Annotated in this window: 54 protein-coding genes, 1 tRNA gene and 2 pseudogenes (2 of these 57 running past the window's edge); 29 read left to right on the top strand and 28 right to left on the bottom strand. The window is 68.8% G+C overall.

Annotation, left to right across the window (positions count from 1 at the left end; genetic code table 11):
* From ppgK to JS278_RS13295, 4 genes are all read right to left on the bottom strand, one after another.
* Positions 1–583: the 5' portion of a polyphosphate--glucose phosphotransferase gene (ppgK, locus tag JS278_RS13310; RefSeq protein WP_114045612.1), read on the bottom strand. Its footprint begins 263 nt before the window's first position; only the first 583 of its 846 coding nucleotides appear in the window; the start codon lies at positions 581–583; its stop codon lies beyond the left edge, outside the window.
* Between the two features lie 89 nt (positions 584–672).
* Positions 673–2,109, bottom strand: coding sequence for a PH domain-containing protein (locus JS278_RS13305; RefSeq protein WP_114045611.1), 1,437 nt, complete (start codon positions 2,107–2,109; stop codon positions 673–675).
* 116 nt (positions 2,110–2,225) lie between these two features.
* The gene (locus tag JS278_RS13300; protein ID WP_114045610.1) at positions 2,226–2,714 is read right to left on the bottom strand and encodes a PH domain-containing protein; all 489 of its coding nucleotides are present in this window, start codon (positions 2,712–2,714) and stop codon (positions 2,226–2,228) included.
* 112 nt (positions 2,715–2,826) lie between these two features.
* A complete protein-coding gene (locus JS278_RS13295; protein ID WP_181833738.1) occupies positions 2,827–3,477 on the bottom strand; it encodes a DUF1707 SHOCT-like domain-containing protein in 651 nt (216 codons plus the stop codon).
* Positions 3,478–3,556: 79 nt separating this feature from the next.
* Here JS278_RS13295 and JS278_RS16080 point away from each other — a divergent pair, with 79 nt between their 5' ends.
* Complete coding sequence (locus JS278_RS16080; RefSeq protein WP_181833737.1) at positions 3,557–3,781, top strand: hypothetical protein; 225 nt, start codon at positions 3,557–3,559, stop codon at positions 3,779–3,781.
* A gap of 405 nt (positions 3,782–4,186) precedes the next feature.
* Here JS278_RS16080 and JS278_RS13285 read toward each other — a convergent pair whose 3' ends face one another.
* Complete coding sequence (locus JS278_RS13285) at positions 4,187–4,483, bottom strand: DUF4342 domain-containing protein (protein WP_114045608.1); 297 nt, start codon at positions 4,481–4,483, stop codon at positions 4,187–4,189.
* A gap of 105 nt (positions 4,484–4,588) precedes the next feature.
* Positions 4,589–5,575: an aldo/keto reductase gene (locus tag JS278_RS13280; RefSeq protein WP_114045607.1), complete on the bottom strand. Its 987-nt coding sequence runs from the start codon at positions 5,573–5,575 to the stop codon at positions 4,589–4,591.
* 102 nt (positions 5,576–5,677) lie between these two features.
* Here JS278_RS13280 and JS278_RS13275 point away from each other — a divergent pair, with 102 nt between their 5' ends.
* The 3 genes from JS278_RS13275 (at position 5,678) to JS278_RS13265 (ending at position 8,768) form a co-directional block, all read left to right on the top strand.
* Positions 5,678–6,280 (top strand): short chain dehydrogenase, encoded by a 603-nt coding sequence (locus tag JS278_RS13275; RefSeq protein WP_114045606.1) that lies wholly within the window; start codon positions 5,678–5,680, stop codon positions 6,278–6,280.
* Positions 6,281–6,373: 93 nt separating this feature from the next.
* Entirely contained in the window at positions 6,374–7,309 is a 936-nt protein-coding gene (locus tag JS278_RS13270) for an AEC family transporter (protein ID WP_114045605.1), read from the top strand.
* A 28-nt stretch (positions 7,310–7,337) separates the two neighbouring features.
* Entirely contained in the window at positions 7,338–8,768 is a 1,431-nt protein-coding gene (locus JS278_RS13265) for a DHA2 family efflux MFS transporter permease subunit (RefSeq protein WP_114046339.1), read from the top strand.
* 27 nt (positions 8,769–8,795) lie between these two features.
* On the opposite strand, the gene JS278_RS13260 is transcribed toward JS278_RS13265, so the two are convergent.
* The 3 genes from JS278_RS13260 to JS278_RS13250 all read right to left on the bottom strand — a co-directional run bounded on the left by JS278_RS13260 (position 8,796) and on the right by JS278_RS13250 (position 11,451).
* A complete protein-coding gene (locus JS278_RS13260) occupies positions 8,796–9,806 on the bottom strand; it encodes a hypothetical protein (protein ID WP_220149977.1) in 1,011 nt (336 codons plus the stop codon).
* The gene (locus JS278_RS13255; protein WP_114045604.1) at positions 9,803–10,159 is read right to left on the bottom strand and encodes a GntR family transcriptional regulator; all 357 of its coding nucleotides are present in this window, start codon (positions 10,157–10,159) and stop codon (positions 9,803–9,805) included. Before JS278_RS13255 ends, JS278_RS13260 begins: the two co-directional genes overlap by 4 nt.
* Before the next feature lie 161 nt (positions 10,160–10,320).
* Entirely contained in the window at positions 10,321–11,451 is a 1,131-nt protein-coding gene (locus JS278_RS13250; RefSeq protein WP_114045603.1) for a YihY/virulence factor BrkB family protein, read from the bottom strand.
* Positions 11,452–12,029: 578 nt separating this feature from the next.
* On the opposite strand from JS278_RS13250, the gene JS278_RS13245 reads away from it, so the two are divergent.
* Entirely contained in the window at positions 12,030–12,623 is a 594-nt protein-coding gene (locus JS278_RS13245; RefSeq protein ID WP_245935117.1) for a family 43 glycosylhydrolase, read from the top strand.
* A gap of 32 nt (positions 12,624–12,655) precedes the next feature.
* Here JS278_RS13245 and JS278_RS16805 read toward each other — a convergent pair.
* Positions 12,656–12,754 (bottom strand): annotated as a pseudogene (locus tag JS278_RS16805) (hypothetical protein); the annotation flags it as partial.
* Between the two features lie 151 nt (positions 12,755–12,905).
* On the opposite strand from JS278_RS16805, the gene JS278_RS13240 reads away from it, so the two are divergent.
* Positions 12,906–14,231, top strand: a complete 1,326-nt coding sequence (locus JS278_RS13240; RefSeq protein WP_181833736.1) for an amidohydrolase family protein — start codon at positions 12,906–12,908, stop codon at positions 14,229–14,231.
* Between the two features lie 95 nt (positions 14,232–14,326).
* Here JS278_RS13240 and aspA read toward each other — a convergent pair whose 3' ends face one another.
* Together aspA and JS278_RS13230 are read right to left on the bottom strand one after the other, a co-directional pair.
* Complete coding sequence (gene aspA / locus JS278_RS13235) at positions 14,327–15,775, bottom strand: aspartate ammonia-lyase (RefSeq protein ID WP_114045600.1); 1,449 nt, start codon at positions 15,773–15,775, stop codon at positions 14,327–14,329.
* 110 nt (positions 15,776–15,885) lie between these two features.
* Positions 15,886–16,662 carry an NAD(P)-binding domain-containing protein gene (locus JS278_RS13230; protein WP_114045599.1) on the bottom strand — a complete coding sequence of 259 codons (777 nt, stop codon included), beginning with the start codon at positions 16,660–16,662 and terminating at the stop codon, positions 15,886–15,888.
* A 68-nt stretch (positions 16,663–16,730) separates the two neighbouring features.
* On the opposite strand from JS278_RS13230, the gene JS278_RS15885 reads away from it, so the two are divergent.
* The gene (locus JS278_RS15885) at positions 16,731–17,036 is read left to right on the top strand and encodes a hypothetical protein (RefSeq protein WP_147243216.1); all 306 of its coding nucleotides are present in this window, start codon (positions 16,731–16,733) and stop codon (positions 17,034–17,036) included.
* A gap of 78 nt (positions 17,037–17,114) precedes the next feature.
* On the opposite strand, the gene JS278_RS13225 is transcribed toward JS278_RS15885, so the two are convergent.
* Positions 17,115–17,188: transfer RNA gene (locus JS278_RS13225), tRNA-Gly, on the bottom strand.
* Between the two features lie 158 nt (positions 17,189–17,346).
* On the opposite strand from JS278_RS13225, the gene JS278_RS13220 reads away from it, so the two are divergent.
* Positions 17,347–18,759 carry an amidase gene (locus JS278_RS13220; RefSeq protein WP_245935116.1) on the top strand — a complete coding sequence of 471 codons (1,413 nt, stop codon included), beginning with the start codon at positions 17,347–17,349 and terminating at the stop codon, positions 18,757–18,759.
* 30 nt (positions 18,760–18,789) lie between these two features.
* Positions 18,790–19,575 carry an ABC transporter ATP-binding protein gene (locus JS278_RS13215; RefSeq protein ID WP_114045597.1) on the top strand — a complete coding sequence of 262 codons (786 nt, stop codon included), beginning with the start codon at positions 18,790–18,792 and terminating at the stop codon, positions 19,573–19,575.
* Positions 19,576–19,688: 113 nt separating this feature from the next.
* Here JS278_RS13215 and JS278_RS16680 read toward each other — a convergent pair whose 3' ends face one another.
* The 4 genes from JS278_RS16680 to JS278_RS13195 form a co-directional block, all read right to left on the bottom strand.
* Positions 19,689–20,339 (bottom strand): hypothetical protein, encoded by a 651-nt coding sequence (locus tag JS278_RS16680; protein WP_342767023.1) that lies wholly within the window; start codon positions 20,337–20,339, stop codon positions 19,689–19,691.
* A 64-nt stretch (positions 20,340–20,403) separates the two neighbouring features.
* Entirely contained in the window at positions 20,404–21,138 is a 735-nt protein-coding gene (locus JS278_RS13205; protein WP_114045596.1) for an ABC transporter permease, read from the bottom strand.
* Positions 21,135–21,893, bottom strand: coding sequence for an ABC transporter ATP-binding protein (locus JS278_RS13200; RefSeq protein WP_114045595.1), 759 nt, complete (start codon positions 21,891–21,893; stop codon positions 21,135–21,137). The genes JS278_RS13205 and JS278_RS13200 overlap by 4 nt, the downstream gene beginning before the upstream one ends.
* 32 nt (positions 21,894–21,925) lie before the next feature.
* Positions 21,926–22,573 carry a TetR/AcrR family transcriptional regulator gene (locus tag JS278_RS13195; protein ID WP_114045594.1) on the bottom strand — a complete coding sequence of 216 codons (648 nt, stop codon included), beginning with the start codon at positions 22,571–22,573 and terminating at the stop codon, positions 21,926–21,928.
* Between the two features lie 135 nt (positions 22,574–22,708).
* Here JS278_RS13195 and JS278_RS13190 point away from each other — a divergent pair, with 135 nt between their 5' ends.
* Positions 22,709–23,344, top strand: coding sequence for an HAD hydrolase-like protein (locus JS278_RS13190; protein WP_220149976.1), 636 nt, complete (start codon positions 22,709–22,711; stop codon positions 23,342–23,344).
* Between the two features lie 87 nt (positions 23,345–23,431).
* Here the strand turns inward: JS278_RS13190 and scpC are convergent, their stop codons facing one another.
* From scpC to JS278_RS13170, 4 genes are all read right to left on the bottom strand, one after another.
* Positions 23,432–24,943 (bottom strand): succinyl-CoA:acetate CoA-transferase ScpC, encoded by a 1,512-nt coding sequence (scpC, locus tag JS278_RS13185; RefSeq protein ID WP_114045592.1) that lies wholly within the window; start codon positions 24,941–24,943, stop codon positions 23,432–23,434.
* A 159-nt stretch (positions 24,944–25,102) separates the two neighbouring features.
* Entirely contained in the window at positions 25,103–25,780 is a 678-nt protein-coding gene (locus tag JS278_RS13180) for an aldose epimerase family protein (RefSeq protein WP_245935115.1), read from the bottom strand.
* Positions 25,777–26,643 (bottom strand): phosphoserine phosphatase SerB, encoded by an 867-nt coding sequence (gene serB / locus JS278_RS13175; protein ID WP_114045590.1) that lies wholly within the window; start codon positions 26,641–26,643, stop codon positions 25,777–25,779. Before serB ends, JS278_RS13180 begins: the two co-directional genes overlap by 4 nt.
* A gap of 68 nt (positions 26,644–26,711) precedes the next feature.
* On the bottom strand, positions 26,712–27,758 hold the full coding sequence (locus JS278_RS13170) for a class I SAM-dependent methyltransferase (RefSeq protein ID WP_181833734.1): 1,047 nt from the start codon (positions 27,756–27,758) through the stop codon (positions 26,712–26,714).
* A gap of 111 nt (positions 27,759–27,869) precedes the next feature.
* On the opposite strand from JS278_RS13170, the gene JS278_RS13165 reads away from it, so the two are divergent.
* Positions 27,870–28,754: a pyruvate, water dikinase regulatory protein gene (locus JS278_RS13165; protein WP_114045589.1), complete on the top strand. Its 885-nt coding sequence runs from the start codon at positions 27,870–27,872 to the stop codon at positions 28,752–28,754.
* 164 nt (positions 28,755–28,918) lie between these two features.
* On the opposite strand, the gene JS278_RS13160 is transcribed toward JS278_RS13165, so the two are convergent.
* Complete coding sequence (locus tag JS278_RS13160; protein WP_147243215.1) at positions 28,919–29,713, bottom strand: endonuclease domain-containing protein; 795 nt, start codon at positions 29,711–29,713, stop codon at positions 28,919–28,921.
* Positions 29,714–30,309: 596 nt separating this feature from the next.
* Between JS278_RS13160 and ppdK the strand changes: the two genes are divergently transcribed.
* The 3 genes from ppdK to JS278_RS13145 all read left to right on the top strand — a co-directional run bounded on the left by ppdK (position 30,310) and on the right by JS278_RS13145 (position 35,558).
* Complete coding sequence (gene ppdK / locus JS278_RS13155; RefSeq protein WP_114045587.1) at positions 30,310–32,985, top strand: pyruvate, phosphate dikinase; 2,676 nt, start codon at positions 30,310–30,312, stop codon at positions 32,983–32,985.
* 265 nt (positions 32,986–33,250) lie between these two features.
* The gene (locus tag JS278_RS16675; protein ID WP_114045586.1) at positions 33,251–34,717 is read left to right on the top strand and encodes an FHA domain-containing protein; all 1,467 of its coding nucleotides are present in this window, start codon (positions 33,251–33,253) and stop codon (positions 34,715–34,717) included.
* 97 nt (positions 34,718–34,814) lie between these two features.
* On the top strand, positions 34,815–35,558 hold the full coding sequence (locus JS278_RS13145; protein WP_114045585.1) for a ThuA domain-containing protein: 744 nt from the start codon (positions 34,815–34,817) through the stop codon (positions 35,556–35,558).
* A 2-nt stretch (positions 35,559–35,560) separates the two neighbouring features.
* Here the strand turns inward: JS278_RS13145 and deoC are convergent, their stop codons facing one another.
* The 3 genes from deoC to JS278_RS13130 all read right to left on the bottom strand — a co-directional run bounded on the left by deoC (position 35,561) and on the right by JS278_RS13130 (position 38,628).
* Entirely contained in the window at positions 35,561–36,226 is a 666-nt protein-coding gene (deoC, locus tag JS278_RS13140; protein WP_114045584.1) for a deoxyribose-phosphate aldolase, read from the bottom strand.
* 61 nt (positions 36,227–36,287) lie between these two features.
* Positions 36,288–37,871 (bottom strand): HAMP domain-containing sensor histidine kinase, encoded by a 1,584-nt coding sequence (locus tag JS278_RS13135; protein WP_114045583.1) that lies wholly within the window; start codon positions 37,869–37,871, stop codon positions 36,288–36,290.
* 28 nt (positions 37,872–37,899) lie between these two features.
* Positions 37,900–38,628, bottom strand: a complete 729-nt coding sequence (locus JS278_RS13130) for a response regulator transcription factor (protein WP_114045582.1) — start codon at positions 38,626–38,628, stop codon at positions 37,900–37,902.
* 501 nt (positions 38,629–39,129) lie between these two features.
* Here JS278_RS13130 and JS278_RS13125 point away from each other — a divergent pair.
* Both JS278_RS13125 and JS278_RS13120 read left to right on the top strand, forming a co-directional pair.
* Positions 39,130–40,284 (top strand): inorganic phosphate transporter, encoded by a 1,155-nt coding sequence (locus JS278_RS13125; RefSeq protein ID WP_114045581.1) that lies wholly within the window; start codon positions 39,130–39,132, stop codon positions 40,282–40,284.
* Positions 40,281–40,514 carry a hypothetical protein gene (locus JS278_RS13120; RefSeq protein ID WP_114045580.1) on the top strand — a complete coding sequence of 78 codons (234 nt, stop codon included), beginning with the start codon at positions 40,281–40,283 and terminating at the stop codon, positions 40,512–40,514. Before JS278_RS13125 ends, JS278_RS13120 begins: the two co-directional genes overlap by 4 nt.
* Before the next feature lie 157 nt (positions 40,515–40,671).
* Here JS278_RS13120 and JS278_RS13115 read toward each other — a convergent pair whose 3' ends face one another.
* Positions 40,672–41,370 (bottom strand): SDR family oxidoreductase, encoded by a 699-nt coding sequence (locus JS278_RS13115; protein WP_114045579.1) that lies wholly within the window; start codon positions 41,368–41,370, stop codon positions 40,672–40,674.
* A gap of 70 nt (positions 41,371–41,440) precedes the next feature.
* Here JS278_RS13115 and JS278_RS13110 point away from each other — a divergent pair, with 70 nt between their 5' ends.
* Entirely contained in the window at positions 41,441–41,878 is a 438-nt protein-coding gene (locus JS278_RS13110; RefSeq protein ID WP_114045578.1) for a winged helix-turn-helix transcriptional regulator, read from the top strand.
* A gap of 109 nt (positions 41,879–41,987) precedes the next feature.
* On the opposite strand, the gene JS278_RS13105 is transcribed toward JS278_RS13110, so the two are convergent.
* Positions 41,988–42,878: a helix-turn-helix transcriptional regulator gene (locus tag JS278_RS13105; RefSeq protein WP_114045577.1), complete on the bottom strand. Its 891-nt coding sequence runs from the start codon at positions 42,876–42,878 to the stop codon at positions 41,988–41,990.
* Positions 42,879–43,092: 214 nt separating this feature from the next.
* Here JS278_RS13105 and JS278_RS13100 point away from each other — a divergent pair, with 214 nt between their 5' ends.
* The 12 genes and pseudogenes from JS278_RS13100 (at position 43,093) to budA (ending at position 54,570) form a co-directional block, all read left to right on the top strand.
* Entirely contained in the window at positions 43,093–43,443 is a 351-nt protein-coding gene (locus tag JS278_RS13100; protein ID WP_220149975.1) for an MFS transporter, read from the top strand.
* 3 nt (positions 43,444–43,446) lie between these two features.
* The gene (locus JS278_RS13095; RefSeq protein WP_220149974.1) at positions 43,447–44,538 is read left to right on the top strand and encodes an FAD-dependent monooxygenase; all 1,092 of its coding nucleotides are present in this window, start codon (positions 43,447–43,449) and stop codon (positions 44,536–44,538) included.
* Positions 44,539–44,793: 255 nt separating this feature from the next.
* Positions 44,794–45,225, top strand: coding sequence for an Ohr family peroxiredoxin (locus JS278_RS13090; RefSeq protein ID WP_114045575.1), 432 nt, complete (start codon positions 44,794–44,796; stop codon positions 45,223–45,225).
* A 32-nt stretch (positions 45,226–45,257) separates the two neighbouring features.
* Positions 45,258–45,833 (top strand): DUF308 domain-containing protein, encoded by a 576-nt coding sequence (locus JS278_RS13085; protein WP_114045574.1) that lies wholly within the window; start codon positions 45,258–45,260, stop codon positions 45,831–45,833.
* Entirely contained in the window at positions 45,830–47,251 is a 1,422-nt protein-coding gene (locus JS278_RS13080) for a dihydrolipoyl dehydrogenase family protein (protein ID WP_114045573.1), read from the top strand. Before JS278_RS13085 ends, JS278_RS13080 begins: the two co-directional genes overlap by 4 nt.
* 73 nt (positions 47,252–47,324) lie before the next feature.
* Positions 47,325–47,657: pseudogene (locus JS278_RS13075) on the top strand (ATP-binding cassette domain-containing protein); the annotation flags it as partial.
* Positions 47,658–48,107: 450 nt separating this feature from the next.
* Entirely contained in the window at positions 48,108–49,967 is a 1,860-nt protein-coding gene (gene dnaK / locus JS278_RS13070) for a molecular chaperone DnaK (RefSeq protein WP_114045571.1), read from the top strand.
* Between the two features lie 236 nt (positions 49,968–50,203).
* Positions 50,204–50,887 carry a nucleotide exchange factor GrpE gene (locus tag JS278_RS13065; protein WP_114045570.1) on the top strand — a complete coding sequence of 228 codons (684 nt, stop codon included), beginning with the start codon at positions 50,204–50,206 and terminating at the stop codon, positions 50,885–50,887.
* Between the two features lie 33 nt (positions 50,888–50,920).
* Positions 50,921–52,075 (top strand): molecular chaperone DnaJ, encoded by a 1,155-nt coding sequence (gene dnaJ / locus JS278_RS13060; protein WP_114045569.1) that lies wholly within the window; start codon positions 50,921–50,923, stop codon positions 52,073–52,075.
* A gap of 1 nt (position 52,076) precedes the next feature.
* Entirely contained in the window at positions 52,077–52,514 is a 438-nt protein-coding gene (locus JS278_RS13055; protein WP_114045568.1) for a heat shock protein transcriptional repressor HspR, read from the top strand.
* A 236-nt stretch (positions 52,515–52,750) separates the two neighbouring features.
* On the top strand, positions 52,751–53,794 hold the full coding sequence (locus tag JS278_RS13050) for a zinc-binding dehydrogenase (RefSeq protein ID WP_114045567.1): 1,044 nt from the start codon (positions 52,751–52,753) through the stop codon (positions 53,792–53,794).
* 56 nt (positions 53,795–53,850) lie between these two features.
* A complete protein-coding gene (gene budA, locus JS278_RS13045; protein WP_114045566.1) occupies positions 53,851–54,570 on the top strand; it encodes an acetolactate decarboxylase in 720 nt (239 codons plus the stop codon).
* Between the two features lie 158 nt (positions 54,571–54,728).
* On the opposite strand, the gene JS278_RS13040 is transcribed toward budA, so the two are convergent.
* Positions 54,729–55,925 carry the 3' portion of an aspartate:alanine exchanger family transporter gene (locus tag JS278_RS13040; protein WP_114045565.1) on the bottom strand. Its footprint extends 381 nt past the window's final position, so the window shows 1,197 of its 1,578 coding nt (coding positions 382–1,578); its start codon lies off the right edge, out of view; the stop codon is at positions 54,729–54,731.

Raw genomic sequence — 55,925 nt, 5'->3', positions numbered from 1 at the left:
CGTCGTAGTACTTCTGCAGCCGCTTCTGGGCCCAGTACTTGTAGGACATGTGCTTCTTGTCCTTGACCGAGGACGCCGCGCGCTTCTCGGCGTCGTAGCCGTCGATCTCCAGGTGCCCGAGCTCGGTGTTCGGCAGCAGGATGCCGTCGTTGAGGATCGCGGTGCCGATGCCGGTGCCCAGGGTGGTGAGGATGACCACCCCCGACACGCCCTTGGCCGCACCGTAGTGCACCTCGCCGAGTCCGGCGGCGTCGGCGTCGTTGACCACGGTGACCGGCCTGTCGAGGGATTCCGAGAGATACTCCTCGGCATTGAGCCCCGCCCAGCCCTGGTCCAGATTGGCGATGAAGGGGATGACGCCGTGGCGGGAGGGGGCGGGGAAGGAGACGCCCACCGGACCGTCGCCGATGGTGCCGGCGAAGTTCTTCACGATCTTGCGCAGCACCGTGGCCACATGCTTCGGGGAGGACTTGGTCGGGGTGGGGATCCGGAGTCGCGGCTCCGCGAACTCGCCCACCTCAAGGTCGACGGGGGCGCCTTTGATTCCGGAGCCGCCGATATCGATGCCCAGCACATTGCTCATAGCCACACACAGTAGTGGACGTGGTCGTCCGGCACATGCAGTTCGTATGGCTTTCTCATCGCCCGGCCGCGCTCATCCTCCGACCGTGCTCAACTCCCGTGCGGCGCTACCGGTCCGGGAGTCTCCCCGCCGAGCTCCAGAACCCGTGCGGCGCGGCATCGGTCCATCTCGTCGAGCAGCAGCCGGCGGGCGTCGTGGAAGTCCAGGTGGGGGCAGCTGAGGCGGACCGGACCGCCGGGGACGTGGACGGAGAAAGTGGCCAGTCCCAGACGCCGTTGCAGAGGCCCCTGCTGCAGCCTGGTCGACTGGGCCCGGGAATGGGGAACGACGGAGGTGGTGCGGCGCAACAGGCCCCGGTGGGCGACGATGACGCGATCGTCCAGGCCCCAGGTGAAGGTCTGCCGGTCCAGCCAGCGGAGCCACCGTGCGTGGACGGGGATGTGTCCCATCGGCACGGGGCTCATCGGTGCGCAGGCGGAGATGTCGAAGCCCGGCCACAGACTGGCCACGGCGTCGCGCACCTGATCGGCCGAGCCCATCGGTAGCAGGGTGCCGGCGTCGATGTCCTTGTCGGCACCGGCCACCCCGAGCACCGTCACCTTGACCGAGTAGAGGCCGGTGAGACGCCACAGGAGAGGCTGGGAGATGACGATTCCCTGAACCCGCCGTACCGGGACGGTGCGGGTGGTGAGGGTGGTGAGGCCGTGCACGGCCTTGAGCCCTCCTGCCGAGCTCAGCAGGGTGAACCTCCAGTACTTCACCAGGGTCTTGGCGATGACCCCTCCGGCGGCGAAGAGGCCGCCGAGAACGACCGGGATGGTCACCGCCTCGATACCCAGAGCGATCGGTACGGCGATGCCGACGGCGATCATCAGGACCGAGAAGCCGAACCCGTCGGAGACGAAGGTGCCCAGCACGACCTGGCGGCTGGAGACCGAGACGACGGTCTGCTCGTCAATGCGGCGGTCCTGCCATCGCGAGCCGGCGGCGACCGGACCGCCGGGATGCTCCCGGGCCGGAACGGCTCCTCGGGCGGCCGGGTTCTCCCCGCCGGCCGCGACGGCGGCACCGGCGGCGTGGGCGCGGGTGGTGAGGAAGTCGCGGAAGCGGTAGGCGTCGGCCCGGGTCAGGTACTCGATGGTCTTGGGTCTGGAGCCGCCGATGTCGATGTGCAGTCGGGCGAGCCCGAAGATGCGCGCCGCCAGGGGCTGGACGACGTCGACCGACTGGATCTTGGTGAGGGCGAGACGGTCTGAGCTGTGCTGGATGAAGCGGCGGTCGACGCGGACCTCCTCATCGTCGATGCGGAAGCGGGTGGTGCGCCACTGGAAGAAGCCGATGGTGCCCTGGATGAGTGCGACCGCCACGACGATCCCGGCGACGATGAGGAGGGCTCGCAGCGGGGGCAGGGAGTCGCCTGACTGCCAGCCGTCGAAGAGCTGTTTGACGGCCGCGACGGCCACCGCCGCCAGTACGATCCAGCCGCGGATGATGGGGGTGGCCCAGTGCGGCCGCTGCTCGGCCATGTTGTGATCCGACGGGGTTTGATCTGAAGGGGCGTGGGCCGACGGGGCGGGATCCGAGGCCGGGTCCGGCGGCGTCGGTTCCGGCCCGGCTGGGCGCGTGCTCCCGGGATCTGTGCTCACAGGCCCGCGTCCGATGTCTCGGCGATGGCTGTGATCCGGTCACGCAGGGCCACGGCATCGGCATGCGGCATCCCCGGGATGGTGGCGTCCGACAGGGGCGATGCGGTGACCAGCTGCACCGAGGCCAGGCCGAAGTGCCGGTCGACCGGCCCGGAGCTGATCTCGACGCTCTGCATCCGCCCGTAGGGGACGATCGTGAGGTTACGGAACATCGGCCCCGATCGGATGCACAGGTCGGTGCCGCGCTCGCACCAGCCCCATGCCGACACGATCTTCGTCATCCGCAGCCAGCGCCACATGGTGATCGCCAGACCCACGATGGCTGCCACCAGCGCGGCCCACCACGTCCAGATGATGCCCAGGCCCACGGCGACGATGAGCGTGGGGATTCCCCAGGTGAGCAGCACTGACAGCCTCTTCACCGTGATGTACCGCGGCGAGACCGGCTGCCACCGGCCCCCAGGCGGGTCGAAGAGGGCGTCCATGGAGCCAATGTAGCGGGGCGATGTGCGCGGATCACTCGCTGGAGGCCCGAGTTCGAGCAGAACAGGCCCGATCATGCCTTCCAGCTAGCAATATGCGCGCGGCATGCTCAGGTCAGCCGAACCACTTGCGGAGCTTCTTGGCGAAGGAGACGTGCTCGGGCCCGTAGACCTTGACGTCGCCCAGAGCGAGGAATCCGGTGAGGGTCACGGTCGGGTCGTCGGGGCCGCTGGGCACCAGCCCGTCGAACTTGCTGTCGCCGAGGAAGCGTCCGGTCTGGTCGATCACCCGCATGCCCTCCGGCACCATGATCTTGATGTCGCCCATCACCGACCTGATCTCGATGACGACGTCGTGGGCGGCCAGCGACATGGAGGTGAGGTCGAGCTTGACGTCACCCAGCCCCGAGACGATCTCGGTGCGGGCAGCCAGCGTATGGCCGGCACCACGGGTGACGTCTCCCATGATGGTGACGATGCGGTCGTCGGGAGGTCCGGCGACCACCGGCACCCGGCTGGTCGCAGGCACCATCGCCGAGGACGCCGACGCCCGGGGCGAGACGGCGGCCGGATCGAGATCGCGGGTCAGCACCGCGAGATCCCCGAAGGTGCGAGCCGTGATCGCCGAGGCGGCGCGCTCGTCGTGCTCCTCCCGGTCGAGACGACCGTCGGCGTAGGCCTCGTCGAGCAGCTCGGCGACCCGGGTGCGGTCCATGTCGCCGACACGCATGTCCAGGTGACGGTCCTCGGGAGATGGCTCGATCATGGCGTCCAGCCTAGTTCGGGGAGGGTGCGCCGTAGACTCTTGTGTCAGGACGCGACGACGCGGAGAAACGGGGTGACCGATGTCCGGGAAGAAGTGGCAGGAGCTGCCGAGGCCGGTAAGGGTCGGACTGGTGACGGCGGGAGGCGCAGAGGCCGCATTGAAGGTCTGGAGCCTCATCGACCTGGTCCGGCGCCCGGCCGATCAGGTGCGCGGCCCCAAGGCGCTGTGGGCGTTCGGGCTGATGACCGTGAACTCGCTGGGCGCAGTACCGCTGATCTATCTCGCCAAGGGGCGCCGGCACTGAATGCTGGCGAGAACCTCGGGACCGACGAGGGCGAGATCGCCATCAAGAGACCTGCATCACACGTTGTGAGGGTGTGGGGCGAAGACGCCCCACACCCTCACAACGTCACAATCACAACGTCACAGCCCCTCGGCCCCGGAGGCCCGGCCCTCTCGGCCACTCCTCGACGGACAGCCGAGCGTCCGTCAGGGTGCCGCGCAGGATGCCTCCGATGGAGGCGCCCAGATCAATCGCTGCGACGGCGCATCCGGTCATCGATCAGACCCCCAGCCAGCCTGCTGACCGCCGCCCCGCTCCTCGCGGACCTGCTCCAGGTAGCCCGAGCACAGGAAGGCAGCGTAGGGATCGGGGTCGATGCCCTGCTCGGCACGCAGGGGGTGGACGTCGGTGTTGAAGGCGTCCGTGTCAGTGGTCCTCTCTGCGCTCCACCTCGACGGTGACGCCGGTGCCGAGGGCCGCGATCGCGCCGATGGCGGCGATGGTGGGGGCGGCCAGCACGGTGACCCCGCCCACGGCCACGCCGGCGCTCAACGGCACCGAGAAGAGCCGGCGCCCGTCGCGGCGGCGGATGACGATCCTGCGCACATTGCCCTGACTGACCAGAGACTTGACCTTGGACAGGAGCTGGTTGGCGGGCACTTCGAAGTGTTCGGTGTTGGAGCGTCGGGGTCCGCTGCCTGACTTCCCGAAGTCATTCCACATGGGGGTTCTCCTGTCGTGTGAGTACCGTCCAGTATGGCGCGGGCCGTACGGGGTCGGGTGTGTTCATGCCCCCCATCGTCAGGGGCCGCGCACCCGCACGGCGACTCAGCGAACGGCTCCGCCGCGGGCGGTGAGGAAGAGCTTCCACCAGTCCTCGTCGCTCATCGCCCGTGCAGCCCGAGCGGCGTCGGCCGCCGCCATGATCCGCTGCGGCCTGGAGCTGCCGATGACCGGCACGATGCCGGACGGGTGGCGCATCAGCCAGGCCAGCAGGATCGCGGTGGGAGTGACGCCGCCCGCCCGGGCCTGCCGGGCCACCTCGGTACGGGTCGCCAGAACGGCCGGATCCTCCTGCCGCCCGGTATCCGCAGGCTGGTCGGGGTCGTAGCGGCCGCCCGCCAGCGGGCTCCACGCCTGGTTCTGCACGCCATGGGCCAGGGCGTACTCCAGGGTGCCCGCCGGGAAGACCGCCGGGTCGGCATTGACCCCCACCTCGACCTCCACGAAGTCGCGGTGGGCCAGGGACAGCTGCAGCTGGTTGACCTGCAGCGGATGGTTCAGATGGGCCTGAAGGGCGGCCATCTGATGGTGAGACATGTTCGAGACCCCGATCCGGCCGACCGTCCCCTCATCGATGAGGCGGTCCAGGGCGCGGGCGGTGCCGGCACGGTCGATGAGGGGACTCGGACGATGGATGAGCAGGGCGTCCAGGTGATCGGTGCGCAGCCGTGCCAGGCAGCCTTCCACCGAGGCCAGCACGGTGTCGGCATCCTGTCGGTAGTGGGCGACGTCTGAGGCGGTCGTGTTGCCGGGCACCCGGATTCCGAACTTCGTCTGAATGCTGAAGTGCCGGCGCAGGTCGGGGCGGTTCTGGAGCACCTCGCCCAGCACTCTCTCGGACTTCCCGTTGCAGTAGATGTCGGCCGTGTCGATCCAGCTGATGCCGATGCCGGACGCCGCGTCGAGGGCCGCCTCAGCGGCTTCGACCTGGGACGGCTCGAGCGGGCTGTCGTCCCAACCTCCGCCCAGTCCCATGGATCCGTGGATCAGCCCGGACGGGTCCGGGTCGAGTGATTCGTCGACAGCGGCCATGGCCCCTCCTGGATGCGGTGTGCACTCTGCGCTGCCCACTCTGCCCCGGCCGATCCTCGACCGCCACCCGGGCTGCGTCGGCGTCGCCCATAGGCTGGGGTCATGCGCATTCTTCTCATCGGAGCCACCGGCATCATCGGATCGGCAGTCCACACCGTGCTCGCCTCCCACGGCCATGACGTCATCGCAGCCCACCGCGGCAGCACCGAGTACCCGGTCGACATCACCGAACCGGCGTCCATCGACGCCCTGTTCACCCGGACCGGCACCGTTGACGCGGTGTGCGTCACCGCCGGCCCAGCGGTCTTCCGCCCCCTGACTGAGCTCAGCCTTGAGGACATCCTGACCACCCTCAAGGGCAAGGCGCTGGGGCAGATCGAGGTGGTCCGGCGGGGGCAGCACAGCATCTCGCCCAACGGCTCCTTCACCCTGGTGACCGGTCTGCTCACCCACGAGCCGTGCTTCACCAGTGCCGCCGGATCAGCGGCCAACGGTGCCGTCGAGTCTTTCGCCAAGGCCGCGGCCCAGGAGCTGGCGCCGGTCCGGGTCAACGTCGTCAGCCCCACCGTGATCGCCGAGGCCGGGCCCGGCGCCAAGAAGATGTTCGCCGGCGACCCGGGGGTGCCGGCGGCCACCGCCGCGCTGGCCTTCGTGCGGTCCGTCGAGCGTCAGGAGACCGGACAGGTCTACGAGGTGCGTTCCTGACGTCCGCTCAGCGACCCCCGCGGGCGACTCGGGTGCCCGGGTTGTTGACTGGATCCTGTACCCGAACCCGATCCTGAACGTGGTGAGACCCTGTTGGTCGTCATTGCTGAGAACGTCGCGGCCCTGGCCGTCGTCATCCTCGTCGGATGGGCGCTGCGCCGCACCGGAGCCGTCGGGCCCGAGGCCGGCAAAGTGCTGTCCGGCTTCGTGTACTGGGCCGCCGCCCCGGCCCTGCTGCTCTACTCGATCGCCGAGACACCCATCTCCCAGGTGCTCGGTCGGCCCCTGGTCGTTGCCGCGGCGTCCGGGCTGGTCACCGCGGCGCTGTTCGCGGCCATCGCCCGGTTCGCGATGCACGCCGATGCCGGCCAGGTGGTGCTCGGGTCGATGTCGGCGTCACTCAACAATGCCGCCTATATCGGCATCCCGATCGGCATCTACGTGCTCGGGCACGCCTCCTACGGCGTCCCGGTGATGATCTTCCAGCTCGGATTCCTCACCCCGTTGTTCTACGTGCTCTCCGACCTGGTGGGCTCCGGCGTGCGGCCCACCGTCGCCGGGGTGCTGCGGAGGGTCTTCACCAATCCGATGGTGATCGCCGCCGCCCTCGGCTTCCTCGTCTCGGCGACCGGGATCCGTCTGCCCTCGATCATCAGCACCACCGCCCACCTCATCGGGGAGGCCGCCCCCGGCACCGTGCTCATCGCCCTGGGCGTCTCCCTGGTCGGTCAGACCTTCTCCCTCCACGACCTCGACGGCCACCTCACCGAGTTCGCGGTCGCCTTCAAGCTCGTCATCCAGCCGCTGGTCGCCCTGGGGGCCGGACTGGCGCTGGGCATGGGCGGCCACGCTCTCATGGCGGTGGTCATCATGGCCGGGCTGCCCACCGCCCAGAACGCGTTCATCGCCGCGACCCGGGCGAAGGTGGGGGAGCGGATCGCCGAGGCCGCCGTCGTCCTCACCACCGTGCTGTCGCTGCCGCTGACCGTCCTGGTGGCCTGGCTCTTCGTCACCTTCTTCGGTGGATGAGCCCAGGGCGGGGCCTAGGGTGGGCCGGGTGAGCGATTCCCAGACCTTCCCGGCGCCCCGGGACCCGCGTCTGAATCGCCCCTGGCCGGCGATGTGGTCGATCCTGGTGGGCTTCTTCATGATGATGATCGACGCCAGCATCGTCACCGTCGCGCTGCCGAGGATGCAGAAGGATCTGCACGCCGATCTGACCCTGCTGGCCTGGGTGACCAGCGCCTATCTGCTGCCCTACGCCGCTCTCATGCTCATCACCGGCAGGCTCGGAGACCGGCTCGGCCTCAAGCGGGTCTACATGACGGGTCTGGGGGTGTTCACCGTCGCCTCCCTGCTGTGCGGTCTGTCCACCACGGCCGGGATGCTCATCGCCTCCCGGGCGCTGCAGGGGGTAGGGGCCGCGATCGTCTCGCCGCAGACGATGTCGATGGTCACCCGGATCTTCCCTCCCGACGGGCGCGGCAGGGCGATGGCGATCTGGGGAGCCACCGGGGGAGTGGCCAATATCATCGGCCCGCTGCTGGGCGGTGTGCTGGTCGACGGCCCAGGCTGGCAGTGGATCTTCTACGTCAACCTGCCGGTGGGTGTGCTCGGGATGATCGCAGCCGCCCGGTTCGTCCCGGCGCTGGCGGGCTCCGCGAATCGGCTCGACTGGACCGGCGCGCTACTCAGCGCCGTAGGTCTGGGGCTGCTCGTGTTCGGCGTGCAGGAGGGGCAGCGCTACTCCTGGGGGGCCATCGCCGGGGTGATGACGGTGCCGCGACTCATCGTCGTCGGCCTCGGGCTGCTGGTGGTATTCGTCTTCTGGCAGGCCCGGATGGGCTATGACGCGCTGGTGCCGCTGAGACTGTTCGCCGATCGCAACTTCAGTGCCGCGGTCGGGGGCATCGCGGCGATGGGGGCCATCGTCTTCACCCAGAACTACCCGCTCACGATGTTCCTGCAGAACGTGAGGATGCTCAGCCCCACGCGGGCGGCCCTGATGACCCTTCCGGTGGCCGTGGTGTCGATCGTGCTGGCGAACCCGGTGGGGCACTGGCTCGACGGCCACGATCCGAAGCCGATGGCCCTGACCGGATTCGGATGCATGATCGCCGGCCTGTCCTGGCTGAGCCTGGCCATGTCGCCCCGTACGCCGATCCCGGTCGTTCTCGCCGCGATGACGGTGATCGGCGTCGGCAACGCCCTCATCTGGTCGCCGCTGTCGGTGGCGGCCACCGCCAATCTGTCGCCCACGCTGGCCGGAGCCGGGGCGGGCCTCTACTCCGAGATGCAGCAGGTGGCCGCCGTGCTGGGATCTGCCGGTATCGCGACTCTCATGACGTGGCGGGCGGGGGTGCGAGACGATCTGGCCCTCGCGATGGGCGACTCGATGTGGCTGTCTGTGGGTCTGGCTGCAGCTGGTCTGATCGCATGCCTGTGCTTCGTCCGTCCGCGCAGGGCCGCCGACTGGGCTCAGGGCTGAGGGCCGGGCGCCGGATTCCGCCGAGGGTTAGCGTCGATCCCGGGCCCGGGCGGCCATCGTGTTGAGCAGCGCGGCGCCCTGTTCGGCATCGTCGACGGTGATCACCAGGGACCGGCCGCCCGACTGCTCGACCAGCAGCGCCTCGCCGGCGCGCAGCACGATACCGGTCCGTCCTCCGTGGCCGACCCGCCATCCCCAGCCACCGAAGTCGCGGAACGGGGAGACGTCGATCACCGAGGCTCGTTCGACCTCATCGGCCCGGATTCGGGTTCGTGGCCAGCCGAGCAGGGAACGCGCCGTGAGACCGGTGGCGTCCACGCGGACCTGGAAGGCGAGCATGGCGCCCAGCACCAGGACGAGTACCGCCACGAGCGCGAGTACTCCCGGGGTGTTCAGCACGATCGACAGGACGACGATGAGCAGGATCGAGCCCACCGCGATCGCCGCTCCGGGGCCACCGGAGACGCGGCGCAGCCATACGGCCCGGGCCGCCTCGCCCAGCGGTATCCGGGGGGCTCCGGCGGGCACGGCTGTGGTGGCGGGCCGACGCCGGTCCGCGGGTACCAGGATCGCGGCGATCACCGCGGGGACCAGCGGGGCCAGCAGTGCCAGCGGCAGCAGCCAGCCGGGGAGCGCGACCTGATGGGCGTCGGCCAGGCCGCGCTGGGGTGCCAGCGAGCCCGCGGTGAGGGTGGCCAGCAGGCCGGCCATCCAGACGTTCCCGGCGGCGGCCATCCGCAGTGTGCCGGCGGTGCGTCCCATGAACAGGGCGATCGCGTCGAAGAGCACGAGGCATCCGATCCCGGTGATGCCCATGGTCGCGAGGAACCCCGCGAGACCGGAGACGGCGTCCGGGACCGATCCGCCGTTCCAGTGCGAGGCCACCGGATCGGGCAGTTCCTCGCGCCATGACCAGGCGATCACCGTCGACGCGATGAGCAGTGCGAGTGCGATCGCCGAGGACCAGACCGTCGTGATGACGGCCCTGCGACGCCAGGGTTCGCGTGTATCGGTGGAGTGCGGGGTGCGGGTGTTCATGATCGAAGCGCTTCCTTGAGAAGTGTGATGAGTGCCTGTGCCGGCAGGCCTGCGGTTCGCCCGGCCTCGACGTACCTGCTGAGGGCCGTCTTCACCTCGGCCATGCCTGGGGGGCGGGCCGCGGTGACGACGGCGCCCCTGCCACGGCGAAGTTCGATGACTCCCTCGTCGCGAAGCTGCTGAAAGGCGTGCAGCACCGTGTGGATATTGAGATCCAGGGAGTCTGCGAGCTCCCTGGCCGAGGGGAGCCGGTCGCCGGTTGACAGGTCGCCACGGCTCAGGGCGACGTGGACCTGAGCCGCCAGTTGGGCGTACAGCGGTTCGGCCGCCGTGGGATCGACTGTCCAGATCATGGGTTCATGGTAGATCGACTAAGACTATTTTTCTAGTACAACTAGAAAAATGGTCGGAGGGGAGGGGAAGCCTGGAGGGGAGCCTGGAGGAGAGGGTGACCGGGCCACGGGCCCGGACCTGGAGGGGAGAGGTGCGGACGGAGTGGGCCCCGGCGCCGGCCTCAGATGGGCAGCGGGTCCTGATTCTCCGGCGCCTCCGGCCGGACGGCCATCACCGGCTGCACCTCGCCGGTCACGGCGTTGTGCGGCCAGTCCAGGGTCGCGGGCCGGCTCATCGTCACGAAGTTCGGCCGTTCGGTGAAGTGCACGGCGTCGGGGTCGCCGACCGCCACCGACTGCGGAGGATTGGCCATCCAGGCGCAGACGTAGAGCAGCACACGCACCAGCAGGTTGATCCAGAGGATCAGGGTGATGACGGCCGTCGCCGATGCGAGCAGCGCGTCGTCCACAGCTCCGACCGCCGAGGTGCCCAGCTGGCGCAGCAGGGCCGATCCGACGGCGAAGAACGCCATCCCCCACCGCAGGTCCTTGCGGGGCACGCGGATGCCGGCGACGAGGCGCACCAGCAGCACCAGCGACGCGACGTCCGCGACGGCCGAGATGGCCAGGCCGGTGGCCACCAGGCCGATCCGCCCGATGCCGGGACTGATGCCCAGTGCGCTGTTCAGCCAGTCCCCGAAGATGTTCATCACGATGCTCAGGCCCGAGCTCGCCACCAGGCAGACGCCCAGGCAGACGGCCCCCAGGGCGTTGCGCAGGATCCGGACGACGCCGTTGCCGGGCAGCGCCACGATGCCGAACATCGACTGGATCGCCTTCGCCAGGTTCCCGACCAGGGTGATGGCCGACCAGGCGGCCACCAGCAGGGCGATGATCCCGGTGATGGACGAGGCGTCGGACTGCACCAGGGAGTCCGGGTCCAGCAGTCCCGTTGAGGAGGAGCCGGTCTTGAGGATCCCGGGAAGGGCCTGATCCAGGGCGTCGATGAAGGACGCCTTGAGCTGTGCGTTGCCCCCGAGGACGGCCATGAAGACGGTGATCGCCACGGTGAGGACGGCGGTCAGGGACAGCATCGTGGTGAGCGCCATGCCCGAGGCCATCAGCCCGCCGTAGCGCATCCCGTAGCGCTGAAGAGTCCTGGCGATCCGGATCTGCTTCCACCAGGAGGCGAGCGCCTTCGCGCGGCTGGTGGCGCCGCCGGTCCTCGCGGCCTCCGAGAATCCCGGCGCTTGCGGCGGCGCGGGGTTGGTGTCGACCTGTGGCTCGTCTTCCGGTTCCCTGTCATCCGCCATGCCTCAATCTAACCGCCGTACCGCTCAGGCCCGCACATCCGGGGGCTATGAGGGTGGAGGATTCTGGGCATGTCGCGCCGGACTCTGGCGGGCTGACGGAGTCGGAGAGCGTTGGGACCGAGGTCCTTTGTGTCACATCCGCGCTCCCTGCACGCAGCGCCAGAGTTCGCACGCAGCGCCAGGAATTTCAGGCGCTGCGTGCGAACTCTGGCGCTGCGTGAATTCTGGTTGACCCGGGATCGTGCGGCCGGGCCGTTGGCGATCCCGCCGAAGCCGTCATGGGTGGGGCGCGACGTCATCGCGGACTGTGATGACCGTCATGGAGCCTGCACGAGGAAGTACGGCTGTACGAATCGGCGTGGTGAGGACGAACGCCTCGCATACAGTGGTGTAACGATACAGAAGCCGTCGGGGTTCAGAATTCGGGGCTCGGAATGGGGAGTGTTCCGGAACGGGCTGCGTCATGAACAGCGGGCAGAGGAGACGATGGAGGACCGGCGAGCAGGTCGACGGCCGCCGTCGAGCGCAACGGCCGTGTCGTCCTGTACTTCACCCCCGAGAACAGTATCGGCGTCGCGGTGGGGGAGGGCCAGCTGGGACCCTTCACCGATCTGGGCCGCCCGCTTATCCCGGCCGGACAGTTCGCAGGGCCCACCATCGATCCGTCGGTCTTCACCGATGACGACGGGACGATCTACCTGTACTGGGGCAATTCCGTCGTTCACGCCGTCGCGCTCAACCCGGACATGGTCTCCTTCGACGCGGACGCCGTGAGGTCCTGGATCCCGACCGATTTCCGGGAGGCGGTGTTCGTCCACCGGCGCGGCGACGTCTACTACGCGTCCTGGTCGGTCAACGACACCAGGGAGGCGGACTACTGCGTGAGGTATGCCACCGGTCCCGGGCCCTTCGGTCCCTGGGAGGACCACGGCGTTCTCCTCTCCCGCGTCGACGAGCGCGACATCCTCGGCACCGGGCACCACTCGATCCTGCGTCTTCCCGGCACCGACGAGTGGATCATCGCCTATCACCGATTCGCCATCCCCGGCGATGACGGAGTCCACCGGGAGGTGGTCTTCGACCGCCTCATCCACCGGTCCGACGGCCTGCTCGAACCCGTCGACCCGGCGCCGGAGCCGATCACCGTTCGCATTCCTGGCCAGGTGCGCTGAGGCCGAGACATTCCCGCTCTGCGGGCGAGCTCTGCCTGCGTGAGCCCGTGTTGGATTCGGGAGTCTCTGATGCCTGCGCCGAGATCCGTGACGGAGCGGATGCCGGCCCGGGGCGCCGAACCGACGGCCACCGAGTCGATGCCGCACGGGGCCACACGACCGGATGACGAGACGGCGAATCACCATCCGGACTATCGCGTCCGGACGGGCGGGGTGATGGCAGGCTCGTGGCTCACACCCCGGATACGGACTCCGGGCGATTCAGCCGAGGAGGATCGCGCGATGGCGAGCGGACATGCGAGTGATGCGGCAGTCAGTGGGATCAGGGCCGACGGGGCGAGGGCGGTCACGGCCGGCCGCATCCTCACCGGGCGACCCGGCGAGGAACTGACCGATGGCTGCCTCGTCTTCGACACCGAGCAGATCCGGTGGGTGGGTCCACGAGCCGACCTGCCGGCCGAGTACGCGCAGCTGCGGATCGAGGAGTACCCGGACGCCACGATCCTGCCGGGGCTGGTCGAGACCCACGCCCACCTGGGGTCGCGCCCCGGTGGAGGGCCACGGGTGCCCGATGCCGGCCGGCACGCCCAGGCCTGGAACGCCCTGCACTCGGTGCACGTGCTGCGCCAGCTCGGCTCGATGGGCATCACCTCGGCGCAGTCCCTGGGCTCCCGGTTCTACACCGACGTCGCGGTGCGCGAGGCGGTGGCCCAGGGGCTGCTCGACGGGCCGAGGATCGTTGCCGCAGGGCCGATGATCACCACCACCGGCGGGCACGACTGGGCCGACGGCGCCGAGGTGGACTCCCTCGACGACATCCGCCACGCGGTGCGCGAGCACCACAAGGCCGGCACAGACGTCATCAAGGCGGCGGTCACCGGCGGCTTCTTCACGCCCGGGTCGGCGCAGTGGCGCGCCCAGTTCAGCACCGAGGAGATCCGCGTGCTGGTCGACGAGGCCCACCGGCTGGGCAAGCCGGTCGCCGTCCACGCCCACGGCACCGAGGGGATCGAGCGGGCCGTGGACGCCGGCGTCGACTACATCGCTCACGGCACCTTCATCTCCGACGACGGGACCACCCGCTTCGAGCCGGCGCTCGCCGACCGGATCGCCGAGGCCGGGATCTACGTCGACGTCGCCGCACCGCCGTCCTACCCGCCGGTGCCCGGCGAGACCATCGCCCCCCGTGCCCTGGACCTGTACCGCAGGGGGGTGCGGATCGTCACCGGCCACGACATCGGCGCGGTGATCCCGGCCCATGCCTATCTGTTCGGGTTGTACCAGCTGGAGGAGGCGGGAATCCCGCGCCCGGAGATCCTCACCGCGGCCACATCCCGGGCCGCCGCGGCGATCGGGCTGGCGGGGGTCACCGGAGTGCTGGCGCCGGAGTACCAGGCCGACTTCCTGGTGGTCGACGGGAACCCCCTCGACGGCCTGGCGGCTCTGGAGCGCAAGGACCTCATCGTGATGCGGGGCAGGACGTTCGTGCCCGATCCGGTGCCCGAGTATCACGGCCGTGGGACCGGGGACGGCGCCCCGGCGAGCCCGGACAGCGTGCTCGCACGGCGCGGGCGGGATCTGGAGCGCAGTCGGTCCCAGCGGTGGTGAACCTCCGGCGATCGGGTGCGCATTTTGCTCGCTGGAGCGCCGATCTCTGGGGCAAGATGTCTGGATCGGCCCTCGAGCGAGCAAAATGCGCAGGCTCACTCCTCCGGGATCGGCAGGCCGACCTCGCCGGCCTCGTAGATGTGCCCGGAGTAGTGGGGTTTCAGGAAGTTCTCCGGGGTGAGGATGGCGTCCGCCCGCTCGGCGGTGAGGAATCCCATGTCGATGACGACGTCGCGCACCGAGCGCCCGGTGCGCTCGCACTCGCGGCCCACCAGATCGCCGTTGTGGTGGCCGATGACGTCGTTGAGATAGGTCACGATGCCGATGGAGTTCATCACGTCGTTGCGGGTCCGCTCGGGATTGGCCGTGATGCCCCGGATGCACTTGGTGCGCAGGGTGTCGCAGGCGTTGGTGAGCAGATGGATCGACTCCATGAGGGACTGCGACAGGGCCGGCTCCATGACGTTGAGCTCGAGCTGTCCGGCCTCGGCGGCGAAGCAGATCGCGACGTCGTTGCCGAAGATCTTGAAGCACACCTGGTTGACCACCTCGGGGATCACCGGGTTCACCTTCGCGGGCATGATCGAGGAACCCGCCTGGAGTTTCGGCAGGTTGATTTCATTGAGGCCGGCGCGCGGGCCCGAGGACAGCAGCCGCAGGTCGTTGCAGATCTTCGAGAGCTTCGCGGCGGTGCGCTTGATCGACGAGTGGACGGCCACATAGGCGCCGTTGTCGTAGCTGGACTCCAGTAGGTCGTTCGACGTCGTGACCGGGAATCCGGTGACCCCGGCCAGCATCTGGGCGGCCACCTTGGCGTAGCCGGGCGGGGTGTTGAGACCGGTGCCGATCGCCGTGCCGCCCATATTCACCTCGACCAGGAGGGCGGCGCTGGCCTCCAGGCGGCGGATCTCCTCGGCGACGTTGTGGCCGTACGCCTGGAACTCCCTGCCCAGGGTCATGGGCACGGCGTCCTGGAGCTGGGTGCGGCCCATCTTGAGCACGTCCCGGAACTCGGTGCCCTTGTTGAGCAGGGAGTCGCTGAGCTTGTGCACCGCCAGGATGAGCCCGCGGACCAGGGAGTAGGAGGCGATCCGGAATCCGGTGGGGTAGGCGTCATTGGTCGACTGGGACTTGTTGACGTGGTCGTTGGGATTGATGACGTCGTAGCGGCCCTTGGGGTATCCCAGCAGCTCCAGGGCGAGATTGGCGATCACCTCATTGGTGTTCATGTTGATCGACGTCCCGGCGCCCCCCTGGAAGGCGTCGGTGGGGAACTGATCCATGCAGCGACCGTCCTCCAGGATGGCGTCGCAGGCCGCGATGATGATGTCGGCGATATCCTCGGGCAGCGCCTGCAGCCGCCTGTTGGCCCTCGCCGCCGCCTTCTTCACCTGGACCATGCCGCGGATGAACTCTGGCTCGTCGTTGATGGTTCCCCGCGAGATCTGGAAGTTCTCCATCGCCCGGACGGTGTGGATCCCGTAGTAGCAGTCGTTCGGGACCTCGCGGGTCCCCAGCAGATCCTCTTCTGTCCTGGTGTCCACGGCAGATGCTCCTTCGCAGTCGAGTGGTGAGGCCCTGTGTTCTGTGCAGGTCGGGCGACGACGGTGATGCCCCGGGCCTCTGCCTCGAGCCTATCGGCTCGCCTCGCGGGTCACTCGGTGACGCGGCGCAGCAGGTGATCCAGAGCCGATTCCAGGGAGCCGACGGTGCCCTGGTCGAAGAACTCGTGACGCAGCTGCTCATTGAGGCCGCCCGGGGTCTCGTGGGATCGGATGAGCTGATCCATCGACGTCTCCCGGTCGCGGAGCGCGGGCGCCAGACCGGCCACGGCGTCCCGGATGAACCGCTCCGCATCAACGGGGGAGACTCCCCGGCTGCCGGCCCAGCGGCTCAGCGTGGCGACATACTCGAGCAGCCCGGTGAAGCACCCCGTCATCGCCGAGAAGACCGACAGCTGGGCCTCATCGGCTACTTCGAGGCAACCGCCCAGCAGGTCGAACAGCTGTGTGACGACGCTCGGAGCCGGGGTCATGACGGTGACGGCGCCGCGCCGCGCCACCGGCGGCAGCGGGATCGTTCGGACGATCGGAAGGTCGGTGTCGAGGGCGTCTCGCAGTTCAGTCAGGCTGACGCCGGCCAGCACGCTGATCACGATCTGGCCGTCGTGGAGGCGCAGGTCATGGACGGCGTCATGCAGCTGGTCGGGCAGCATCGACAGCACGACGACGTCGGCCCCTGGCGTGACCTCCCGGTTGGACGCCGCGACCTCGACCCGCTCGTGGCGGGCGGAGAGCTCCGCGGCGTTGCGGGCTCCTCGCGGCGACAGGATCACCCGAGACGGTCCGCCGTCGCCACCGACCAGCCCCTCGACCATGGCCGTGGCGATCGTCCCCACGCCGATGAGACCCACCGTCCCCAGATCCTGCATGATCTGACCTCCAGCATCGAAAACGTTCCGGGCCGGTCGCGCCCCTGGTCATATCTCCTGTTTGAATCGTGCTGAGTTCCGCTCCGTTCTTCAAGGTTGCGCGCCGTCCGGGCAGTCTTCGGGCGCAGTATCAGCAGCGGCGAGCCGTCGCACCCCGGTATGACGTCACCCGAGGGGCATTCGCCTGGATCCACGTCGTGCTCGGCGCGGGTATTGTCCTGTGGTTCGAGTTCTATTTCGCCCAGCAGGTGCAGGGCGGGTTCGACATCCTTCTCATGCCCCTGGGGCTGGGAATCCTCTTCGCCTCCCTGGGATCGACACTGCACCGTCTTTCAGCCGGGAGCCGCGGTGCCGGCGAGGTGACCCGGCATTGAGCGTGGACTCGGATTCCTGAAGCTGCGCAGATACCGAAGATCCCTTACCAACCACGTGCTGGCAAGGGATTTCTCATGTGGAGCGGGCGACGGGAATCGAACCCGCGTATCCAGCTTGGGAAGCTGGCGCTCTACCATTGAGCTACGCCCGCATGTCGTTGCCGACCTGAGAAACTCTAGCGGATCCGCGCCGAGCCGTCATCTCGGGGTGGCTCACCGCCCGGCGCGTACCCTTCCCTCATCGCCGGGCTTCCCGCCCGGGCCGACGGGCAGGGAGGCCGGTATGTCGCCGACGCGTGGGATCGAACCGATGAGCGGCCTTGACCTGTCTGCGCGCATCGTCGCGGGGGAGTTGAGCGTCCCCGAGGCGGTCGCCGACGCCGTGGAGCGGGCGCATTCCGACACCTTCGGCGCCTGGGTGCATATTGACGACGAGGGCGCCATGGCCCGCGCCGAGGAGCTTCAGGCCCGGTTGGCGGATCCGGACTTCCAGCCAAGCCCGCTGTTCGGCGTCCCCTGCCCCATCAAGGACCTCAACTCCGCCGACGGCATGCCGATGGAGGGCGGGTCCGCGGCGCTGCGGGGGCATCTGGCCACCTGGGACGACGGCGTCGTCACCCGGCTCAAGGACGCCGGCACGGTGCCGATCGGCAAGACCTCGACGCCCGAGTTCGGGCTGCCCTGCTACACCGAGCCCGAGGGCCGCGACCCCGCCGTCACCCCGTGGGATCCCACCCGGATGGCCGGCGGCTCCTCGGGCGGCGCCGCCGCATCCGTGGCCGCCGGTGAGGTACCCGTCGCCCAGGGGTCCGACGGCGGCGGATCGATCCGCATCCCGGCGAGCTGCTGCGGTCTGGTGGGCCTCAAGCCCAGCCGGGGCAGGGTCTCCAGCGGGCCCTTCGCCGTCGACGGTCCCGGCCTGGGGACGGCCGGAGTGCTGACACGCACGGTCCGCGACACCGCCGCCGCGCTCGACATCCTCTCGGTCGGCTGGCCGGGCGACCCCTTCCCGGCCCCCGCGCCGGCGGGCAGCTACCTGACGGCCTGCGACCACCCCACCGGGAAGCTGCGCATCGGCGTGCTGTCCGAGCCCGTGATCAGCGATTCGGCGATCGTCCATCCAGAGGTCGCCGAGGCCCTGAACCGCACCGTGAGCCTGCTCACCGACCTGGGCCACGACGTCGAACCCGCCCCCAGGCCCTTCACCGCACAGCGGTGGGACTCCTTCAAGGTGGTGTGGGCGGTCGGGGCGGCGTCCATCCAGCTTCCCGACGACGCCGAGGATCAACTGCGGCCGCTCACCCGGTGGCTGCGGGAACTCGGCCGCGGATTCACGGGGCTGGAGCTGGCCCGGGCGGTGGACGGCATCCAGGAGGTGAGCCGCCGCACCGCCGAGATGTGGGACGCCTTCGACGTCGTGGTCTGCCCCACGCTGGCCCAGCCGCCACTGCAGGTCGGCGCCATCCGCAACGATGACGATCCGGCCGGCGATTTCGACGCCCAGTGCGAATTCACCCCGTGGAGCAGCATCTGGAACCTCACCGGCCGACCGGCCATCAGCCTGCCCCTGCAGACCGCCCGGATCGACGGCGTCGAACTGCCCATCGGCATCACGGTCGGCGCAAAGATGAACGACGAGACCCTGCTGCTGGCGCTGGCCGGTCAGCTGGAGGAGGCGGCGGGGAGCGGTGAGATGCCGGAGCGGTCGGGGGGCGGTGTGTAGGGTTCAGAGGTCGCCGTCACCGGGAGAGAAATGGCCGCCGAAGCACCCGCCGCATCCACACTCGTCGCCACCGCAGTGAGCGCCGGATATGAAGGGGAGAAGGTGCTCGACGGGGTGGATCTGACCGTCGGCTCCGGGGATGCGCCGCTGGGTCTCGTCGGACCCTCGGGGGTCGGCAAGACCACGCTCATCCGGGTGCTCAAGGGCACTGTGGCGCCGTGGTCGGGAGCGGTGACCTTCAACGGGACGCCGGTGAACAGGCTGCGCTTCGGGGCGGCGAAGGTCTTCACGGCCGGGGCCCGGTTCATGTCCCAGGACTCGATGACGATCGTCGACCCCCGTGAGACCGTCAAGGACCGTCTCAAGGTGGCCTCCAAGGAGGCTCGCAAGGGGGGCCGGCCGCACGACGTCAGCCCGTCACAGATGCTGTCGACCGTCGGGCTCGACGAGCAGTACCTCGGTCGCGCGATGCGCACCCTGTCCGGTGGCGAGCAGCAGCGGGTCGCCCTGGCGACGGCCCTGGCCACCCGCCCGGAGATCCTGGTGCTCGACGAGCCGCTGTCGGCGGTGGATCCGGATTCCCGCACGCAGATCGCCCGGATGCTGGCCGGGATGTTCGCCCGGTTGGAGATCGGCGCTCTGGTGGCCTCTCACGACCTGGAGCTCATCGGGCACCTGTGCCCCGAGATCGCCTTCCTGGCCGACGGACGGATCGTGGCCCGCGGGCCGCTGGGCGAGGTGCTGGAGTCCGGGGAGCATCCGGCGATCCGCGAGATGGCTGACAACGCCCGGGAGGCGCTGGTCTTCCGGCGCTGAGGACCCGATCGGCCAACGATGGCGCAGTGGTCAGGGAGGACGCGCTGCATATCCAGGACGCATAGCGAACTCACAGGTAGGGGGGGCGGGAGAGGGGGGCGGCGTCCCGGCGGCTACATGTGCGTCGCGACGGGACCGTATCGCACCGGATGAGGCTCGAAGCGCTCGATCTCAGGCGTCGAGCGCACCTGGCGCCACAGGCCGAACCACCGCCCGGTGCTCGGCATCCACACCAGGACGCCTCCCGCCACGACGAAGGGTGCGGCCAGCCAGGCGAGCGGGTTGAGGATGAGCGCCAGCGCCGCCGCGGCCACCCCGCCGATCGCCCCCCAGCGCACCCAGCCGCGGCCCAACCAGGTGTTGACCGCCAGCAGCCCCGGCATCGCGACCATCACCCCGCCGATCACCATCATGAGGGCGGCCAGCAGCACCGACGCCAGGGAGCCGGGGCGCGGAGAGGTCCATGTCATCAGGTTGGTGGCGAGATGGAAGGTCCGCATGTTGATCGTTCCCCACCAGGCCCGCGCCAGAGCCACCGCCGAGGCCCCGGCCGCCAGCCCGTAACAGATCGTGGCGATGGTGGCCGGCTTCTCCCGACGTGGCAGTCCTGTGGCCGGATCGACCGGCAGGCGACGGTCCACGACGTCTGTCGGAGGCAGGGTGCCGATCTCGGTGACCGGCCGATCATCGGCCGGGGTCGGATCGCCCGCGGCTGGGGGCCGGACGCGGGTGGGGGCCTCGGCGGGAGAGATCTGCTCGCTCACGGTGCTCCTGGTGTGTCGGGGACGCGCCCAGCCTACGACGGCGCGGAGGCCGGTCCCCGGTCCCTCAGCCCGTCCGGCGCCTCAGCGTCGCCGCCCCTCCGATCACGGCCAGCACGATGAACCCGCCCAGGATCACGCAGTCGCGCGCCACGTCGGCACCGGAATCGGCGCTGGTGGCCAGGGTCTTCATGGCGTCGACGGCGTAGGAAAGCGGCAGGACGTCGGAGATCCCGTGCAGCACGTCGGGCATCTGGTCGCGGGGCACCAGCATCCCGCACAGCAGGAACTGGGGAAGGATGACGGCGGGCATGAACTGCACCGCCTGGAACTCGGTGCGCGCGAATCCCGATGCCAGCAGTCCCAGACAGGTGCCCAGCACGGCGTCCAGGACCGCCACGACGATGAGCTGCCAGGCGGGACCGGCCAGATCCAGCCCGCACCCCCAGATCGAGAAGCCGACCGCGACCAGTGCCTGGATCACCGACATCAGACCGAACGCCAGGGCGTATCCGGCGACGAAGCCGCCCTTGGTGACCGGCGTGGTCCACAGCCTCTCCAGGGTGCCGGAACGACGTTCCCGCAGCGTGGAGACGCTGGTCACCACGAACATCACGACCAGTGGGAAGACCCCGAGCAGGGCCGGCCCGATGCGGTCGAAGAGGGCGGTGTCGGTGTCCTGGTAGACCCATGCCAGCAGTCCCATGAGGACGCACGGCACCACCAGGATGAGGGCCACCGACCGATGGTCGTGGCGCAGCTGGCCGAGTACCCGCGCGGCGGTGATCAGTGTTCCGGTCATGATGCGCTCCGATCCTCGTCCTGGTGAGTTCCGCCGGCCTGCTCGGCGCGGTCGATGAGGGTGAGGAAGGCGGCCTCGGCATCCGGGGCACCGGTCTGTTCCAGCAGGGCGTCAGGGCTCTGCTGGGCCAGGACCGCGCCGTCCCGCAGCAGCACGAGTTCGTCGCAACGGCCGGCCTCGTCCATCACATGGCTGGAGACGATGAGCGTCCGCCCCTCGGCGGCGAGTTCTGCGAAGAGCTGCCAGAGGGAGCGCCGCAGCACCGGGTCCAGGCCCACGGTCGGTTCGTCGAGGACGAGCAGGTCGGGGTCGGCCACCAGGGCGCAGCCCAGTGACACCCGGGACCGCTGCCCGCCTGACAGGGAGCCCGCGGGGCGGCCGGCGTCGGCAGCCAGATCCACCTGCCCGATCACCTGCGCCACCCTGCTGCTGGGCGCCCCGAAGAGCCGGGCGAAGTAGCGCAGGTTCGCGGAGACGGAGAGGTCGTCGTAGATGCTCGGAGCCTGGGTCATGTAGCCGACCCGGCGTCGCAGCACCGGTGAACCGGCCGGCTTCCCGAGTACCGTCACCGAGCCCGAGCGCACCTTCTGCACGCCCACGATCGCGCGGATCAGGGTGGACTTGCCGGCCCCGGAGGGCCCGAGCAGACCGGTCACCGCTCCGGTCGGTAGGGCCAGATCGAGAGCGTCCAGCACGGGTCGCCCGCCCCGGTCCACGCACAGCCGGTCGATGAGGACCGCAGGATCATCTGTCATGGGGCTCAGCGTAGGGAGGGGCCGGGCCCTGATCATTCCTGAGCGGGCGGTGATGAATTCAGGCGTTCCGAGGCGGACAGGCGGCCGGTGAGATAGTGCTGGAAGGTCGGTCCGTAGACCTCGGCCAGCCGGGTGCGTTCCATCGACGCCACCGGCTCCATTCTGAGGACGTAGCGCATCATCGCCATGCCGAGCATCTGGCTGAGTGCGAGGGTGGCGCGCAGCTCCCTCTCCCGGGGATCTGCCAGGGCCGTCACCCGAGCCCCGATCTGGGTGGTGATGAATTCCCTGGCGCCGCTGGTGAGGTCGGGGTTCGACAGCATGACGGTGGCGAACTCGGTGAACCGGCCGTCCCGGCCCGCGGTGTCCCAGACCGCGGTGAAGGCGAGCACCAGGGCCGCGCCGTGCCGCTGGGACGGGATGCCGTCGAGCATCCCGAGCACCTGCTCGGGATCCGCGGAGATGTCGACGGTCGCCGTCAGAAACAGTTCGGCCTTGCCGGAGAAGTAGTGGTGGACCAGAGCGGGATCGACGCCTGCCCGCCTGGCCACGGCCCGCAGCGAGACCCGGTCGAAGGGCTCGGTGGAGAACAGCTCACGGGCCGCGGCCACGATCTCACCGCGGGTGTCGCGGGGTCCGGGGCGCCTGCCGCGCCGGCGTGTACTCCCGGTGGTGGTCATGGCGCGATGCTAGCGGTCCGCGATAATGGCGGGACTGCCCGAACTCGCCCTGGGAGGGGATCTGTCGTGAAGGGGACCACTGCTGGGAATTGGACCACTGTTGGGAATTGGACCACTGATGGGAATTGGACCACGGTGCTGTTCGACATGGACGGCACCATCTCGGACTCGCTGGACTGCATCGCCGGGGCTTTGAGGCTGATGGCGGCCGACCTGGGGCTGCCCGAACCCGACCTGTCGGACGTCACCACCTTCATGGGTCCGCCGATGACCGACACGGTGCGCCGGATCACCGGCTTCACCGACACCGTCGAGATCGAGCGCGCCTCGGGGCTCTACCGCGACCATCACGACGAGCTGGAGTACCTGGTCTCGGTGTACCCGGGCGTGGTGGAGCTCATCTGCGATCTGCACGACGCCGGCGTCGCCGTGGGCCTGGCCACCTCGAAGAGGATCAGGATCGCCCGCCGATGGCTCGACGACTACCACCTGACGGGGGAGTTCGACGCCGTCGCCGGGGCCTCCGAGACGCAGGCCGGGGCCGACAAGGCCGGCATCATCGCCGAGGCGCTGGACCAGCTGAGGGCGAAGGGACGCGACACCTCGCGCACCGTGATGATCGGCGACCGGAGCCACGACGTCGAGGGGGCCGCCGCGCACTCCATCCCCACCATCTACGTCGACTGGGGGTACGGCACCGCGGCCGAGGCCGCCACGGCCGCGTACCGGGCTCACGACGTCACGGAGTTGCGCGGCCTGCTGCTCGGCTGAACAAGATGCGCAGCGGGCCCCGACCGTCCGGTCGGGGCCCGCTGTCAGCTCAGTGCTCTCAGCTCCTACCGAGCTCTGGTCGGCGCATCACGCCTGCATGGTGCCGGTCTCCAGGAACCTGCGGTGGAAGGCGTAGGCCTCGTCGAGCAGGTGCGGGGTCTGCTTGAACTTGCAGTCGCGCAGCGCACGGTCGTAGTAGTCGTGCAGCGCGGCCCGGTAATCCGGATGGGCGCAGTTGTCGATGATCTTCGGGGCGCGCTGGCGGGGGGCCAGGCCGCGCAGATCGGCGATGCCCTGCTCGGTGATGATGACCATCGTGTCGTGCTCGGTGTGGTCCACATGGGAGACCATCGGCACGATCGCCGAGATCTTGCCACCCTTGGCGGTCGAGGGGGAGACGAAGGCCGAGATGAAGGCGTTGCGGGTGAAGTCGCCCGACCCGCCCACGCCGTTCATCATCCGCGAGCCCATCACGTGGGTGGAGTTCACGTTGCCGTAGATGTCGGCCTCGATCATGCCGTTGGCGCCCAGCACGCCGAGACGGCGGATCACCTCGGGATGGTTCGAGATCTCCTGGGGGCGCAGGATGATGTGGTTGCGGTAGAAGGCCGCGTTCTCATTCATCTTGTGCGCGTAGTCGGGCGACAGCGAGAAGGCCGTGGCCGAGGCCACGTCGACCTTGCCGGCGTCGATGAGATCGACCATGCCGTCCTGGATCACCTCGGTGTAGGAGGTGAGGTGATCCAGATCGGAGTGCAGCAGGCCGTCGAGGACGGCGTTGGGGATGTTGCCGACCCCCGACTGCAGGGGCAGCAGGTTCTTCGGCATCCGGCCGTGCTCGACCTCGTTGGCGTAGAAGTCCAGCAGGTAGCCGGCGATCTTGTGGGAGTCCTCGTCGATCGGCTTGAAGGGCGAGTTGCGGTCGGGGTCGTGGGTCTCGATGATCGCCACGACCTTGTTCTGCGGCACCCGCAGGTAGGTCTCGCCGATCCGGTCGCCGGGGTGGGTGATCGGGATCGGGACGCGATTCGGCGGCAGTGCGAAGCCGTAGTAGATGTCGTGCATGCCCTCGAGGTCCTCCGACTGCCAGTCGTTGACCTCGATGATGATCTTGTCGGCCTTCTCGACGTAGACGGCGTTGTTGCCGACCGAGGAGGTGGGGATGACGTTGCCGTCCGCGGTGATCTTGGTGGCCTCGATCACGGCGAAGTCCAGGTTGCCGAAGAATCCCTGGCGGATCTGCATACCGAACTGCGACAGGTGGATGTCGGCGTAGTAGCTGGTGCCGTCGTTGATCTTGGCGCGCATCACCGGGTCGGACTGGTAGGGGGAGCGCAGCCCGATGCCGTCGACCCCGGCCAGCTCACCGTCCAGCTCGGGGGCGGTGGAGGCGCCGGTGAAGGCGTTGACGGTGAAGTGCTCGCCCTTCTCGTGGGCGGCCTTGATGCGCTTGGCCAGGGCCGGCGGGAACTCCTTGGGGTAACCCGACCCGGTGAACCCACCGAAGCCGATCTGGGCGCCGTCATGGATGAGCGAGGCCGCATCATCGGCGCTCATCACCTTCTGACGCAGAGCCTCGTTGGCAATCCGATCTGACATCTGTCCTCCTGCCGCGCAACGGCCTTAGATTCCGGGTGCGCCGCGTGACCCGTCCCGGTCGCCCTCGCCGCTCTCGGGGCGGAGGACGGACGGTGTTCACGCCGCGCGTAAGCCACGCACAAGGATAGTGGACAGCCCTTCGGCGCGGGCGAGGAGGGTCTACAACGTCCCCGTGCCCACCCGCATGTGGAGGCTGGTGTCCTGCCCGGGCTCCAGCAGCAGGGCGTTCTCCTTCGCCGCACCTGTCTCCAGGCAGACCAGATCCCGCCACGCCCGCCCGGTGAGATCGGAGGTGAAGGTGCCCGACATCCCCGTCGCATGGTTCCGCCAGGCCGCCCCGCCGACCCCCTCCACCCGGGCGCGGGCGGCGTCACCGACCCGGAAGTAGGTGTGCCAGACGGCCTCGAAGGGCCGCGGCTCCGTGCCGGTGCAGGTGACCTCGAGGTTGAGGGTCATCGAGCTTCCGGTCATCTCGACGGTGTGGGCCAGTCGGAAGGGCGCGCCGAGATCCTCGGGCTCGACGGTGTGGCGCACCAGCAGGAAGCGCGGCCCGTCCAGCAGCACCTCGCGCCCGAAGTCGCACAGCCGGGCCCGGCCGTGATGGGGTTCCAGATCGTCGCCGGGACCGTGACCGAACCACGGCGCGCAGATCGGGATGCCTCCGCGGATCACCCCCGGGAGTTCCTGCGGGTCGGAGGGGTCGTACCAGAGCACCGGACGGGCATCGCCGTCCAGCGGCTGCCAGGCCAGCACCTGGGCGCCGTGGTCGGCGACCCGCCAGCGACCGTCGTGGCGGTCGAGGGTCTCACCGGGCAGGGGCGACGCGGGGCCGGTCACGGCCGGGCCCACAGCGCCGCCAGGGCGTCCATCCGCGGCAGCGAGATCGCGGCGTCGGCCGCCTCGACGACCACCGGCTTGGCGCAGAAGGCGATGCTCATGCCGGCCTCGGCCATCATGTCCAGGTCGTTGGCCCCGTCCCCGATCGCCACGGTGAGTCGCGGGTCGACGCCGTAGCTCTCGGTCCACCGGCGCAGGTACCGGGCCTTGGCCCGACGGTCGACGATGTCGCCGAGGACCCGGCCGGTACACCGGCCGTCGAGGATCTCCAGGTCGTTGGCGACGAAGGCGTCGGCGCCGAGCTTGCGGGCCAGCGGCTCCACCATCCGGGTGAATCCTCCGCTGACCATCGTGAAGCGGCATCCGGCGCGGTGGGCGGCCTGCACGAGCCGGCGGGCCCCCTCGGTGATCACGGTGGCGCGCGCCGCCTCGTCGACGGCCTCGGCGGGCAACCCCTCCAGGCAGGCGACGCGGGCGCGCAGGGACTCGGCGAAGTCCATCTCCCCGGCCATCGCCCGGGCGGTGATCCCGGCCACCTCGTCGGCCTTGCCGGCGGCCTCGCCGAGCAGGTCGATGGCCTCGGTGCGGGTGATCGTCGAGTCGACGTCGCTCACCAGCAGCCCGGGCAGCCAGGAGGCCAGGGGCTCGCGGATCTCGACGACGTCGACCCCCTCGGTGCGGGCCCGAGCCGCCAGCTCGCGGATCTCCTGGGTGGGCTGGCGCGGCAACCGGAAGCCCAGCGCCCACCAGGCGTCGCGGTTCAGGGCCCGTGCGGTGCCGGCCTGGCTCCAGAGGGGAGCGGCGATGCGACGCAGGGGGTCGAGCCTGTCGGGCGGGGCGAGCAGCACGATTCTGGTGGCCATGGCTCAACCGTAGAGGACTCCGCGGCGTGCGGGCGCACCCGCCGTCCGGCGCCACCGGATCGCCCGGGTCACTCGCGAATAGTGCGCGTGACCGTGTACGCCTTGGTGCGCGCCACCTGCTGGGTCGGCCCCACCTCGGCGTCCAGGTGTTCCCCCCAGGGAAGGTGGGAGTTGTAGACGCACCACAGCTGGCCGCCGGGACGCAGCACCCGGCCCGCGTCGGTGAGCATCCGGCGGGTGGGGGCGGAGTCCCTGGCCGAGCCGCGGTGGAAGGGCGGATTGGTGACGACGAGATCCAGCGAGCGGTCGGGTATCCCGCGCAGACCGTCGGCCTGGCTGACGTCGACGTCGATGTGGTTGGCGCGTGCCGTCATCCGGGTGGAGTCGACCGCGATCCAGGAGACGTCGCGGGCCGACACGGCGGCCGCGCCCTGCAGTTCGAGGGCCAGGGTGGTGGCGATCACCCCGTTGCCGCAGCCCAGATCGAGGATCCGGGCACGGGACGGCAGTCGCGACAACATGGTGCCCCGCTGATCCAGCAGCAGGGCCGTCCCGGGGTCCAGACCGGCCCCGTGGAAGACCCCGCCGTGGGCCACCAGCTCCACCTCCAGATTCATCGTCCGGATTCTGTTGCGGCGCGGCCATCCTGCCCCGCGGGCGGGGTTGACCCGCGGTGAGGAGAAGTGCAGGACGCGGGCGCGCCGCCTTCCCAGGCTGGCGTGGACGTCGTCGAACCACCGCGCGGCGACGTCATTGAGGGACTTGTTCATACGACGGATTCGCCCACCGGCCACCACGTGGAGATTCGTGACGCCCCTGGCGGCGGCCAGTCCGTGGAGTATCGACAGGATGTCGTCGAGGGCGTCCAGGGACTCGGGCAGTTCCATCCATACCTGGTCGGGGACCGGTCCCTCCTCGCCGTCCATCGGGTTGGCGATGATGTCCTCGCCATGGCTGCGGCGCACCGGCTCCAGATCGCGGAGGTCGTCGCACCAGAAACTGGTGGGGGCCCAGGGCCGCGCGGCAGCTATCAACTTGGGCCGACCGAGAATCCAGATATGCCGGGCGGAGGGGGGCGCCTCAGCGGCGATGATTTCGTCAACCGGATCGTCCACACCCCGATTCTCCCACGCTGCGAGGGTCTTCCGGCCCGCGTCCACGCGCGTAAATCCGTTCCGACGCGACGTCCGGGTCCGCAGGCAGGATCGACGCGGTAGCGTTCGGCCATGGCCGAGTCCGTTCTCGAGATGCACATCATCGCCGACTCCACGGGGGAGACGGCGGTCCGGCTGGCCCGGGCCGCCCGCAGCCAGTTCGAGGGGGTGCACTGGCACATCGTGCGCCACCCGATGATCGGCAGCGTCTCCGACATGGTGACCGTCCTGGAGGAGATCGGGGCGCGCAGCCGGGCCGGTCAGTGGGTCTGCGTCGTCCACACCCTGGCGCTGCGCGACATGCGGCAGATGGTTCACGACGCCTGCGAGGAGCTCGGCATCCAGCAGGTCGACCTGATGGGGCCGATGCTCGAGGCGATGTCGGTCGCCTCGGGCCTGGACGCCGACGAGGTGCCGCGCCGGCCGGTGGGCGTGGAGGCCGACTACTTCACCCGCATCTCGGCGATGGAGTTCGCCGTCCGCAACGATGACGGCGCCATCCCGGATCGTCTCACCGAGGCCGATCTGTGCCTGGTGGGGGTGTCGAGATCGGGGAAGACGCCGTTGTCGATCTACCTGGGGTACCTGGGGTACAAGACCGTCAATGTGCCTCTGGTACCGGGTATCGCCCCGCCCAAGGAGCTGGAGGCGGTGGACCGCTGGCGGATCGTCGGTCTCACCATCGACGCCGAGCGGCTGCTGGCGATCCGCGGACGACGGGTGAGGGGGCTCGGTGGCTTCGGCACCCAGGACGGCTACGCCGATCTGGTCAAGATCTACGACGAGCTCGACGAGGTGGGCCGCATCCAGCGCCGCCTCGGCTGCCCGGTGATCGACACCACCGGTCTGGCGCTGGAGGAGGCCGCCACCCGGGTCGTCGACGTCGTCGAGGAGCGGGCCAGGACCGCAGGCACCCACCTGCGCAGGCCCGCCGGCCAGCTGCGCACCCGGCCCTGAGGTCCCGTGAGCCCGGCCCATTACCTGTGGGTTCCTTGTCGGGAGAATCTGCTCCCAACACGCCGTCTCCCAGCCCTGGCGAGCGTCAGAACGGCGTGTTGGGAGCAGATTCTCCATCGGGGCGGGAATGGTGCCGATGCGACGGAGCAGATTCTCCGCCCGCATCACCACCAGAACGGCGCGTCCGGCTGAAAGTGGACCGTCGGGAGCCGCTCGGGACGGTGACGTCGGTGAAGTCTGGCCCTCAGATCCGCCAGGACGGCGTCGGGGTCATGCTTGATCTGGGTGGGGGTGATCGGGACGACGGTCCACCCGCAGCCGGTGAGCATCCTGGCCTTCTCGGCGTCCTGCTGGAACGCGCGCGGATTGTCGTGCCATTCTGCGCTGTTCACCTCGACAGCCAACCTTTCGGCCTCGAAAGCGCAGTCGACGACGAACTTCCTGGTTCCCAGTGGAGTGTCGACGAAGACGTCGAGGTTGGCGGTCCACCCGGTGATGCCGGCCCGGCGCAGCAACTCGTCGAACCAGACCTCGGCGACCGACCAGGGGCTGTCGCTCAGAAGCCGGGCCGTCAGATCCAGCTCCTCGGCTCCGATGTGGCCGCGTAGACGTTCACAGGCCGCCGCGATCTCGGCCGGATTCGTCGTGTCCGTCCGGATGGCCTCGCACAGCGTCTCCCAATCTCGCCGTGTGCCCAGATGCACGGCCGCGGCCCCTGTCGACGCCGTGGGGCCGCGGGTCCAGTCGGTGACGAGCTCCTCGGGAAAACGGCAGCGATGGAACCGGTACGGTCCCCGGTCGGCGAACGAGTAGGGCAGCAGCACGTCGACGCCGTCGAGCTGCAGCGACCTCATCCCCTGTTCCCGCAGGGCGGCCCGTCCGGTGACGATCGCCGTGGTACGCCACATCCACACCGCGCGGATCAGGGCATTCGGGTCGGCGGCGCGGGAGGGGTCCATCACGATCCTCGGCAGGTGCCGCAGCACGAGGCCATCGGCGGCCGCTCGGTATGCCTGCCGGGCCAGGGGGCCGGAGGAGGGGATTCGTGCGACGCCCCGATTCTGACTGAGAAGACTCAGGAGTTCCTTCACACCCCAGTTATCGTGGCGCCGGGCTTGAAATGATCATCCGCGCAGAATCTGTGGAAAACTTTCTGGAGTCCCTATGTGGCGCCCATCCTGTGGATAACTCGACATCGCGCCGTTCATGCGAGGGGACTCTGCTCCCAACACGCCGTCTCCCAGCCCTGGCGAGCGTCAGGACGGCGTGTTGGGAGCAGATTCTCCACCGGGGCGGGAGTGGTGCCGATGCGACGGAGCAGATTCTCCACCGGGCGAGTGATCGGGCGATGCCGCCCCGAACGCCCACCAGCCCGCCAGGATCTCGGATGTGAGGATTCTCACGCCGGAGGCTCGGGGATGCCATCGCTGCGAGGGCGTGGAAGAATGACCGCAAGCCCGGGACGACACCGACAGCCGTCCCGTCAAGGTATGGCGTCGCGGCCCAGGCCTCTGCGCCGACACCGAACGGCCACAGATCGAAGGAGATCTTCACGATGACTGACCAACACCGTTACGTGTACGACCTGTCCGAGGGCAACGCCGACATGAAGCCGCTGCTCGGCGGCAAGGGCGCCGGCGTGGCAGAGATGAACCGGGTGGGAGTGCCCGTCCCCGACGCCTTCACGGTGACCACCGAGGCGTGCGTGGAGACGATGAGGAGCGACGGTGAGTGGCCGGAGGGCCTGACCGGGCAGATCAGCGAGGGCCTGAAGCGCCTCGAGGAGCGCACCGGCATGACGCTGGGCGATCCCGACAATCCGCTGCTGGTGTCGGTGCGCTCGGGCGCGGTGATGTCGATGCCCGGCATGATGGACACGATTCTCAACCTGGGCATCTCCGACGACACCGTCGAGGCGGTGGGCCGCAAGGCCGGCAATGAGCGCTTCGCCTGGGACTGCTACCGCCGCTTCATCCAGATGTACGGCGAGGTGGTCGAGGGCGTCGACTCCCACGTCTACGAGGACGCGCTGACCGCCATGAAGGCCGATCGCGGCGTCGAGTCGGACACCGATCTGACCGCCGAGGATCTCAAGGAGCTCGTCGACACCTTCAAGCGGCTGTCCAACGAGAAGCTGGGCGGCAACTGGACCACCGACCCCCGCGAGCAGTTGATCCGCGCTGTCGACGCCGTCTTCCGTTCCTGGCTCAACCCGCGCGCCTTCGTCTACCGCAAGGCCAACAAGATCCCCGACGACCTGGGCACCGCCGTCAACGTCATGCAGATGGTCTTCGGCAACCGCGGTGACACCTCGGCGACCGGCGTCTGCTTCACCCGCAACCCCGCCACCGGAGCCAAGGAGCTCTACGGCGAGTTCCTCCTCAACGCCCAGGGTGAGGACGTGGTGGCCGGCATCCGCACCCCCGAGCCGCTGGCCGAGATGGAGACCGTGCTGCCCGAGGCCTACAAGGACCTCATCGACACCATGCACAAGATGGAGGCCCACTACCGCGACATGCAGGACATGGAGTTCACTGTCGAGAACAGCAAGCTCTACCTGCTGCAGACTCGCAACGGCAAGCGCACCGCGGCGGCCGCCCTCAAGGTGGCCCGCGATCTGGTCGCCGAGGACGTGATCTCCAAGGACGAGGCGCTGATGCGCATCGCCCCCGACCAGCTCGACCAGCTGCTCCACGAGGCCATCGACCCCGACCACACCGAGAAGCCGGTCACCGAGGGGCTGCCGGCCTCCCCGGGGGCCGCCGTCGGCAAGGCCGTCTTCGACGCCGATGAGGCCGCCGAGCGCGGCGAGAAGGGTGAGAAGGTCGTCCTCGTCCGGTTCGAGACCACCCCAGACGACATCCACGGCGTCATCGTCTCCCAGGGCGTGCTCACCGCCCACGGCGGCATGACCTCGCACGCGGCCGTGGTCGCCCGCGGCATGGGCAAGCCCTGTGTGGCCGGTGCCCGCGGCATCAAGATCGACGCCGGGGCCGGCACCCTGACCGTCGGCGAGACGGTCATCCACGACGGCGACATGATCACCCTCAACGGCTCCACCGGTGAGGTCTTCGCCGCCGAGCTGCCGCTCATCCCGCCGCAGATCAACGAGGACTTCGAGGAGGTGCTCGGCTGGGCCGACGACGTCCGCCGGCTCGGCGTCGAGGCCAACGCCGACAACGGCACCGACGCCGCCAAGGCCCGCGAACTCGGCGCCGAGGGCATCGGCCTGTGCCGCACCGAGCACATGTTCTTCGGCGCCGAGCGGCTGCCCGCGATCCACGAGATGATCACCGCGGAGACCTCCGAGGAGCGCAAGACCGCCGTCGACAAGATCCTGCCGATGCAGCAGTCCGACTTCGAGGAGATCTTCACCGCGATGAAGGGCCTGCCGGTCACCGTCCGGCTGCTCGACCCGCCGCTCCACGAGTTCCTGCCGAACCTCGTCGAGCAGTCCCTCAAGGTTCAGGAGATGGAGCTCACCGGGGCCGATGCCGCTGACGTCGACAAGGAGCGCCGGCTTCTCGCCCAGGTGAAGAAGCTCCACGAGCAGAACCCGATGCTCGGCACCCGCGGTGTCCGGCTGGCGATGCTCTACCCGGAGATCCCCGAGATGCAGGCCCGCGCCATCATCCGGGCGGTCCTGGCGGTCCTTGAGCGCGAGGGCGAGACGGTCGACATCCACATCATGATCCCGCTGGTCTTCACCCCGGTGGAGCTGGAGGCCCAGCGCGGGATCGTCTCGGCGGCCGTCGCCGACGAGCTGGAGAAGGCCGGCAAGCAGGTCGACGTCAAGATCGGCACCATGATCGAGCTGCCCCGCGCGGCCCTGGTCGCCGACAAGATCGCCGAGTACGCCGACTTCTTCTCCTTCGGCACCAACGACCTCACCCAGACCACCCTGGGCATCAGCCGTGACGACGCGGAGAACGGATTCCTCACCGAGTACCTTCAGGGCAAGGTGCTGGCCCAGAACCCGTTCGCCTCCATCGACGTCGACGGGGTCGGCCAGCTGGTCGCCGGAGCGGTCGAGAAGGGCCGCGCCGCGAAGCCCGGGATCGAACTGGGCGTCTGCGGCGAGCACGGCGGCGATCCGGACTCGGTGCACTTCTTCCACAGGACCGGGCTGGACTACGTGTCCTGCTCTCCGTTCCGGGTGCCGATCGCCCGGTTCTCGGCCGCCCAGGCGGTCATCGAGGAGCGCAGCGGGGCGGTCGAGAGGGACAAGTGATCCACTCCTGAACTCCTGGCCGGTTCCGGGGCCCCTCCCCGGAACCGGCCTGGACCGGGCGTCCCCGTCGACCTCTGCGCACGCCGCGACGGGGACGCCCGTATGTCTGCCGTCGGGCGGAGTCCGGACGCGGATACGACGGGTGCGAATTCGTGCCAACCCGACCGCAGTCCTGCACCGGGGCCCGGCAGATGATTAGTCTGAAGGGTGAAACGTCGTGCGGACGGCCGTCCCGGTCGTACGGCACCCCCGTTCTGGAGGTCACATGTCTCAGTCTTTCGGCTCCTGGCGCGCGAGCTACGCTCCCGGTTCCTGGGTGGTCCTGGCCGGTGCCAGCTCACTCGTCGTCATGCAGCCCGCCGCACCGCGCCACTCGGATCTCATCGCCTCGATCTGGCAGCAGGTGGCCCGCGCCGACGGGGCGGACGCACTCCTCCAGACGCTGACCGCCATCGGCCTGTCGCAGATGCCGAGCCTGGGGGTCTTCTTCTGGGAGGGCGACCGGATGACGTCGCTGGCCCGCGGGGAGGTCGTGGTGCGGGAACAGGCCACCGGGAATGTGGTCAACCACGGTGAGGGGGTCGTCACCTGGCGCGAGGCCTCCCTGGACCCGGCGGTCATCACGGTGGAGATGGAAGAGGCCCCCGAGGGACTGATGATGCCCCTCCTGCTGGGTGTGGCGCAGGCCTCCCGGCTCACCATCGACGCGACCGGATCCGTCGCCCCCCTGGTGGTCGCCGACCAGGGGGAGACGGCCGCCCCGGCGCCGTCGGGCGATGCTCAGGCCGCGGCCCCCGATCCCGGCCTGTACACGCAGGGGGAGTCCTTCGCCGACGTCCATGATCTCGGCCGGGCCTCGGTGGGGCAGGAGGCGGAGCAGCAGCCGCCGGCCGCACAGGAGCCTGACGCGCAGGAACCGGTCCGGGCGCCGCACCGCAGCGCCTCGTCGGCCGACGTCTTCGCCGCATCGGCATCCACTCCCGAACCGGTGCCCGATTACTCCTCGTCGGGAGTGTGGGGCTCACCGGATCTTCCCGCCGCCGACGCGGCCCCCTCGAGCTGGGACGCATCTCCCGAACCTCCCGCCTACCAGCCGTCTCAGCCGGCCAACCCCCCTGAGCCGGCGCAGCCCACCTGGGATGCGCAACCCTGGCAGCAGGAGGAGAGCCCTTCCCAGCAGGGTTGGGGAGATCCCGACACCTCGCTGGCGCACGACGGCGCCACCATGTTCATGCCGGGCCTGGCCAGCCAGAGCCCCTCGGGCAATGAGACCGGCGCGGGTCTGGTGATGGCATCGATGTGCCAGGCCGGGCACCCGAACCCCCCCGGCGCACGATCCTGCCGGCTGTGCCCGGCACCGATGGATCCCGCCGGCCCGAGACTGGTGGACCGGCCCTGCCTGGGCGTCCTCGTCTCCTCGACCGGGGAGTCCATCGACCTGCTCGGCCCGGTGCTGGTCGGCCGTGCCCCCAACGGAGGCACCAATGATCCGCAGGCCGCGCTGCTCAGAGTGCCGTCCCCCAACCAGGACATCAGCCGGACCCATGTCCGGATCGCCCCCAATGAGTGGTCGATCGAGGTGACCGACATGAACTCGACGAACGGGACGCTGGTCCAGCACCCCGGTGAGCAGGCGATCCGGCTCGCCCCGGGGGAGACGGTCACCGTCGAGGTCGGCGCGATCATCGACCTCGGCGACGACATCACCCTGGACATCGCGGCTCCCAGATAACAGAGGGGGCATCCCGGGGTGTGTTTCTCGACGCGCGGGGCTTACGCTGGCCTCTGGTCCCGGTGGACCGGGGCCTTTTCGTTGAAAGGGAAGTCCGATGGCACGTGTACTCATTCTGTCGGGCGCCGGGCGCTATGGAGACGCCTGGCACGATTTCGATGAGACCTCGGCCGCGGTGGCCCAGATCCTCACCGACCGTGGGCACCAGGCTCAGGTGCGACGCAGTTGTCCGGAGGCACTCGACAGCCTCCCCGAGGCCGACCTGCTGATCGTCAACACCGGTGGCGGCGACCCGGAGGAGGGGTGGGACTTCATTCCCGAGTGGTCCCGCGCCCACGGCAGGATCCTCGATCACGTCGAGGCCGGTAAGCCGATCCTCGGCCTGCACACTGCCGCGAACACCTTCTGCGACTGGGATCTGTGGCCCTCGATCCTCGGCGGCAAGTGGATCCCCGGCGTCTCAGGGCACCCGGAGCGTTCATACGCGGTCTTCGAGCCGATGCCCGAGGCCGAGGACCACCCGGCGCTGCGCGGCGTCGATCAGGTGGTCTGCTACGACGAGCGCTACTCGAACCTGGTGATCGACCCGCTGGCCACCCCGCTGCTGTTCCATGAGACCGGTGAGGAGTTCCACATCATGGCCTGGGCCATGGGCAACAACGTCATCTACGACGGGCTGGGCCACTCCGGTCGGTCCTACGAGTCGGCGTCGCGTCGTCAGCTGCTGTGCGGCGAGGTGAGCTGGCTGCTCAACTGGCGCAAGCGGGCCGCTGCCGCCGAGGCCGCCGAGCAGAAGGCGACCGAGAGGGCGCGTCAGGCGAACTCCCCGGTCACCGCCTGACCTCACCTCGCGCCGGCGAGAATGGACGCCGTTGCCGATACGCCCAGGCGGGTGGCCCCGGCGTCGATCATGGCGCATGCGGTCTCGTAGTCGCGGATCCCGCCCGAGGCCTTGACGCCCAGGCGTCCCCCGACGGTGGCCGCCATCAGTTCGACGGCATGCACCGAAGCCCCACCGGCTTTGTGGAAGCCGGTGGAGGTCTTCACGAAATCGGCGCCCGCCTCCTCGGCGCAGTGGCAGGCGGTGACGATCTCCTCGTCGCTGAGCACCGCGGACTCGATGATCACCTTGAGCAGGTGCGGGGCGGGCACGGCCGCCCTCACGGTGGCGATCTCGGCGGTGAGGTCGGTGACCCGGCCGGCCCGCAGCAGTCCGAGATTGATCACCATGTCCACCTCGTCAGCGTCCAGGGCCACCGATTCCGCCGCCTCGCGGGCCTTGACGTCGGGGGTGTGCTTGCCGGAGGGGAATCCGCACACCGTGGCCAGGCGCACACCGCCGAGCTCGACGCCCGACAGCGGCAGCATGGCGGGGGAGATGCACACCGACCAGGTGCCGAACCTCCGGGCCTGGGACACCAGGTCCGCGACGTCGGCGGCGGTCGCCTCCGGGGTGAGCAGGGTGTGGTCGATGATGCCGGCCAGTGCGGCGGCGGTGGGGGTGGTCACGTCGGTTCCTCTTCTCGGACGATTCTGGTCAGGACGACCCGGGTCGGATCGCATGTCGACGTCATTCTGGTCGGATCTCACGATCCTCCGTCGGCAGGGTGAGGGTGACGGTGGTGCCGTGCTGTCCGGACTGGTCGGGCGAGGGCTGGGTCTGCGAGTCGATGGTCCTGGAGTCGATGTGCACAGTGCCGTGGTGGGCGTCCATGACGGCGGCGACGATGGACAGTCCCAGGCCGGTGGAGCCCTCGGTGGAGGCGGTGCGGGCGGTGTCGGCGCGGGCGAAGCGTTCGAAGACGGTCTGGCGTACCGATGCGGGGATGCCCGGGCCGGTGTCGGTGATGGTGAGGGTGGCCAGGCCCTGGTCGGTGGTCACGGTGGTGGTGACGGTGGTGCCGGGCGGGGTGTGTTTGCGGGCGTTGGACAGGACGTTGATGATGACCTGGACCAGGCGGTCGGGGTCGGCGGCGACGGTGACGGGGTCGTCGGGCAGGTCGAGGATCCAGGTGTGGTCGGTGCCGGCGGCCTGGGAGTCTGAGACGGCGTTGAGCACGATCTCCACGAGGTCGGTGGGTGTCAGGTCGAGTTGTTGGTCGTTGTCGAGGCGGGCGAGTAGGAGCATGTCTTCGACCAGACAGCTCATGCGGGTGGCCTGGGCCTGGATGCGGTTGATGGCGTGGGTGACGGGTTGGGGGGTGCCGGTGGTGCGGTGGGTGAGTTCGGCGTAGCCGCGGATGGAGGCCAGGGGGTTGCGCAGTTCGTGGGAGGCGTCGGCGACGAATTGGCGGATTTTGGTCTCGGAGCGTTGGCGGGCTTCCAGGGCGCCTTCGACGTTGTTGAGCATGTGGTTGAAGGCGGAGCCGACCTGGCCGACCTCGGTGGCGGGGTCTGAGAGGGTGGGTGGGACGCGGACGGGGAGGTTGACCTCTCCGGAGTCCAGGTCGAGTTCGGAGACCTGGTTGGCGGTGGAGGCCAGCCGGTTGAGGGGCTTGAGATTGCGCACGACGACGGCGCGGCACACGACCACGGAGGCGGCCAGGGCGAGGATCCCGACCCCTGTCTCCACTAGCAGCAGGGAGTTGACGGCACGGTGGACGTCATCCATCGGCAGGGCCACCACATAGGTGATGCTGCCCCGCTCCACCGACATCGCCCGGTAGAAGCCGAGCCCCTCGATCCTGAGATTGTGCTTCCTGCCGTCGGCGCTCAGCTTGAGCAGCGCCCCCGCGGCCTTGGCGGCCTGAGTCTTCTCCCGCTGGGACGCGTCGAAACCGCTCTCCTGCTGGAGAGTGGCCACCCAGCCGCCCGAGGGGCAGGTGGCGACGAAGACCGATCCGAGGACGTTCCCGAAGACATCGGCGCCGGGGGCCGGGCCGGGGCCGTCGACGTCGGAGGAGCAGTCGCCGCTCGCCGGGCGACCGACCTGCCGGGCGCTGGCGGCGTCGATCTGGCCGTCGAGCTGGGAGACCAGAATGGCCCTGGTGCTGAGGGTCGTCACCACCGTCACGACGGCCGCGACCGCCGCGACGATGGCGACGACCCTGAGCACCAGGCGTCGTCCCAGGGTGCCCCGACCGGTGGGATGGTCGAGCCAGGAGCCGCCACCCTTGCGGGGCGGCGACTGAGAGAGGGCAGGGGCGTCTGGCATGGAGATGGCCGGGCTCGGCCAGGACCGGCTACCGGGCGGGACGCAGGACGTATCCGGCGCCGCGCATGGTGTGAATCATCGGGGAGCGGCCCTTGTCGATCTTCTTCCTCAGGTAGGAGATGTAGAGCTCGACCACGTTGGCCTGGCCGCCGAAATCGTAGTTCCAGACCCGGTCGAGGATCTGCGCCTTGGAGAGCACCCGCTTCGGGTTGCGCATCAGGTAGCGCAGCAGTTCGAACTCGGTGGCGGTGAGTTGGACCTCCTCGCCTCCTCGGGTGACCTCGTGGGAGTCCTCGTCCAGGGTGAGGTCTCCGACTGTCAGAGTGGAGTCCGAGCGGGGCTCGGTGGCCCCGGCCCGACGGAGCAGGGCGCGGAGCCGGGCGATCAGCTCCTCGAGCGAGAAGGGCTTGGTGACGTAGTCGTCGCCCCCGGCGGTGAGGCCGGCGATCCGGTCTCCGACGGCGTCCTTGGCGGTGAGGAAGATCACCGGGACGGTGGTCTGATCCATCCTGATCCGCCTCATCACCTCCAGTCCGTCGAAGTCGGGGAGCATCATGTCCAGGACGATGACGTCGGGATGGACCTCCTTGGCGGCCCGGACGGCATGGATGCCGGTATCGGCGGTCGTGACCTCCCATCCTTCGTAACGCATGGCCATCGAGAGGAGTTCGGTAAGGCTGGGTTCGTCATCGACGGCGAGGACCCTGATGGGTGATCCGTCGGCTCGTGTCAATCGTGTTGAATCTGCTGCAGGCACCTCCCAAGCGTTCCACGTCCGGACCGCTCCGCGCAGCTTTTGGCGCTGTGTTGAACCTGTGAGTTCGTGGCCGCGGATCTTTGCACCGTGAGGCCGGAGCCATGTCCGAACTGCCGGTCCGGGATGCGGCGGCTGCGAGGATCACAGGCCCGGACCGGACGCGCCTGCGGACCCGGGGGCCGGAGGGTGCTGCCGGGGCTCGTCTGTCGTGCGCCCGGATCGGGGCCGGAGGTCCGGGTGCCCGTGGTCGGCCCGGGGCGCGGATCAGCGGATCGAGGACGCCGGGAAGTCCGGGAAACTCCACGCGGGTGCGGGTGTGCGGGGGCAGAACCGACCGTTATTCTTTTCAGCGAGTTCCCGGCACTACCCGCGGGGCGCTCTGACATGTGGTTCGCGGATTCCATGGTGCTGACCAGCGTTTCCGACGCGTCCGGGCTTGTGCTCCCGGTCGTGCCGGGTGGCGTGCCCGGTTCTGTGACGCCCCGGTTCTGAGGATCGTCCTTGACATCGACTCTGATCATCGTCTCCATCGTCGTGATCACGGCACTGGTGTTCGACTTCACCAACGGCTTCCATGACTCGGCCAATGCGATGGCGACCTCGGTGGCCACCGGCGCGCTGTCCCCGAAAGTCGCGGTGACGATCGCGGCGGTCCTCAACGTGGTGGGCGCGACCCTGTCGACCGAGGTCGCGAAGACCATCTCCAGCGGTATCGTCACCGACTCCCTGGTGACGCCCTCGATGGTCTTCGCGGGCCTGGTGGGCGCCATTCTGTGGAATCTCATGACCTGGCTGTTCGGCCTGCCGTCCAGCTCCTCCCACGCCCTCTTCGGGGGGCTCATCGGGGCCGTCCTGGTGAAAGCGGGGATGAATGGAATCCACCTCGACGTCATCCTCGGCAAGATCATCCTCCCGGCCCTGGTGGCCCCGCTGGTCGCCGGACTCGCGGCCGCACTGGCGACGCGCGTCGCGTACCGCATCACCGACCACACCGCTCACCATGCCCGAGGCATCTTCAAGCACGCCCAGACCGTCTCCGCATCGATGGTGGCCCTGGCTCACGGCACCTCCGACGGACAGAAGACCATGGGCATCATCACCCTGGTCCTGGTGGCCGGCGGCTTCCAGGCCTCCGGCACCCCTCCGCACTGGTGGGTGATCCTGCTCGCCGGGACGGCCATCGGACTGGGCACCTATTCGGGCGGATGGCGGATCATGCGCACCATGGGCAAGGGGCTGTGCGAGATCGAGTCCCCCCAGGGGTTCGCCGCCGAGACCGCGTCCACCGCCGCGATCCTCGCCAGCTCCCACCTCGGATTCGCACTGTCGACGACCCATGTCTGCTCCGGATCGATCCTCGGCTCGGGCATCGGGCGCCGCACCGAGGTCCGCTGGTCGACAGCCGGGAAGATGGGCATCGCCTGGCTGGTCACCCTGCCCTGCGCCGCGGTGGTCGGGGCGCTCGCCTCCTGGATCGCCGGCTGGGGGATCCCCGGTCTTCTCCTGGATCTGGCCCTGCTGCTGCTAGTGGCCGTGCTCATCCTGCGCCAGTCCCACCATCACAGCGTCGATCACAGCAACGTCAACGACTCCGGTGACATCAACATCCGCAAACAGGGCACCAACCCGCCGGTCTCCGAGGGAGCCACCGCATGAGCATCGACTGGATCTCACTGGCCCGGGTCGCCGCGGTGACCGTCGTGGCAGCCGTCGCCATCGTCTCGGTCGTCGCCGGCGGTGCCACGATGCTCGACAAGGCCAGGGCGCGCGCCGATGCGGGTGGCAGCGGCGCCACCGGAATCGCCGCCCTGGGCTGGGCGATGATCGGGGTCGCGGGCCTCTTCATCCTGTTCGGCCTCTACCTCATCGTGCCGTATTTTCATTAGCGGTTCGTTAGTGGGGCGGACCTTCCCTATCGCGTGGACGGCGAGTGTCTGGCTGCTTGTCCTGATCTCAGTATCTTGTCTGGATTCTTACGCGGATGACGCCCCGGACGCCCTCCGTGGCAGCTGCAAGCCGGTGGCCAACGGGCTCGGTGACGCTCTACACGCCCGTCGACAGCTGCGGATAGAGCTCTTCGACTGGAGCGGACAGGGCCGCGCGAATGTGACGGGTCGTCTCGTCAGTGAGAACCTCGTTCGCGCCCTTCTCGAGGCCGTCATAGGCGGCGGCCACGACATCCTCAGGACGGTTCTTCGCGACGGTGAGCCGCGCGGTCATCGGGGTGTCGGTGTAGTTGAGGTGGAGGGTGAGAACCTGGGTGTTCTGTTCTGCCAGTTCGAGCCGGAGGGTGTTGCTGGCGGCCCAGACTGCCGCCTTCGAAGCAGAGTAGGACCCCGGGATGGCAAGCCAGCTCAGCGCTGAGGCGACGTTGAGGATGGCGCCATTGCGCAGCAGCGGTGCGAAGGCCTGGGAGACGGCGACCAGTCCGAAGACGTTGCTCTCGAAGACCGAGCGCACCTCGTCGATGGCGGTGTCCAAGATGCGCCCCGGCACGATGATGCCTGCATTGTTGATGAGCACCGTGGTGTCCCCGGCGCTCCGTGCGGCTTCCTGGATGTCGGCCGCGTCGGTCACATCGAGTAGAAGCGGCACGACGCGCTCGTCGTCCCAGCCCCTGGGTTGACGCGCTGCAGCGTAGACCCTCCTTGCGCCTCGGTCGATGGCCTGCCGTACGAACTCGGCACCCAGGCCGCCGTTCGCTCCGGTGACGAGCACGGTCGCGCCGTCGAGCGATGTCATCGTGTCTCCCGGATCATGGATCGACCTTAGCAGTCTGAGTTCGAAAAACGAAGTTGACTAGAATCGTGTCATGGATGTGCTCTCGTCACCACTGAATGCCCATTGTCCGGTCGCACATGCCCTCGAGGTGCTTGGGCAGAAGTGGACGTTCCTGATCTTGCGTGAGGCGATGCAGGGCCGGACCCGTTTCGCCGACTTCCGCTCCATCGGCGTCCCCAGCGAGGTGCTCACGACCAGGCTCAGTGCCCTTGTGGAGGCGAACATCCTCACCAAACGCGACTATCAGGATGTGGGAAAGCGAACGCGGGCAGAGTATGTGCTCACCGATGTCGGCCGTGACGCAGCAGTCATCCTCGGGGCCCTCGGAGCATGGGGTCTACAGCATTGTGAGGGAACGCGCCCGCAGCCGAAGTGGGTCGACGGCGAGACGGGCAGCGCCGCCACGGTCGGCTTCATCGTGGACGGTGAGCCGATCGACGCGCGGCGGGTTGAGCTGGTCAGCGTCTGACGTACCCGCAACCATCCACTCGGACCACGGGCTTCGTGGGGCAGTGTCGGCCAGGGCACGTTCGATCGGCATGTCACCGACGGCCAAGTCCGCCACGACCGGCGATCGCCTATGCCCTTGAGCCCCGAGCGGACGGTGGCGGCTCCGGACCTGTGGAAGATGACGCTGCCGCCATCGATCCGAGCAGCTGCACCGCCTCGGCCGAGCGCGGGTCATTGGGCATGTAGGTGACCAGCATCTGTCGTGGTGTTGCCGGAGTGGTCCATGCGACGTAGTTGAGGTCGATGTCGCCCACGTCGGGGTGACGCATCAGGTTCATCCCTGTCGATTTTTCATAGACGTGGTGCTCGGCCCAGAGTCGTCGAAAGGTTCCGCTTCGCACGGAGAGCTCCCCGACCAAGGAGGCTAGCGCTGTGTCGTCGGGGTCCTCCCCGGCGGCCTTCCTCAAGATGCCCACTGAGCCTCGCGCGGACGTTTCCCAGTCCCGATGACGAGCTGCGATCTCCTCGTCGAGGAAGAGGAGGCGAGCAGAATTGCGCTCCTGATCGGGCAGCGCCCCGTAGTCGGTGAATACAGCCGATGCGAGCGGATTCCAGCCGATGACCTGCATGGAGCGGGACATCACGAGTGCAGGAACGGCGAGGGTGCTGAGGAAGGCGCGGGTCATGTCCGGCATCTGCTCCTGCGGGATTCTGCGGACTCGCCGGGGCCTGGGGTGGGCCAGATCGTACAGGTGAGCGCGCTGGGTCGAATCCAGCAGGAGAGTCCGGGAGATGGCCTCGAGCAATTGCTCGCTTGGTCGGCCACCGCGGCCCTGCTCCAGACGTACGTAGTAGTCCGTCGAGACCCCGACCAGGATGGCGACCTCCTCGCGACGCAATCCGGGCACCCGGCGTCGATCCGACTGCGGCAGCCCGACGGACTCCGGGGCGACCGCAGCTCGGCGGGCCTGGAGGAACTCACCGAGTTCCGACTTCCAGTTGTTGGGCTGCGGGCTCATCTGGTCATGGTGCCGACCCGGCACCCCGTCACCTCTCATACCCCCAGTCTGGCGCGTGAGCACCGACCTTGGGGAGACCTGTCAGTACCCAGGTTCGACGTGGCGGGGTGAGCCTGAACCGTAGGCGGAACTGAGCCTGAACGTCGAAGGACTTCCGGACCATTCTGGTCCGGTGACTACTTCGGGACAACGAGATCCAAACCTACGTGCGACGGTGGTGACGGTCCTGGTCGCGTCCTTCCTGCTGCCGTTCGCCGTGACGGGGCCGGCCATCATCCTGCCGGCCCTGACGGCCGACCTTCACGCATCAGCGTCAGGCGCACAGTGGGTGCAAAACGCCTACAACGCGGTCTTCGCCGCTACGGTGCTCGCGATGGGCAGCCTCGCTGATCGATTCGGTCGACGTCGTGTACTGCGAGTCGGCATTGCAGCATTCGCTCTGGCGATTGCCCTCGCCGCCGCCGTGGTGATCGGTCTCGGCATCCTCGCACTCGCGGGAGCTCTCCTGACGGCATGGGCGCTTCGTACCCCGGTAACAGAACAGACAAACAGATCAGGAGCTTGAAACGTGAGCTTAGGGACAACAGACAAGCAGCGCGAAACTGCGATCGTCGCGGGCGCATCGCTGTCCGGACTGATGACCGCATTGACACTGGCGCGAGCAGGGCTGGAGGTCACGCTGCTGGAACGCTCGGCCAGGAAGTCGCGAACCGGCGCAGCCCTCCCCGTCGCAGAGGGCCTGCTCGGACGACTGACCGGCCGGTCTGAGACCGCGTATCAGAGCATCCCCTCAGGTGCCCAAGCGTGGACGGATGTCCACGCATCCCTGCGCGAGGCCGTTCAGTCGGAGGCGCACATCGACCTCCAGGCACCCGTGACTGTCACCTCGGCAGGCGAGGACGATCGCTCCGCGTGGGTGTCCACCGATCGCGGCGAGGTCCTGCACGCCGATCTCCTCGTCGGAGCCGACGGGCACAGAAGTGCGGTCCGTGGCCTCGTGTCACCCGAAACACCGAACGCGGTGTTCTCCGGGTACGTGATTTGGCTCGGGCTCGTTGATGAAGCAAGCATCAGCGCTCCCGCGTGGCCCTCTGATCTGGCGATCCTCTACGAGGGCGACTACTGCCTCAACGCTTACTACCTCCCGGGAGAAGACGGCTCGACGACCCGCGGTCGGCGTCTTGGATGGGGATGGTACGACGCTGGGCACAACGAACTCCTGCGCAAGGCCGGCGTCGTCAGGGGCAACGTTGTTCAACGCACCCTGCGCCCGGATGACATGCCGGATTCCCTGTTCAGGGAACTCGCTCGTGACGCGCGTCATTACTGGCCGGAACCCTGGCGAGAAGCCATCCTGGACTGTCTCGCCCGCCGCAGCATCATAGGAACTCCCATCGGCGAATACCTACCGGATCGCCTCGTCACGCAGAGGATCTGTCTCGTCGGTGATGCTGCCCACCTGCCCTCGCCCATGACCGGGAGGGGCTTCTCGGCGTCGGCCGAGGATGCGTTGGCTCTCGGTGACGCGCTCGAACGTCACGACAGCATCGGGGAGGCGCTGAGGCGCTACGAGGCCGACAGGCTGCAACCGGCGCGAGGGCTGGTCCGCTCCGGGCAATCCTTCAGCCGGTCGTTCGCGTCGCGCGGGGCTGGTCAGTGATCGGTCAGGGACACGCGGCGCAGCAACGGATGCCTCAGGGCTTCTCCGCCAAGAGGACGGTCTCGAAGGTGGAACTCAGCGAACCGGCGACGGAGTCGGCCCCGCCCAGGTAGCCGTTCTCCATGGTCCCGTCGCGTCTGAGTGCATTTCTGCCTCCGATGCTCGCTGTGCTGTTGCGTAGGTGTACCAAGTAGTCTACATTAGCGAAGTAGACGAACTAGTTACTCTACTGTTCGTGACAAGAAGGAGAAGAACATGTCCGCACCGCTGTACACCGCAACCGCCACCTCGACCGGTGAGGGTCGCGCCGGGGGCCGCGCCGTCACCGACGACGGCCTCCTCGACCTCTCCCTGGCGATCCCGGCCTCGATGGGTGGCCCGGGCGGCGCAACCAATCCCGAGCAGCTCTTCGCAGCAGGCTGGGCGTCGTGCTTCCACTCGGGCCTGAAGATGGTCGCGGCGCAGAACAAGACGTCCCTCACGGACTCCACGGTCACCGCCCAGGTGACCCTCAACAAGACCGCCGAGGGCGGACTCGCGTTGAGCGCGGAACTCCTCGTTCACGTCGGAGGTGGCATGGCCCAGGAGGCGGCGGAGGAACTCGTCGCCGCCGCCCACGCCGTGTGCCCCTACTCCGTCGCAACCAGCGGAAACGTCCCCGTCACGCTCACGACCACCGTCGCCTGAGCGCCCTCCCGATCCGAGAACAGGAACACGCCATGACCACCACAGGGACCACGTCCGCCCTCGCCTACGCGCGCAAACTGCGCACGCTCTACTTCGTCCGTTTCGTCTTCGCCATTGTCTGGGTCGGCATCATGTTCACCACGGCCGCGAAGGCCACCGACCCGAACGCCCTCCTCACCGTGCTGCTGATCATCTACCCGGCCTTCGACGCGGGCGCCGTGGTGTGGCAGCTGCGCGCCGACCCTGACGCACAGCGGTCCAAGGCCACGGAATGGGTCAACGTTGTCGTCAGTTTCCTGGTCGCCATCGCGCTCGGGATCTCCTCGTCGATGTCGATCCCTGCGGCCCTGGCCGTCTGGGGAGTGTGGGCGATCGTGTCCGGCATCCCGCAGCTGATCACCGCGATCCGCAACCGCCGCTCCGGCGGTCAGGTCGCCCAGATGCTCTCAGGCGGGATTTCGGTGTTGGCTGGCGCGTCGTTCCTCCTCCAAGGCCTCCAGGGCAACGGGGCGATGACGGGCGCGGCAGGATACGCGACCCTGGGGGCCATCTTCTTCCTCGTCTCCGCCATCCGCCTGAGCCTGAAGCTGCGGAAGGACGCCGCATGAGTACCCCGGGAACCACTGACGTCGGCTACGACCTGCTCGTGATCGGTGGCGGTCCGGCCGGTGAGAACGTCGCGGACTACGCCGTCCAGCGAGGCCTGCGCGTGGGGCTCGTCGAATCCGAGCTCGTCGGCGGCGAGTGCTCGTACTGGGCCTGCATGCCCTCGAAGGCACTGCTGCGCAGTGGCCACGCTCTCCGCGCGGCGCGCCGCCTCCCCGGTGCCCGTGAGGCCGTCACCGGCGAGCTCGACGCGGCAGCCGTGCTCGCGCGACGCACGGCATTCACCAGCGGGTGGAAGGACGACGGGCAGGTCGCCTGGGTCGCATCCGCAGGCATCGACCTGATCCGCGGACACGGACGCCTCGACGGGTCGGGCCGCGTGAAGGTGGGGGAGAAGGTGTACTCGGCCAGGGCCGTCGCCCTGTCGACCGGGTCCGTCCCGAGCATCCCCCCGATCCCCGGCCTCGCGGAGGCCAAGGCATGGGGTACCCGCGAGGTGACCGCAGCGGAGCAGGTCCCGCCGCGTCTGATCATCGTGGGCGGAGGCGTGGCCGGAAGTGAGATGGCGTTCGCCTTCTCCTCCCTCGGGTCGCAGGTGACGCTCCTGTCCAAGGGGACCCTCCTGGAGCGTGAGGAACCCTTCGTCGGTGAGTACGTCGCGACGGCGTTGGCTGCCGAAGGCGTCGACGTGCGCATCGGTGACGCTCTTGCCCGCGTGGATCGCGATGCGCACGGCGAGGTGACGGTCACCCTCGGCGATGGCAGAACCGTGATGGGCGACGAGATCCTCGTCGCCACCGGACGCAGGCCCGCCACGGCCGACGTCGGGCTGGAATCGGTCGGTCTCGGCACGGACCTCACGGTGGACGACACCATGCTCGTCGACGGCACCGACTGGCTCTACGCCGTCGGCGACGTCAACGGACGGGCGCTACTCACGCACCAAGGCAAGTACCAGGCACGCGCGGCGGGCGAGGCCATCGCCGCCAGGCTGAACTCGATCCCCGTGTCGGATCAGCACTGGAGCCGGTACGTCGCCACTGCCGATCACGTCGCGGTCCCTCGTGTTGTGTTCACCGATCCCGAGGTCGCTGCGGTGGGGCTGACCGAGGCGCAAGCCCGCGCAGCAGGCGTTCGCGTACGGACCGTGGAATACGACGTCGGGCAGGTCGCGGGAGCAAGCCTGCACGCCGACGGGTACAGCGGGCACGCCAAACTCGTCATCGACGAGGAACGCCGCGTCATCGTCGGGGCCACCTTCGTGGGCCAGGACGTCGCCGACCTGCTGCACTCAGCCACCATCGCCATCGTCGGGGAGGTTCCGCTGGAGCGGCTCTGGCACGCCGTGCCCGCGTACCCCACCATCAGCGAGGTCTGGCTGCGGCTGCTGGAGACCTGCCGCAGCCAGTGGTGGGAATGACGCACGTGTCGTTGGCATAGGACAGTGCCGGTGGCCCGGACGTAGAGACGCCCAGCCGAAGCGAAGGGGAGTCGTGATCGAGTTCAGGAACCCCAGCAAACACTATTCCGACGGGACGGTCGCCGTGCGCGAGCCCAGCCTCATGGTCGCCTCACACACGACCGTCGTGATGGTGGGCCCGTCCGGCTCCGGGAGGACCACGCTCCTTCGCATGGTGAACCGCATGGTGGAGCCCACCGCCGGTCAGGTGCTGATCGACGGTGGGGAGGTCAGGGAGCGGGATGCCGTCCGGCTGCGCCGCTCGATCGGTTACGTGATGCAGTCCCTCGGCCTGGAAAAGAACCTTGCCCGCCGCTGTCCTGCACAACTCTCCGGTGGCCAGCAGCAGCGGGTCGGCGTCGCCCGGACGTGGTAGGTCCAACCGAGGTCGGCCAGCGCCTGACCAGTCCAGCTCAAGGACTGGGCCACTTTCGGATCGCTGAGCACCTGACTTGATGCATTGGCTCAGCTTGTCGTTCAACCCGTGGGGAAGACCACCACGGGTTGAACGACAAGCTCGGATGAGAACCCACATACAGGCTCCGGAGGCACGCTGACCCGTCGGGGAATAGAGTGCCGTCGTTCAAGGTTGAGTGTGGTGTACTCAAGGTTGGCCCTGAGAGATCCCGTACGGGGTTGATACGGGTCGACTCAACAGTTAGCCTTGAGTCGTAGCTGCTCAAGGGGGCATCCCGAGAGCACCGCGAAGAACTTACCGGGCCCGGTCCTGGGGGTGACGACGTCAGCCCCAACGGCCCGAGGCCCTTCCGGACAATCGATATACGGAAAAGTATCCGTTCACAGGAGGAACCAGAACATGGCCCGTGCAGTCGGTATCGACCTCGGAACCACCAACTCGTGTGTCGCCGTCCTCGAGGGCGGCGAACCCAGCGTCATCCCCAACGCCGAGGGCGCCCGCACCACCCCGTCGGTGGTCGCATTCACCAACAGCGGAGAGGTCCTGGTCGGCGAGGTCGCCAAGCGCCAGGCCGTTACCAACGTCGACCGCACGGTCCGGTCCGTCAAGCGCCACATGGGCACCGACTGGTCCATCAACATCGACGACAAGGCCTACAAGCCCCAGCAGATCAGCGCCTTCGTGCTGCAGAAGCTCAAGAGGGACGCCGAGGCCTACCTGGGCGAGTCCGTCACCAACGCCGTCATCACCGTTCCGGCGTACTTCTCCGACGCCCAGCGCCAGGCCACCAAGGAGGCCGGTGAGATCGCCGGCCTGACCGTCGACCGGATCGTCAACGAGCCCACCGCTGCGGCCCTGGCCTACGGCCTCGACAAGTCCGACGTCGAGCAGACCGTGCTGGTCTTCGACCTCGGCGGCGGCACCTTCGACGTCTCCCTGCTCGACATCTCCGACGGCGTCTTCGAGGTCAAGGCCACCAACGGCGACAACCGTCTGGGCGGCGACGACTGGGATCAGCGCATCGTCGACTGGCTGGTCACCAACTTCAAGAACGCCAACGGCATCGACCTGTCCAAGGACAAGATGGCCAAGCAGCGTCTGCAGGAGGCCGCCGAGCGCGCCAAGATCGAGCTCTCCCAGGCCTCCGAGACCCAGATCAACCTGCCGTACATCACCGCCGGTGCTGCCGGCCCGCTGCACCTGGACGAGAAGCTCACCCGCGCCGAGTTCCAGCGTCTGACCTCCGACCTGCTCGACCGCTGCCGTTCTCCGTTCAACGCCGTGATGAAGGACGCCAACCTCGAGGTCTCGAAGATCGACGAGGTGATCATGGTCGGTGGGTCCACTCGTATGCCGGCCGTCACCGATCTGGTCAAGGAGCTCGCCGGCAAGGAGCCCCACAAGGGCGTCAACCCTGACGAGGTGGTGGCCCTGGGCGCCTCCCTGCAGGCCGGCGTCCTCAAGGGCGAGGTCAAGGACGTGCTGCTGCTCGACGTCACCCCGCTGAGCCTCGGCATCGAGACCAAGGGCGGCGTGATGACCAAGATCATCGAGCGCAACACGACCATCCCGACCAAGCGCTCCGAGGTCTTCACCACCGCCGAGGACAACCAGCCCTCCGTGATGATCCAGGTGTATCAGGGCGAGCGCGATTTCGTCCGCGACAACAAGTCCCTGGGCAACTTCGAGCTCACCGGCCTGATGCCCGCCCCGCGCGGCATCCCGCAGGTCGAGGTCACCTTCGACATCGACGCCAACGGCATCGTCCACGTCCATGCCAAGGACATGGCCACCGGCAAGGAGCAGTCCATGACTGTCACCGGCGGATCGGCCCTGGGCAAGGACGAGATCGACCACATGGTCAAGGAGGCCGAGGCCAACGCCGACGCCGACAAGAAGCGCCGCGAGGCCGTCGAGATGCGCAACGAGGCCGACTCCCTGGCCTTCCGCACCGAGAAGCTCCTCGACGAGAACGGCGACAAGATCCCCGAGGACGTCAAGACCCCGGTGACCGAGGCCATCGCCACGCTCAAGGAGACCCTCAAGGGCACCGACAACGACGACGAGGTGAAGGCCGCCATGGACGACCTGAACCAGAAGGCCTCGGCCATGGGCCAGGCCATCTACGCCGCCGCCCAGGCCAACCAGCAGGAGGCTCCGGCCGACGGCGAGCAGCCTGCCGGTGACTCCGCGACCGCCGGCGAGGACGACGTCGTGGACGCCGAGGTCGTCGACGACGACAAGGACGATCAGAAGTGATCCCGGGCCCCGCGACGAGTCCTCACGGGCCGTCGCGGGGCACCCGCCGTCTGGCATGATCTTCAGGGTCCGGACCGGGGGCGTCGGTAGTCGCCGGCGCCCCCGGAACCACATGGGAAAGACATGGCCCCGGGGACGCGCCGGGCAGGCGATCGCACGACCACCGGCGCCACCGCGCCGCCCGGGACACCGCACGGCGCGGATCGGGCCGTACCACCAGAGATGACTAGGACGATATGAGCGAGAACGAGAACTTCGACGAGCAGGCCGGCGACGGCGGACCCGCCGGCGGGGACGGATCGGGCGAGCAGTCCGGCCCGGACGACCGCCAGACCTTCGAGGACATCGTCGAAGGGGTCGAGCTGGAGACCCCGGAGGAGTCCGGGGCCGGCGACGCCCCCTCCGAGGAGGCCCGGTTGGAGAATCTGCTGGCCGAGCGCACCGAGGACCTGCAGCGCCTCCAGGCCGAGTACGTGAACTTCAAGAAGCGCTCGGACCGCGAGCGCAACGCGGCGAAGCAGGGCGGGGTCGAGAAGGTCGTCGCCTCCCTGGTCCCGGTGCTCGACGCCATCCACATGGCGCGCGAGCACGGCGAGGTGACAGAGGGCTCCGGATTCAAGGCGGTGACCGATGCCCTGGAGAAGGTGGCCGCCGACCACGAGCTGACCTCCTTCGGGGAGGTGGGCGACGCCTTCGACCCCTATCTGCACAACGCCCTCATGCAGATCCCGCTGCCCGGGGCCACGGTGGTCTCGGTGTCTCAGGTCATGGGGCGGGGCTACAAGGTGGGTGACCGGGTCGTGCGCCCCGCTCAGGTGGCGGTCTCCGACCCCGATCCCGAGGCTCTGGCGGGCGGCGATGAAGGCGACGACGCGGGTGTGGCGGAGGCCGGCGGATCGGCCGACGACACCGAGAAGTGAACGATGGATGTGTGGATCGGGAGGAGGCGCTGAATGAGCACCAGTGACTGGGCTAACAAGGACTACTACAAGGTGCTGGGCGTCTCGAAGGACGCCAAGCCCGAGGAGATCAAGAAGGCGTTCCGCAAGATCGCGCGGGACAACCACCCTGACTCCCACCCCGGGGACAAGGCTGCCGAGGCGCGCTTCAAGGACGCCTCCGAGGCCCACGACGTGCTCGGCAATGCGACCAAGCGCAAGGAGTACGACCAGCAGCGCAGTCTCTTCGGCGGGGGTGGGTTCAAGTTCCCCCGCGGAGGGGCCCAGAACGTCCGCGTCGAGGACCTGTTCCGCAACGCCGGCTCCGGTGAGGGCTTCGGCGATATCTTCGGCAATCTGTTCGGATCGACCGGCGGGAGGCGCACCAGCACCAGGAGCGCGCGGCGCGGGGCCGACGTCGAGGGCGAGGTCACCGTCGCATTCCGTGAGTCGATCGCGGGGGTGACGGTGCCGATGCAGATGGTCTCCGAGGATGCCTGCCAGGCCTGCCGCGGGACAGGCGCCAAGGCCGGCACCGTGCCGAGGGTCTGCCCCACCTGTGAGGGCTCGGGGATGCACGCCACCACCAGCGGCGGCGTCTTCCAGATGAGCGAGCCCTGCCCCGACTGCAAGGGCCGCGGCATGATCGTCGACGACCCCTGCCCGGTCTGCAACGGATCCGGGCGGGCCAGGGCCGCCAAGACCATGCAGGTGCGGATCCCGGCCGGTGTCGAGGACGGGCAGCGGATCAGGATCAAGGGCAAGGGATCGCCCGGTGAGAACGGCGGCTCCGCCGGAGACCTGTATGTCGTCGTCCATGTGGGTTCTGACAAGGTGTTCGGTCGCGACGGCCACAATCTGACAGTCACTGTCCCGGTGACCTTCTCCGAGGCGGCCCTGGGAGCCAGGATCACCGTGCCGCTGCTGTCCGGCGGCACCGTGACCCTCAAGATCCCCGCCGGGACGCCCAACGGCCGCACCTTCAGGGTGCGGGGCAAGGGGGTGCCGCGCTCCAACGGGGCCAGGGGAGACCTGCTGGCGAAGGTCGAGGTGGCCATCCCGACGGGACTGGACGCCGACGCCAGGGCCGCCCTCCAGGAGTTCACCGCCAAGGCGCGCCAGCCTGATCCCCGCGAGTGGGACTCGGCTCCGTTCGGATCGGTGAACTGAGATGGCCGGGGAGCCGACGGGCCTGGCCAGGATCGACCAGGACGCCCCCATCTTCCCGATCTCGGTGGCGTCCGAACTGGCCGGAATGCACCCGCAGACGCTGCGCACCTATGACCGGCTCGGGCTGGTGGTCCCCAGCCGGGCCAAGGGGCGCGGACGTCGCTACTCCCCGCGCGACGTCGCCCGCCTGAGGACTGTCCAGCACCTGTCCCAGGAGGAGGGCATCAATCTCAACGGGATCCGGCGGATCATCGAGCTGGAGACCCGGATCGAGCACCTCAACGATCAGGTGGAACAACTCGGCCAGACGGTCCGCAGGATGCAGGCGATGGGTTACGAGAATCAGGCCGATCCCCGGGTCTTCACCGCCGAGTCGACCGGGCGGGTCCACATGGGGCGCACCATCGTCCACGCCCAGCTGGCCCTGCCGCCCCGCTGATCCGTTCTGCGGCGGTGTCACTCCGTCCTCAGGCGAGGTGACCGATCCCCCGGCAGTTGGGGGTGCTCGGCTCGAACGGGCTCAGATCCCCCGACTGCCGGGGGATTCGTCTGGCCACCGGCCCGGATGCCCCAGGGTGCGCGTGAGCTAGGGTGCTTTGGTCGGACCATTTTCGGCGTGAGGTGCATCGAAGCCCTCACCGGCAGGTCCGGCGCGCGGACATGAAGGAGTGTGCGATGACTGAAACCATGCTGGCCGAGAGGTTCTACGCCCAGGACAGGAGCATCCACCTGGAGGAGGTGCCCGTGCCGCACCCCGGCCCGGGCAATGTGCTCGTCGAGGTTGCCTACTGCGGCATCTGCCACTCGGATCTCAGCCTCATCAACGGCACCTTCCCGGCTCAGCTGCCGGTGGTCACCCAGGGTCACGAGGCGTCCGGGACGGTAGTCGAGCTCGGCGCCGGGGTCACCGGCTGGAAGGTGGGGGACCGCGTCATCCCCTCGGCCGGGCGCCCCTGCCTGAACTGCCGGAAGTGTCGCCGCGGCGACTTCGCCAACTGTCTTCACCTCAACCTCATGGCCTTCGCCTACGACGGGGCCTGGGCGAAGTACCACGAGGCCGCCGCGACCGGCCTCACCAAGATCCCCGACAATGTGCCGATGGACCAGGCGGCGCTGCTGGCCGATGCCGTCTCCACCCCCTATGCCGCTGTCGTGCACACCGCCCAGGTGCACATGGGCAACGCGGTGGCGGTATGGGGAGTCGGCGGGGTCGGGACTCATCTGGTCCAGCTCGCCAAGGCGGCCGGCGGCGTGCCGGTGATCGCCATCGATCTCAACGACGAGGTGCTGGCCAGGGCGAAGCGGGTCGGTGCGGACCACATCCTGCGCAGCGACGACCCGGATCTCATGGCCAGGATCGAGGAGCTCACCAACGGGAGAATGATCGACGTCGCCTTCGACGCCGTCGGCATCAGGCCCACCCTGCGCGCTGCCGTGGACTCCCTGGACGTCAACGGCAAGGCTGTCTCGCTGGGACTGTCCAGCCAGAGCATTGACGCGGGACCCTTCATGAACTTCAACCTGGAGCGCAAGAGGGTCATGGGGCATCTGGGCTACCACGGCCAGGACATCGCCATGCTCGCCGAGATGCTCTCCTACCATCGCCTCGACCTGTCGGAGTCGATCTCGGAGGTGGTGCCCCTGGACGAGGTGCAGCGCGGTATCGAGGATCTGGAGCAGCACCGGAACAATCCGATCCGCATCCTGGTCCGGCCATGAGCCCCGCGGGCCTCGACGGATGTCATCCAGCATGGCGGCGTGCTTAAGCTGGATGTGTGAACCGGCACGAGTTCTTCCAGACCAGCCTCATCTCCTCGCTCATGGACGGCGTCTACGAGGATGAGATGTCCATCGGCGAGCTGCTCTCCCACGGCTCCTTCGGCATCGGGACCTTCAACGCCCTGGACGGGGAGATGATCATCCTCGACGGGAGGTGCTTCCAGCTGCGCTCCGACGGCACCACCCGGCCGGCGGCGATGAGCCAGTTCACGCCCTATGCCACGGTGACGAACTTCGTCCCCTCGCACCGGTTGGAGATCACCCGCCCGCTGCACCGTCCCGACCTGTCGAAACTCATCGACGGGCTGCTTCCCAGCGCCAACTACATGTATGCGCTGCGGATCCGGGGGCATGTCGAGTGGGTCACGACGCGAACCGTCGTCGAACAGGCCAAGCCCTTCCGTCCGATGGTCCAGGCCACCGACGGGGAGGAGGTGGTGCGTCTCGAGGAGGTCGACGGCACCTTCGTGGGGTTCCGCACCCCGGTGTACCAGCAGGGCATCTCGGTGCCCGGCTGCCACGTCCACTTCATCGACGAGGGCCGGACCCACGGCGGTCACGTCGTCGATTTCGAGATCAGCTCGGGGTCGGTCGAGGTGTGCGTGGGCACGGACCTGCAGTTGAGGTTGCCGCTGACCACCGAGTTCGAACGGGCCGACCTGGCCCCCGAGGACTTGGCCGATCAGGTGGCGCGGACCGAGCACGCCCGGAGCTGACGACCGCAGATCGTCGCTCGGGAAGGCAGCGGCCGGACGCGGTCGCGGATCCGGACCGCAGCGGCCGGCCACGGTGGCAATCTCAAGTTCCACCAGAGCCGTCCGTCGAGGGGGCAGCGAGCGCCTGCGCGAGCGTGGGGGAGTCGTCTCCCCCTCTGTCAAAGCAACGCGATGACCTGGACGAGCATGATCTTGACCACTGTTCCCAGGGCGAACAGCGCCCCGTAGGCCGAATCGATCCGCTCGTCGTTGGCCAGGGAGTTGGCGTAGCCGAGGATGGCCGGCTGACCGACGAACCCGGCGAAGCCGCCGGCCGCCCGCTGCGCCGAGAGCCCCAGACGCCGGGCCGCCACCAGCAGGATGAGTCCGCCGAGGATCAGGGACACGGTGGAGACCACGACGATCCCCAACCCGTGCCAGCTGAGGGCCTGGGAGGTGAATGCCGGGCCCGAGGCCAGGCCGACGCAAGCCAGGAAGATCATCAGGCCGAGCTGGCGCAGGATGTTGTTGGTGGCGTGGGGCAGGTCCCAGCGCAGCGGCCCGGTGCGGTGTACCGCCCCGAGGATCATGCCCATCACCAACGGTCCGGCGGCGGCACCGAGCTCGAACTTCAGGCCGCCGGGCAGCGCCACCAGAATCGCGCCGAGGACCAGTCCCATGGCGGCCCCCAGTCCCAGGGACAGGGCGTCGACCTGGGAGACGCGGGCCTCGGAGTCGCCGAAGAGGTCGGCGGCGTCCGACAGCCGGTTGGCGGGCACCACGGCCAGCACCCGGTCGCCGGGCTGGAGGATGATGTCGTCATTGGCCAGCATGTCCAGATCGCCGCGGCGTACCCGGGTGACCTTGCCGTTGGTGCGTCCGCGCACGTCGATGTCTCCGAGCCGCCGCCCGATGAGCGCCGGGTTGGAGACCAGGAAGCGTCGGAAGTCCACCGTGTTGCGATCGTCGGTGAGGCGCTTCTTGGAGCGGTGGCCCAGGTGTTCGACGGCGCGTTCGACGTCGTCGGGATTGCCGACCACCAGCACCTGATCGCCGACGTGGAGGTCGTCGTCGGGGGTGGCCAGCTGCATCTCGCCCTCGCGCAGCAGATAGGAGATGCGGATCTGGTCGTCGGTGAACCCGGGGGTGGCGCGGATCGACGTCTCCCGGTCGACGACGGTGGACACCGCCGTGAGGCCGGCCTCGGCCATCGAGGTGTTGTCCTTGGTGGCCGGCCACTTCCTGCCGGCCACGAAGGACACCATGATCATCGCCACGATGACGCCGACCGGGTAGGAGATGGCGTAGCCCACCAGCGTGTCGCCGGCCCCCTGGGTGGCCTCCTGGGCGGCGTCGATGGCCGGGGAGGTGAGAAC

This window comes from Acidipropionibacterium virtanenii, from assembly GCF_003325455.1.
GTDB lineage: Bacteria > Actinomycetota > Actinomycetes > Propionibacteriales > Propionibacteriaceae > Acidipropionibacterium > Acidipropionibacterium virtanenii.
This window is presented reverse-complemented; position numbering and strand designations above follow the sequence as displayed.

Coding starts and splice junctions, on each gene's coding strand:
- JS278_RS13305 (WP_114045611.1), bottom strand. CDS start 2,109: ATGGCCGAGCAGCGGCCGCACTGGGCCACCCCCATCATCCGCGGCTGG.
- JS278_RS13300 (WP_114045610.1), bottom strand. CDS start 2,714: ATGGACGCCCTCTTCGACCCGCCTGGGGGCCGGTGGCAGCCGGTCTCG.
- JS278_RS13295 (WP_181833738.1), bottom strand. CDS start 3,477: ATGATCGAGCCATCTCCCGAGGACCGTCACCTGGACATGCGTGTCGGC.
- JS278_RS16080 (WP_181833737.1), top strand. CDS start 3,557: ATGTCCGGGAAGAAGTGGCAGGAGCTGCCGAGGCCGGTAAGGGTCGGA.
- JS278_RS13285 (WP_114045608.1), bottom strand. CDS start 4,483: ATGTGGAATGACTTCGGGAAGTCAGGCAGCGGACCCCGACGCTCCAAC.
- JS278_RS13280 (WP_114045607.1), bottom strand. CDS start 5,575: ATGGCCGCTGTCGACGAATCACTCGACCCGGACCCGTCCGGGCTGATC.
- JS278_RS13275 (WP_114045606.1), top strand. CDS start 5,678: ATGCGCATTCTTCTCATCGGAGCCACCGGCATCATCGGATCGGCAGTC.
- JS278_RS13260 (WP_220149977.1), bottom strand. CDS start 9,806: ATGAACACCCGCACCCCGCACTCCACCGATACACGCGAACCCTGGCGT.
- JS278_RS13255 (WP_114045604.1), bottom strand. CDS start 10,159: ATGATCTGGACAGTCGATCCCACGGCGGCCGAACCGCTGTACGCCCAA.
- JS278_RS13250 (WP_114045603.1), bottom strand. CDS start 11,451: ATGGCGGATGACAGGGAACCGGAAGACGAGCCACAGGTCGACACCAAC.
- JS278_RS13240 (WP_181833736.1), top strand. CDS start 12,906: ATGGCGAGCGGACATGCGAGTGATGCGGCAGTCAGTGGGATCAGGGCC.
- JS278_RS13230 (WP_114045599.1), bottom strand. CDS start 16,662: ATGCAGGATCTGGGGACGGTGGGTCTCATCGGCGTGGGGACGATCGCC.
- JS278_RS13220 (WP_245935116.1), top strand. CDS start 17,347: ATGAGCGGCCTTGACCTGTCTGCGCGCATCGTCGCGGGGGAGTTGAGC.
- JS278_RS13215 (WP_114045597.1), top strand. CDS start 18,790: ATGGCCGCCGAAGCACCCGCCGCATCCACACTCGTCGCCACCGCAGTG.
- JS278_RS13205 (WP_114045596.1), bottom strand. CDS start 21,138: ATGACCGGAACACTGATCACCGCCGCGCGGGTACTCGGCCAGCTGCGC.
- JS278_RS13200 (WP_114045595.1), bottom strand. CDS start 21,893: ATGACAGATGATCCTGCGGTCCTCATCGACCGGCTGTGCGTGGACCGG.
- JS278_RS13195 (WP_114045594.1), bottom strand. CDS start 22,573: ATGACCACCACCGGGAGTACACGCCGGCGCGGCAGGCGCCCCGGACCC.
- scpC (WP_114045592.1), bottom strand. CDS start 24,943: ATGTCAGATCGGATTGCCAACGAGGCTCTGCGTCAGAAGGTGATGAGC.
- serB (WP_114045590.1), bottom strand. CDS start 26,643: ATGGCCACCAGAATCGTGCTGCTCGCCCCGCCCGACAGGCTCGACCCC.
- JS278_RS13165 (WP_114045589.1), top strand. CDS start 27,870: ATGGCCGAGTCCGTTCTCGAGATGCACATCATCGCCGACTCCACGGGG.
- JS278_RS13160 (WP_147243215.1), bottom strand. CDS start 29,713: ATGGACCCCTCCCGCGCCGCCGACCCGAATGCCCTGATCCGCGCGGTG.
- ppdK (WP_114045587.1), top strand. CDS start 30,310: ATGACTGACCAACACCGTTACGTGTACGACCTGTCCGAGGGCAACGCC.
- JS278_RS16675 (WP_114045586.1), top strand. CDS start 33,251: ATGTCTCAGTCTTTCGGCTCCTGGCGCGCGAGCTACGCTCCCGGTTCC.
- JS278_RS13145 (WP_114045585.1), top strand. CDS start 34,815: ATGGCACGTGTACTCATTCTGTCGGGCGCCGGGCGCTATGGAGACGCC.
- JS278_RS13135 (WP_114045583.1), bottom strand. CDS start 37,871: ATGCCAGACGCCCCTGCCCTCTCTCAGTCGCCGCCCCGCAAGGGTGGC.
- JS278_RS13120 (WP_114045580.1), top strand. CDS start 40,281: ATGAGCATCGACTGGATCTCACTGGCCCGGGTCGCCGCGGTGACCGTC.
- JS278_RS13115 (WP_114045579.1), bottom strand. CDS start 41,370: ATGACATCGCTCGACGGCGCGACCGTGCTCGTCACCGGAGCGAACGGC.
- JS278_RS13110 (WP_114045578.1), top strand. CDS start 41,441: ATGGATGTGCTCTCGTCACCACTGAATGCCCATTGTCCGGTCGCACAT.
- JS278_RS13105 (WP_114045577.1), bottom strand. CDS start 42,878: ATGAGCCCGCAGCCCAACAACTGGAAGTCGGAACTCGGTGAGTTCCTC.
- JS278_RS13090 (WP_114045575.1), top strand. CDS start 44,794: ATGTCCGCACCGCTGTACACCGCAACCGCCACCTCGACCGGTGAGGGT.
- JS278_RS13085 (WP_114045574.1), top strand. CDS start 45,258: ATGACCACCACAGGGACCACGTCCGCCCTCGCCTACGCGCGCAAACTG.
- JS278_RS13080 (WP_114045573.1), top strand. CDS start 45,830: ATGAGTACCCCGGGAACCACTGACGTCGGCTACGACCTGCTCGTGATC.
- dnaK (WP_114045571.1), top strand. CDS start 48,108: ATGGCCCGTGCAGTCGGTATCGACCTCGGAACCACCAACTCGTGTGTC.
- JS278_RS13065 (WP_114045570.1), top strand. CDS start 50,204: ATGAGCGAGAACGAGAACTTCGACGAGCAGGCCGGCGACGGCGGACCC.
- dnaJ (WP_114045569.1), top strand. CDS start 50,921: ATGAGCACCAGTGACTGGGCTAACAAGGACTACTACAAGGTGCTGGGC.
- JS278_RS13055 (WP_114045568.1), top strand. CDS start 52,077: ATGGCCGGGGAGCCGACGGGCCTGGCCAGGATCGACCAGGACGCCCCC.
- JS278_RS13050 (WP_114045567.1), top strand. CDS start 52,751: ATGACTGAAACCATGCTGGCCGAGAGGTTCTACGCCCAGGACAGGAGC.